At 64.3% G+C, this 54,585-nt stretch carries 59 protein-coding genes and 1 tRNA gene (1 of these 60 cut by a window edge); 27 read left to right on the forward strand and 33 right to left on the reverse strand.

All coding sequences use genetic code 11. The annotated features are described in order from the left end of the window. Window positions 1-140 precede the first annotated feature (140 nt). From AC1RUR_RS21845 to AC1RUR_RS21890, 10 genes are all read right to left on the reverse strand, one after another. A tRNA-Ser gene (locus tag AC1RUR_RS21845) sits at window positions 141-234 on the reverse strand. Between the two features lie 169 nt (window positions 235-403). Further along, a complete protein-coding gene (locus AC1RUR_RS21850) occupies window positions 404-613 on the reverse strand; it encodes a hypothetical protein (protein ID WP_492847695.1) in 210 nt (69 codons plus the stop codon). An 88-nt stretch (window positions 614-701) separates the two neighbouring features. Further along, window positions 702-968, reverse strand: coding sequence for a hypothetical protein (locus AC1RUR_RS21855; RefSeq protein WP_492847697.1), 267 nt, complete (start codon window positions 966-968; stop codon window positions 702-704). A 1,531-nt stretch (window positions 969-2,499) separates the two neighbouring features. Then, the gene (gatB, locus tag AC1RUR_RS21860; protein ID WP_492847875.1) at window positions 2,500-4,008 is read right to left on the reverse strand and encodes an Asp-tRNA(Asn)/Glu-tRNA(Gln) amidotransferase subunit GatB; all 1,509 of its coding nucleotides are present in this window, start codon (window positions 4,006-4,008) and stop codon (window positions 2,500-2,502) included. A 778-nt stretch (window positions 4,009-4,786) separates the two neighbouring features. Next, the gene (locus AC1RUR_RS21865) at window positions 4,787-5,089 is read right to left on the reverse strand and encodes a hypothetical protein (RefSeq protein WP_492847699.1); all 303 of its coding nucleotides are present in this window, start codon (window positions 5,087-5,089) and stop codon (window positions 4,787-4,789) included. Continuing rightward, entirely contained in the window at window positions 5,080-6,555 is a 1,476-nt protein-coding gene (gene gatA, locus AC1RUR_RS21870) for an Asp-tRNA(Asn)/Glu-tRNA(Gln) amidotransferase subunit GatA (protein ID WP_492847701.1), read from the reverse strand. Before gatA ends, AC1RUR_RS21865 begins: the two co-directional genes overlap by 10 nt. Further along, window positions 6,552-6,767: a hypothetical protein gene (locus AC1RUR_RS21875; protein ID WP_492847703.1), complete on the reverse strand. Its 216-nt coding sequence runs from the start codon at window positions 6,765-6,767 to the stop codon at window positions 6,552-6,554. The genes gatA and AC1RUR_RS21875 overlap by 4 nt, the downstream gene beginning before the upstream one ends. An 18-nt stretch (window positions 6,768-6,785) precedes the next feature. After that, a complete protein-coding gene (gatC, locus tag AC1RUR_RS21880) occupies window positions 6,786-7,073 on the reverse strand; it encodes an Asp-tRNA(Asn)/Glu-tRNA(Gln) amidotransferase subunit GatC (protein ID WP_008548395.1) in 288 nt (95 codons plus the stop codon). Window positions 7,074-7,149: 76 nt separating this feature from the next. After that, window positions 7,150-8,226 carry an NAD(P)H-dependent flavin oxidoreductase gene (locus AC1RUR_RS21885; protein ID WP_492847706.1) on the reverse strand — a complete coding sequence of 359 codons (1,077 nt, stop codon included), beginning with the start codon at window positions 8,224-8,226 and terminating at the stop codon, window positions 7,150-7,152. Between the two features lie 185 nt (window positions 8,227-8,411). After that, on the reverse strand, window positions 8,412-9,389 hold the full coding sequence (locus AC1RUR_RS21890; RefSeq protein WP_492847708.1) for an NAD(P)H-dependent flavin oxidoreductase: 978 nt from the start codon (window positions 9,387-9,389) through the stop codon (window positions 8,412-8,414). 98 nt (window positions 9,390-9,487) lie between these two features. Here AC1RUR_RS21890 and AC1RUR_RS21895 point away from each other — a divergent pair, with 98 nt between their 5' ends. Together AC1RUR_RS21895 and AC1RUR_RS21900 are read left to right on the forward strand one after the other, a co-directional pair. Next, window positions 9,488-10,378, forward strand: a complete 891-nt coding sequence (locus tag AC1RUR_RS21895) for a LysR family transcriptional regulator (RefSeq protein WP_492847710.1) — start codon at window positions 9,488-9,490, stop codon at window positions 10,376-10,378. 206 nt (window positions 10,379-10,584) lie between these two features. Then, on the forward strand, window positions 10,585-11,520 hold the full coding sequence (locus AC1RUR_RS21900; RefSeq protein WP_492847712.1) for a cyclase family protein: 936 nt from the start codon (window positions 10,585-10,587) through the stop codon (window positions 11,518-11,520). A gap of 58 nt (window positions 11,521-11,578) precedes the next feature. Here AC1RUR_RS21900 and AC1RUR_RS21905 read toward each other — a convergent pair whose 3' ends face one another. Continuing rightward, window positions 11,579-11,794, reverse strand: coding sequence for a hypothetical protein (locus AC1RUR_RS21905; protein WP_326899989.1), 216 nt, complete (start codon window positions 11,792-11,794; stop codon window positions 11,579-11,581). Window positions 11,795-11,840: 46 nt separating this feature from the next. On the opposite strand from AC1RUR_RS21905, the gene ruvX reads away from it, so the two are divergent. Continuing rightward, window positions 11,841-12,326 (forward strand): Holliday junction resolvase RuvX, encoded by a 486-nt coding sequence (gene ruvX / locus AC1RUR_RS21910; RefSeq protein WP_492847714.1) that lies wholly within the window; start codon window positions 11,841-11,843, stop codon window positions 12,324-12,326. 4 nt (window positions 12,327-12,330) lie between these two features. Beyond that, on the forward strand, window positions 12,331-13,263 hold the full coding sequence (locus tag AC1RUR_RS21915) for an AEC family transporter (protein WP_492847716.1): 933 nt from the start codon (window positions 12,331-12,333) through the stop codon (window positions 13,261-13,263). Here AC1RUR_RS21915 and AC1RUR_RS21920 read toward each other — a convergent pair. The 4 genes from AC1RUR_RS21920 to AC1RUR_RS21935 form a co-directional block, all read right to left on the reverse strand. Continuing rightward, window positions 13,260-13,946, reverse strand: coding sequence for a CPBP family intramembrane glutamic endopeptidase (locus tag AC1RUR_RS21920; protein WP_492847718.1), 687 nt, complete (start codon window positions 13,944-13,946; stop codon window positions 13,260-13,262). The two genes, AC1RUR_RS21915 and AC1RUR_RS21920, sit on opposite strands and share 4 nt — an antisense overlap. A gap of 76 nt (window positions 13,947-14,022) precedes the next feature. Further along, window positions 14,023-14,793, reverse strand: a complete 771-nt coding sequence (locus AC1RUR_RS21925) for a CPBP family intramembrane glutamic endopeptidase (protein WP_492847720.1) — start codon at window positions 14,791-14,793, stop codon at window positions 14,023-14,025. A gap of 23 nt (window positions 14,794-14,816) precedes the next feature. Beyond that, on the reverse strand, window positions 14,817-16,460 hold the full coding sequence (locus AC1RUR_RS21930) for an acyl-CoA dehydrogenase family protein (RefSeq protein ID WP_492847722.1): 1,644 nt from the start codon (window positions 16,458-16,460) through the stop codon (window positions 14,817-14,819). Between the two features lie 20 nt (window positions 16,461-16,480). After that, the gene (locus AC1RUR_RS21935; RefSeq protein ID WP_492847877.1) at window positions 16,481-17,239 is read right to left on the reverse strand and encodes a M15 family metallopeptidase; all 759 of its coding nucleotides are present in this window, start codon (window positions 17,237-17,239) and stop codon (window positions 16,481-16,483) included. 225 nt (window positions 17,240-17,464) lie between these two features. On the opposite strand from AC1RUR_RS21935, the gene AC1RUR_RS21940 reads away from it, so the two are divergent. From AC1RUR_RS21940 to AC1RUR_RS21955, 4 genes are all read left to right on the forward strand, one after another. Further along, window positions 17,465-18,412 carry an aspartate carbamoyltransferase catalytic subunit gene (locus AC1RUR_RS21940; protein ID WP_492825366.1) on the forward strand — a complete coding sequence of 316 codons (948 nt, stop codon included), beginning with the start codon at window positions 17,465-17,467 and terminating at the stop codon, window positions 18,410-18,412. A gap of 5 nt (window positions 18,413-18,417) precedes the next feature. Then, on the forward strand, window positions 18,418-19,719 hold the full coding sequence (locus AC1RUR_RS21945; RefSeq protein WP_492847879.1) for a dihydroorotase: 1,302 nt from the start codon (window positions 18,418-18,420) through the stop codon (window positions 19,717-19,719). A 32-nt stretch (window positions 19,720-19,751) separates the two neighbouring features. After that, window positions 19,752-20,348 (forward strand): glycerol-3-phosphate 1-O-acyltransferase PlsY, encoded by a 597-nt coding sequence (gene plsY / locus AC1RUR_RS21950; RefSeq protein ID WP_492847724.1) that lies wholly within the window; start codon window positions 19,752-19,754, stop codon window positions 20,346-20,348. A 212-nt stretch (window positions 20,349-20,560) separates the two neighbouring features. After that, window positions 20,561-21,775: a patatin-like phospholipase family protein gene (locus AC1RUR_RS21955; protein WP_492847726.1), complete on the forward strand. Its 1,215-nt coding sequence runs from the start codon at window positions 20,561-20,563 to the stop codon at window positions 21,773-21,775. Here AC1RUR_RS21955 and AC1RUR_RS21960 read toward each other — a convergent pair. The 3 genes from AC1RUR_RS21960 to AC1RUR_RS21970 form a co-directional block, all read right to left on the reverse strand. Next, the gene (locus AC1RUR_RS21960) at window positions 21,767-23,011 is read right to left on the reverse strand and encodes an amidase (protein ID WP_492847728.1); all 1,245 of its coding nucleotides are present in this window, start codon (window positions 23,009-23,011) and stop codon (window positions 21,767-21,769) included. The genes AC1RUR_RS21955 and AC1RUR_RS21960 overlap by 9 nt on opposite strands. 8 nt (window positions 23,012-23,019) lie before the next feature. Further along, window positions 23,020-23,301: a DUF6959 family protein gene (locus AC1RUR_RS21965; RefSeq protein ID WP_492847730.1), complete on the reverse strand. Its 282-nt coding sequence runs from the start codon at window positions 23,299-23,301 to the stop codon at window positions 23,020-23,022. A gap of 205 nt (window positions 23,302-23,506) precedes the next feature. Further along, the gene (locus AC1RUR_RS21970) at window positions 23,507-24,310 is read right to left on the reverse strand and encodes a hypothetical protein (protein ID WP_492847732.1); all 804 of its coding nucleotides are present in this window, start codon (window positions 24,308-24,310) and stop codon (window positions 23,507-23,509) included. Between the two features lie 64 nt (window positions 24,311-24,374). Between AC1RUR_RS21970 and dprA the strand changes: the two genes are divergently transcribed. Beyond that, window positions 24,375-25,517, forward strand: a complete 1,143-nt coding sequence (gene dprA / locus AC1RUR_RS21975; protein ID WP_492847881.1) for a DNA-processing protein DprA — start codon at window positions 24,375-24,377, stop codon at window positions 25,515-25,517. Between the two features lie 264 nt (window positions 25,518-25,781). On the opposite strand, the gene AC1RUR_RS21980 is transcribed toward dprA, so the two are convergent. Then, a complete protein-coding gene (locus AC1RUR_RS21980) occupies window positions 25,782-26,204 on the reverse strand; it encodes a winged helix-turn-helix transcriptional regulator (RefSeq protein ID WP_492847734.1) in 423 nt (140 codons plus the stop codon). A gap of 83 nt (window positions 26,205-26,287) precedes the next feature. On the opposite strand from AC1RUR_RS21980, the gene AC1RUR_RS21985 reads away from it, so the two are divergent. Next, window positions 26,288-26,896: an FMN-dependent NADH-azoreductase gene (locus tag AC1RUR_RS21985; protein WP_492847736.1), complete on the forward strand. Its 609-nt coding sequence runs from the start codon at window positions 26,288-26,290 to the stop codon at window positions 26,894-26,896. Between the two features lie 60 nt (window positions 26,897-26,956). Here AC1RUR_RS21985 and AC1RUR_RS21990 read toward each other — a convergent pair whose 3' ends face one another. After that, complete coding sequence (locus AC1RUR_RS21990) at window positions 26,957-27,139, reverse strand: hypothetical protein (protein ID WP_492847738.1); 183 nt, start codon at window positions 27,137-27,139, stop codon at window positions 26,957-26,959. Window positions 27,140-27,318: 179 nt separating this feature from the next. Then, window positions 27,319-28,092, reverse strand: coding sequence for an SDR family oxidoreductase (locus tag AC1RUR_RS21995; RefSeq protein ID WP_492847740.1), 774 nt, complete (start codon window positions 28,090-28,092; stop codon window positions 27,319-27,321). 134 nt (window positions 28,093-28,226) lie between these two features. Here AC1RUR_RS21995 and AC1RUR_RS22000 point away from each other — a divergent pair, with 134 nt between their 5' ends. Then, window positions 28,227-28,694 (forward strand): winged helix-turn-helix transcriptional regulator, encoded by a 468-nt coding sequence (locus tag AC1RUR_RS22000; protein ID WP_492847742.1) that lies wholly within the window; start codon window positions 28,227-28,229, stop codon window positions 28,692-28,694. A 176-nt stretch (window positions 28,695-28,870) separates the two neighbouring features. Beyond that, entirely contained in the window at window positions 28,871-29,455 is a 585-nt protein-coding gene (locus AC1RUR_RS22005; RefSeq protein WP_492847744.1) for a flavodoxin family protein, read from the forward strand. Window positions 29,456-29,749: 294 nt separating this feature from the next. On the opposite strand, the gene AC1RUR_RS22010 is transcribed toward AC1RUR_RS22005, so the two are convergent. Further along, the gene (locus AC1RUR_RS22010; RefSeq protein ID WP_492847746.1) at window positions 29,750-29,989 is read right to left on the reverse strand and encodes a hypothetical protein; all 240 of its coding nucleotides are present in this window, start codon (window positions 29,987-29,989) and stop codon (window positions 29,750-29,752) included. Window positions 29,990-30,217: 228 nt separating this feature from the next. On the opposite strand from AC1RUR_RS22010, the gene topA reads away from it, so the two are divergent. From topA to AC1RUR_RS22035, 5 genes are all read left to right on the forward strand, one after another. Further along, window positions 30,218-32,962 carry a type I DNA topoisomerase gene (gene topA / locus AC1RUR_RS22015; RefSeq protein ID WP_492847748.1) on the forward strand — a complete coding sequence of 915 codons (2,745 nt, stop codon included), beginning with the start codon at window positions 30,218-30,220 and terminating at the stop codon, window positions 32,960-32,962. A gap of 19 nt (window positions 32,963-32,981) precedes the next feature. Further along, window positions 32,982-35,339: a ribonuclease R gene (gene rnr, locus AC1RUR_RS22020; RefSeq protein ID WP_492847750.1), complete on the forward strand. Its 2,358-nt coding sequence runs from the start codon at window positions 32,982-32,984 to the stop codon at window positions 35,337-35,339. Beyond that, entirely contained in the window at window positions 35,333-35,773 is a 441-nt protein-coding gene (locus AC1RUR_RS22025) for a DUF983 domain-containing protein (protein ID WP_492847752.1), read from the forward strand. Before rnr ends, AC1RUR_RS22025 begins: the two co-directional genes overlap by 7 nt. 31 nt (window positions 35,774-35,804) lie before the next feature. Next, window positions 35,805-36,554, forward strand: a complete 750-nt coding sequence (locus AC1RUR_RS22030) for an NUDIX hydrolase (protein ID WP_492847754.1) — start codon at window positions 35,805-35,807, stop codon at window positions 36,552-36,554. A 247-nt stretch (window positions 36,555-36,801) separates the two neighbouring features. Further along, window positions 36,802-38,127, forward strand: coding sequence for an LLM class flavin-dependent oxidoreductase (locus AC1RUR_RS22035; RefSeq protein ID WP_492847756.1), 1,326 nt, complete (start codon window positions 36,802-36,804; stop codon window positions 38,125-38,127). Window positions 38,128-38,167: 40 nt separating this feature from the next. On the opposite strand, the gene AC1RUR_RS22040 is transcribed toward AC1RUR_RS22035, so the two are convergent. Then, entirely contained in the window at window positions 38,168-38,434 is a 267-nt protein-coding gene (locus AC1RUR_RS22040; protein WP_492847758.1) for a Txe/YoeB family addiction module toxin, read from the reverse strand. Between the two features lie 5 nt (window positions 38,435-38,439). After that, on the reverse strand, window positions 38,440-38,706 hold the full coding sequence (locus tag AC1RUR_RS22045) for a type II toxin-antitoxin system Phd/YefM family antitoxin (protein WP_492847760.1): 267 nt from the start codon (window positions 38,704-38,706) through the stop codon (window positions 38,440-38,442). Between the two features lie 234 nt (window positions 38,707-38,940). On the opposite strand from AC1RUR_RS22045, the gene rpmG reads away from it, so the two are divergent. Together rpmG and AC1RUR_RS22055 are read left to right on the forward strand one after the other, a co-directional pair. Further along, window positions 38,941-39,108 (forward strand): 50S ribosomal protein L33, encoded by a 168-nt coding sequence (gene rpmG, locus AC1RUR_RS22050; RefSeq protein ID WP_008139339.1) that lies wholly within the window; start codon window positions 38,941-38,943, stop codon window positions 39,106-39,108. A 218-nt stretch (window positions 39,109-39,326) separates the two neighbouring features. Next, on the forward strand, window positions 39,327-39,800 hold the full coding sequence (locus tag AC1RUR_RS22055) for a hypothetical protein (protein WP_492847762.1): 474 nt from the start codon (window positions 39,327-39,329) through the stop codon (window positions 39,798-39,800). A gap of 301 nt (window positions 39,801-40,101) precedes the next feature. Here the strand turns inward: AC1RUR_RS22055 and AC1RUR_RS22060 are convergent, their stop codons facing one another. The 4 genes from AC1RUR_RS22060 to AC1RUR_RS22075 form a co-directional block, all read right to left on the reverse strand. Next, the gene (locus AC1RUR_RS22060; protein ID WP_492847764.1) at window positions 40,102-40,281 is read right to left on the reverse strand and encodes a hypothetical protein; all 180 of its coding nucleotides are present in this window, start codon (window positions 40,279-40,281) and stop codon (window positions 40,102-40,104) included. Window positions 40,282-40,324: 43 nt separating this feature from the next. After that, window positions 40,325-40,579, reverse strand: a complete 255-nt coding sequence (locus tag AC1RUR_RS22065; RefSeq protein WP_492847766.1) for a hypothetical protein — start codon at window positions 40,577-40,579, stop codon at window positions 40,325-40,327. A gap of 135 nt (window positions 40,580-40,714) precedes the next feature. Then, complete coding sequence (locus tag AC1RUR_RS22070; RefSeq protein WP_492847768.1) at window positions 40,715-41,740, reverse strand: hypothetical protein; 1,026 nt, start codon at window positions 41,738-41,740, stop codon at window positions 40,715-40,717. Window positions 41,741-41,866: 126 nt separating this feature from the next. Beyond that, window positions 41,867-43,105: an MFS transporter gene (locus AC1RUR_RS22075; protein WP_492847770.1), complete on the reverse strand. Its 1,239-nt coding sequence runs from the start codon at window positions 43,103-43,105 to the stop codon at window positions 41,867-41,869. 129 nt (window positions 43,106-43,234) lie between these two features. Between AC1RUR_RS22075 and AC1RUR_RS22080 the strand changes: the two genes are divergently transcribed. Further along, a complete protein-coding gene (locus tag AC1RUR_RS22080) occupies window positions 43,235-43,831 on the forward strand; it encodes a TetR/AcrR family transcriptional regulator (RefSeq protein ID WP_492847773.1) in 597 nt (198 codons plus the stop codon). Between the two features lie 654 nt (window positions 43,832-44,485). Continuing rightward, window positions 44,486-44,869 (forward strand): hypothetical protein, encoded by a 384-nt coding sequence (locus AC1RUR_RS22085; RefSeq protein WP_492847775.1) that lies wholly within the window; start codon window positions 44,486-44,488, stop codon window positions 44,867-44,869. A 498-nt stretch (window positions 44,870-45,367) separates the two neighbouring features. Here the strand turns inward: AC1RUR_RS22085 and AC1RUR_RS22090 are convergent, their stop codons facing one another. The 3 genes from AC1RUR_RS22090 to AC1RUR_RS22100 all read right to left on the reverse strand — a co-directional run bounded on the left by AC1RUR_RS22090 (window position 45,368) and on the right by AC1RUR_RS22100 (window position 48,661). Beyond that, on the reverse strand, window positions 45,368-46,840 hold the full coding sequence (locus tag AC1RUR_RS22090; RefSeq protein WP_492847777.1) for an SGNH/GDSL hydrolase family protein: 1,473 nt from the start codon (window positions 46,838-46,840) through the stop codon (window positions 45,368-45,370). A gap of 67 nt (window positions 46,841-46,907) precedes the next feature. Continuing rightward, entirely contained in the window at window positions 46,908-48,281 is a 1,374-nt protein-coding gene (locus tag AC1RUR_RS22095) for a PleD family two-component system response regulator (protein ID WP_492847779.1), read from the reverse strand. 14 nt (window positions 48,282-48,295) lie between these two features. Next, entirely contained in the window at window positions 48,296-48,661 is a 366-nt protein-coding gene (locus AC1RUR_RS22100; RefSeq protein WP_007603272.1) for a response regulator, read from the reverse strand. Between the two features lie 229 nt (window positions 48,662-48,890). Here AC1RUR_RS22100 and AC1RUR_RS22105 point away from each other — a divergent pair, with 229 nt between their 5' ends. From AC1RUR_RS22105 to AC1RUR_RS22115, 3 genes are read left to right on the forward strand one after another with little or no spacing between them, the layout of a single operon-like run. Continuing rightward, window positions 48,891-49,202: a DUF3572 domain-containing protein gene (locus AC1RUR_RS22105; protein ID WP_492847782.1), complete on the forward strand. Its 312-nt coding sequence runs from the start codon at window positions 48,891-48,893 to the stop codon at window positions 49,200-49,202. After that, a complete protein-coding gene (locus AC1RUR_RS22110) occupies window positions 49,199-50,488 on the forward strand; it encodes a DNA polymerase IV (protein ID WP_492847784.1) in 1,290 nt (429 codons plus the stop codon). Before AC1RUR_RS22105 ends, AC1RUR_RS22110 begins: the two co-directional genes overlap by 4 nt. Then, window positions 50,488-50,889 carry an ACT domain-containing protein gene (locus tag AC1RUR_RS22115; RefSeq protein ID WP_492847786.1) on the forward strand — a complete coding sequence of 134 codons (402 nt, stop codon included), beginning with the start codon at window positions 50,488-50,490 and terminating at the stop codon, window positions 50,887-50,889. The genes AC1RUR_RS22110 and AC1RUR_RS22115 overlap by 1 nt, the downstream gene beginning before the upstream one ends. Before the next feature lie 43 nt (window positions 50,890-50,932). On the opposite strand, the gene AC1RUR_RS22120 is transcribed toward AC1RUR_RS22115, so the two are convergent. Together AC1RUR_RS22120 and AC1RUR_RS22125 are read right to left on the reverse strand one after the other, a co-directional pair. After that, entirely contained in the window at window positions 50,933-51,334 is a 402-nt protein-coding gene (locus AC1RUR_RS22120) for a RidA family protein (RefSeq protein WP_492847788.1), read from the reverse strand. Between the two features lie 210 nt (window positions 51,335-51,544). Further along, entirely contained in the window at window positions 51,545-52,390 is an 846-nt protein-coding gene (locus tag AC1RUR_RS22125) for a cell envelope integrity EipB family protein (protein ID WP_492847790.1), read from the reverse strand. Between the two features lie 259 nt (window positions 52,391-52,649). On the opposite strand from AC1RUR_RS22125, the gene AC1RUR_RS22130 reads away from it, so the two are divergent. The 3 genes from AC1RUR_RS22130 to AC1RUR_RS22140 form a co-directional block, all read left to right on the forward strand. Next, complete coding sequence (locus AC1RUR_RS22130) at window positions 52,650-53,117, forward strand: RidA family protein (protein ID WP_492847792.1); 468 nt, start codon at window positions 52,650-52,652, stop codon at window positions 53,115-53,117. Between the two features lie 5 nt (window positions 53,118-53,122). Further along, the gene (locus tag AC1RUR_RS22135) at window positions 53,123-53,869 is read left to right on the forward strand and encodes a glycerophosphodiester phosphodiesterase (RefSeq protein ID WP_492847794.1); all 747 of its coding nucleotides are present in this window, start codon (window positions 53,123-53,125) and stop codon (window positions 53,867-53,869) included. A 134-nt stretch (window positions 53,870-54,003) separates the two neighbouring features. Beyond that, window positions 54,004-54,585, forward strand: partial view of a GNAT family N-acetyltransferase gene (locus AC1RUR_RS22140; RefSeq protein WP_492847796.1) — the 5' portion only. Its footprint extends 660 nt past the window's final position; 582 of the gene's 1,242 nt are visible here — the first part of the coding sequence; its start codon is at window positions 54,004-54,006; the stop codon falls past the right edge of the window.

The raw sequence follows: 54,585 nt of genomic DNA on the forward strand, positions 1-54,585 counted from the left end.
CCGCGTCGGCCGAAGCACACTTTGCAGGCCGACATATGCCCCCGCTTCCGTCAGTATAATGTGCGAGACGGCGGAATGCGCGCGCAGGACCGCGCCGCGTCGCACAAGGGCAGAAAAATCAGTGCTTTAGGTGATATACATGGCGGAGACGGAGGGATTCGAACCCTCGATAGGCCTTTACAAGCCTATAACGGTTTAGCAAACCGCCGCCTTCAGCCACTCGGCCACGTCTCCAATATGCGCGGTATGCCCGACCCGGGGGCGAGCCGCAAGCGGCAGAATCAAGGTGGCGGGTTCTTTCACCTGAAAGCTGACAAGCGACCGGCCGCGCAAACCCCGCGAAAGATCCGCGTGCCGCAAGAGCCGCCCGATTCTCACTGTCCTTATATATGCCTGTCCGCCCCTAGCGGCCGGACCGCCAGATCCGCCAATACGAGGGCGAAATCAGCACCGGCTCGTCGGCCCAGACATTGAACCAGACGCCGGACCTGCGCCGGCATGGGAAGGTCCAGGGAACGATGCCCGTCTTGTGCGGCCGTCCGAGTTCCAGATCGCAATCGTCGGGCGCGATCTGAATCGGCAGCCATTGTCCATGCGTGTCGCGGGCGTTCATGCCGCCCGGATCTAGACGACGGCACGTCGAAGGAACTTGATTCAGCGCAACCAGACGCGTCCGTGAAACCACGGGACCGGCTGCGCTTCTAGTGAGCGGACACCCACGCCCTCGCCTCGCGCTGCGCGGCCGAGATCTCGGCTTCCGACATCTGCCCGGCGACTTCCTGGCGCAGCACCACGGCGTCCTTGCGGCCCTTCAGCGCGGCGAGGTTGAACCATTTGTGCGCGGCGACGAGATCGACGAGGCCGGAGCGCCCGCTCGCCCAATACATCCCGCGCTCGAACAGCACGTCCGACAGCGCGCCCGTATCGATCGGCGTCGCCGTATCGAGATCGAAAGTACCCTGAAACATAACGCATCCCCTGTTTTCTTATGCCGCCTCGTTTCCCCGAGCGCGGCTCCCGTCCAACTCTGATTTGCATGATCCCTTCTGGGATCGTGCGCTGCTCAACTCATCCCCAGGGCTTCTTGCCCAATGCCGTTTGCCGGCTTGTTGGAGGCGATGATGGCGGGCAAATTTGAATGGCAGTTTAAGTATCGCGATGAAGCAGACGTAAACGCGCCCAAGGCGCGGCCGCGCGCAGAATGCAAAAAGTCCCCGGCTGACAGGCACTTCTGCAATTCGTTAGATTCGGTTTACCCTGCGATTTTCGGACAACGATAACCATCGCGCGCGGTGGCGGGGCGCTGTGGCGTCCTCCGCGCCGCTCGTCGTCGCCCGCAACCAGCTTCGGCGAAGGCGGCAGGCCGGTGACCCCGTCCTTCACCGGCGCCGGTCATCGATCGAGAGGCGGCCACGAACCGGATTGCCCGATCGGAGCCGGCGATCACACCGTGGGAAACGGCGCACGGAAGCGCAACGACAAGAGCGCACCCCGCGCCTGCCCCAAGGCAGCGCACAGCGACAGCGCGCTCACGCCACGACCAGATCAGCAATGTGGGGAAAGGGAATGCCGGCAATACCCCGGCCTCAAGGAACGAGGGCGTCGGCGAACACGTCAGGACCAGATTCCACTTTGACCGCGAGGCCACTCGTGAAATTGCAGAACCGGAGAACCGGCCCCGCACCGAACGAAGAAAACTCGTTTCTTCTGCCGGACCGTGAAAGAAACGGCCCGACCGTTGACCTGATGTCTCGCCGACACCCTCTATCGTCGACCAGAACCCCGAGAGGCGCTGATGACGTGCCGGCTACGAAGAGCCGGCAACTTCAGAAGTCGAAGTTACTTCTTCTTCTTCGCGACCTTGCGGGTCTTCTTCGCAGTCTTCTTCACTGCGCTCTTCGCCTTCTTCGCCTTCTTCGCTTTCTTGGCCATGTTGCCCTCCGATGTGTGAGATGGCTTTAATCGCTGCATGCACTCGGGGATCGAGATGCACACTCATCCCGAATACACCAACACGACGAAAAAAACAGCTTCTCGCTTAAAGAAGTGTTGACGCAGCAACGCGTGTGGGCTTGGCGAGCGCGATGCAAGCACACTGCGCGACGAGCAGTTGCGATCGCAGGGAGTGGGCGCATCGTCGATGCGTGCGAGGAATGCGATTGCAGGAAAACACTATGCAGCAAGTATTTTTCTGCACGCGCGTATCGCGCATGATCGACACGATGATGCGCATCGCCAATGGCGCGAGCGCCTCGCGAAGGCGCTTCGCGGACTCTGAGTCGCGAGTTTTGGCAACGAAAATATTTTCATGCTTAATGGCGCAAGCGCTCGTCGGAGCGTGTGCAAGCCGCCGTTTTGCGCGAATCGCGTGACGGCGATTCGGTCGCCGCGTCGCAGGTGATCGGGATGAAATCTGCCGCCGAGGACGCGCGCGCGCGTCGCATCGCGAACCAAAAGCGAGATGACGAAGCGCGTCCGTCACCTCGCGAACGCGTGAGGCTAGACGCCGAGCTTGGACTTGAGCAGATCGTTGACGCTCTGCGGGTTGGCTTTGCCGCCGGACGCCTTCATCACCTGGCCGACGAACCAGCCGAGCGACTGCGGCTTGTCCTTGACCTGCGCGGCCTTGTCGGGATTGGCCGCGATGATGTCGTCGACCACCTTCTCGATCGCCGAAAGATCCGTCACCTGCTTCATGCCGCGGCTTTCCACCAGCGCGCGGGGATCGCCGCCCTCCTGCCAGACGATCTCGAACAGATCCTTGGCGATCTTGCCGGAGATCGTGCCCTCGCCGATCAGGTCGATGATCCCTGAGAGCTGTTCTGCGGTGACGGGAGAGCCCGTAATATCCCGGCCTTCCTTGTTGAGGCGGCCGAACAGCTCGTTGATCACCCAGTTCGCCGCCATCTTGCCGTCGCGAACGCGGTTGCCGAGCTTGTCGAGCACGGTTTCGTAGAACACCGCGCTCTCGCGTTCGGCGACGAGCACGCTCGCGTCATAGGCCGACAGGCCGAGATCGGCGACGAAGCGCGTCTTCTTCTGGTCCGGCAGTTCGGGCAGCTTCGCTTTCAGTTCGTCGACGAAGCCTTGCGAGAATTCCAGCGGCAACAGGTCCGGATCGGGAAAGTAGCGGTAGTCATGCGCCTCTTCCTTGGACCGCATCGAGCGCGTCTCGCCCTTGTTGGGGTCGTAGAGCCGCGTTTCCTGGTCGATCACCCCGCCCTCCTCGAGGATCTCGATCTGGCGCCGCGCCTCGTATTCGATCGCCTGCCCGATGAAGGTGATCGAGTTCATGTTCTTGATCTCGCAGCGGGTGCCGAGCGGCGCGCCCGGCTTGCGCACGGAGACGTTGACGTCGGCGCGCAAGGAACCCTTCTCCATGTCGCCGTCGCAGGTACCGAGATAGCGCAGGATCGAGCGCAGTTTTGTCACGTAGGCCTTGGCCTGCTCCGCGTCGCGGATGTCGGGCTTGGAGACGATCTCCATCAGCGCCACACCGCAGCGGTTGAGATCGACATAGGACATCGTCGGTGACTGGTCGTGCAGCAGCTTGCCGGCGTCCTGCTCAAGATGAAGGCGCTCGATACCGATGGTCGCGGTCTTGCCGCCATCCAGTTCGACGACGACCTCGCCCTCGCCGACGATCGGCGACTTGTACTGGCTGATCTGGTAGCCCTGCGGCGAGTCCGGATAGAAATAGTTCTTGCGGTCGAACACCGAACGCAGATTGATCTGCGCGTTGAGGCCGAGCCCGGTGATCACGGCCTGCCTGACGCATTCCTCGTTGATCACGGGCAGCATGCCCGGCATGGCGGCATCGACCAGCGAGACGTGGCTGTTCGGCTCGCCGCCGAACGCGGTCGAGGCGCCCGAGAACAGCTTCGAATTCGACGTCACCTGGGCGTGGATCTCCATGCCGATGACCATCTCCCAGTCACCGGTAGCGCCCTTGAGAAGCTTGTGCGTGGGTTTGTTTTCAACCGGCCCCGGTTGACCATTTTCCTTCAGAAGGGCCTCATGAACGTCTGATACTTGCAAGATTGTCTCGTTAAGTTCGGCGAAAGTGGTTTCGACGGCAGGTAGAAGGTCCAAGATGCCAAGGACCATGGATCCATTCCGGTCAGGGTCTCTCTCATCGGCAAATCGGTATGTAACTGAAGACTTATCGAACGTCGCAAACATGAAATTGTGGCCAAGGGCGTTCGGATGACACCTCTCAGAAAGCTGGTCATAGTGAGACCTAAAGAGGCGAACGTCTTTGGTCAGCTTGTCAACGTAGGTGAGAATGTTGGTGGCCTCGACCTGAGGCGCCTTCGCTAAAACTTCAGGATCACGGCTCGCAAAGAAGCCAGTTTCTGCGAGGGTCTCGAGTTGTTCTACAGCTTTCTTCTGAAGCAACGACCTAGCACGCTTCTCGTATTCAACCAGGACGGCGATCGTCTCCATGAGTGCCCGCGTCGACAAGAACGCAGACAGCGTATCGCGACTATTCCACGCCGCAGCGGTCCCATTCGCCAATGCCACAGTTCGAAATAATAGCCCCTGCCGATACGCCGCTAGTCTCCACGCAACTCGCGACCGAAGCGCTCCCGATTGCCGTATTTCAGCCTCGCGGAGACCGGAGAGACGGTCCAAACTAGCATTGACCCTTGCAAGCGTTTCCCTATCGCTTTCCGCGAGCCTAGCGTCCCAGCCAATATGAGTTGGCTTCTTCATAACGCCACCATGCCGATGACCATCTTCCAGTCACCGGTAGCGCCCTTGAGAAGCTTGTGCGTGGCCGTGCTCATGTCCTGCTCCCGAGCAGCGTGGCAGCGATCCGCTGCCACTCCGCCTCCAATGAATCCTTTGCTGTCGGCTGGCCGGCCTGGCGGTACCAGTAGCCGGCATTGCCGAGATCGCCTTCGACGCGGTGCAGATAGGCGTGCACCCAGGCCGCCTCGCGGCTGCTCTCGTCCTGAACGATCTTGTGCGCCTGATCCCAGTCGCCTTTCGCAGCCCACCAGAGGCCGGCGAGCGGCGCGTTCAAATCCGGCGCCGGCGCTGCGCCGTCGAGGCTCGCGATGAAGGCCGCGACATTCACCACCACCTCGCGGGCGTGAAGCGGCCGGCGGCCTGCTCGATCACCTCACCGAGCGAGAACAGGGTCTCCTCGTCGAACGGACGGCCGATCAGCTGAAGCCCGAGCGGCAGACCCTGCGCATCCTTGCCGGCGGGCACGGCGATACCCGGCAGCCCCGCCATGTTCACGGTCACCGTGAAGATGTCGTTGAGATACATCTCGACGGGGTCCGCACCACCCTTCTCGCCGATGCCGAAGGCGGCCGACGGCGTCGCCGGCGTCAGGATCGCGTTGACGCCCTTGGCGAAGCAATCCTCGAAGTCTTTCTTGATCAGCGTGCGCACCTTCTGGGCGCGCAGATAGTAGGCATCGTAATAGCCGGCCGAGAGCACATAGGTGCCGATCATGACGCGGCGGCGCACCTCGGCGCCAAAACCCTCGGCGCGGGTGTTCTCGTACTGCTCGATGATGTTCTTGCCCTGCTCGCGCAGGCCGTAGCGCACACCGTCATAGCGCGCGAGGTTGGAGGAGGCCTCCGCCGGCGCCACGATGTAATAGGCCGGCAGCGCGTATTTGGTGTGCGGCAGCGACACCTCGACGAGCTCGGCGCCGGCCGCCTTCAGCCACGCCGCGCCCTCGCTCCACAGCTTCTCGATCTCGGCCGGCATGCCGTCGAGGCGATACTCCTTGGGAATGCCGATCCTGAGGCCCTTCACGGACCTGCCGATCGCAGCCTCGTAATCCGGCACGGGAACGTCGACGGACGTCGTGTCCTTCGGATCGTGCCCGGCCATCGAGCGCAGCAGCATCGCCGCATCGCGCGTGGTGCGCGCGATCGGGCCGGCCTGGTCGAGCGAGGAGGCGAACGCGACGATGCCCCAGCGCGAGCAGCGGCCATAGGTCGGCTTGATGCCGACGGTCGCGGTGAACGCCGCCGGCTGGCGGATCGAGCCGCCGGTGTCGGTCGCGGTCGCGCCCATGCACAGCAGCGCCGCCACGGCCGAGGCCGAGCCGCCGGACGAGCCGCCCGGCACCAGCGTGGTGTTGCTGCCCTCGCGCCGCCAGGGATTGCCGACGGGACCGAAGCACGAGGTCTCGTTGGCCGAGCCCATCGCGAACTCGTCATTGTTGAGCTTGCCGAGCATCACCGCGCCGTCGCGCCAGAGCTGCGAGGTCACGGTGGACTCGTAGGTCGGCACGAAATTGCCGAGGATCTTCGAGCACGCCGTGGTGCGCACGCCCTTGGTCGCGAACAGATCCTTGATACCGAGCGGGATGCCCGCGAGCGGACCGCCCTCACCCCTGCCGATCTTCTCGTCCACGGCCTTCGCCATGTCACGCGCGCGATCGGGTGTCTCCATCACGAAGGCATTGAGCACGCGCGCGGCCTCGATCGCGGACAGATGCGCGTCGGTCAGCTCGAGTGACGTGAAAGTCTTGGCCGCGAGACCCTTGCGGGCCTCGGCGAGCGTCAGCGATGTCAAATCGGTCATTTATTGATCGGGCTGCAGAAGAACGGAGACAGGGTCTTGTCGTTGGCCGGGTCGTCTTTCGTCTTGGCGGCCGCTTTCGCGGCGGCCTCGATCTCGTCGAGCACGGCATTGACGGCGACATTGGGGTCGGCAGCCTTGCCCTGCCGTTCCATCTTGTCGAGATAGTTCATGTAGGCCTGATAGGCCTTCTCATCGTCGCAAAGCATGCACATCGGACTTGGTCCTAAGAATTATTCGACCACCTTCGGCACCAGGAAGAAGTGACCTTCGGTCGCGGGCGCGTTGGCAACGATATCGTCGGCGATCTCGCCGTCATTGACCACGTCCTGCCGCTTCTTCATCTGCATCGGGGTGACCGAAGTCATGGGCTCCACGCCCTCGACATTGACCTCCGAGAGCTGCTCGACAAAGGCGAGCATCGCGTTGAGCTCGCCCTGCAGATGCGGAACCTCGTCCTCGGAAACCGCAATGCGCGCCAGATGCGCGATGCGGCGGACGGTAGCGGCGTCGACGGACATTATATAAGGCCTCTCACGGCAAAATCTAACTGCCGTATAGCAGAGGCCGGTTTTGCGCCGCAACCGGCGCCGGGAGCTAGACTGCTAGCCCTTTCATGCGGACCAAGGCCGATCTGGCGAGATCCCGGGTCAATTCGGCCGCCGGCACCTCGCGGCCCAGGGCGATAGCCTGACCGGCCCAGAGATTGGTGAAATCCACCCGGCCCTGCTTTTCGGCAGCCGCCTTCAGCGGTCCCAGCGCGGTCGCGGCATGGGGAAACGGCGGCGCATCCGGCGAGATCGGGCCGGCCTCGCGCATCAGGCGGTTCTGGACCCCGCGCGCCGGCCGGCCGGTCATGACATTGGTGATGACGGTGGAATCGTCCCGCCCCGCGGCCAGCGCCGCGCGGCCCGCCGCACTCACCTTGGATTCCGGGCAACGCAAGTAAGCACTGCCGATCTGCACGCCGGAGGCGCCGAGCGCGAAGGCGGCGGCGATGCCGCGCCCGTCGGCGATGCCGCCCGCCGCGATGACAGGCACCTTCACGGCATCGGCCACCTGCGGCACCAGCGCAAAGGTGCCGGGCTGCTCCGCGATCTTGTCGGTCAGGAACATGCCGCGATGGCCGCCCGCCTCGGCGCCTTGCGCGATCACGGCATCGACGCCGTGCTGCTCGAGCCAGATGGCTTCCTTCACCGTCGTGGCGGACGAGATGACGAGACAGCCGGCCGCCTTGACGCGCTTGAGCAGTGCCTGCTCCGGCAAACCGAAATGGAAGCTGACGATCTCCGGCTTCAACTCCTCGACGACCTCGCAGAAGGAGGCGTCGAACGGCGCGCGGTTCGCGGCGTTGATCGGCGCGGCCGGATCGACACCATGCTCCCGGTAATAGCCCGCAAGCCGCTGCTTCCAGCGCGCCTCGGCCTCGGCCGTCAGATCGCCCGGCGTATGGCAGAAGAAGTTCATGTTCACCGGCGCCTTCACGCGCTGGCGAATGATGTTGACCTGCTCGCGCGCCTTCTCCGGCGACAGCATCGCGCTCGGCAGCGAGCCGAGCCCGCCCCCTTCTGCGACGGCGATCACCATCTCCGCGTCCATCACGCCGGCCATCGGCGCCAGCACGATCGGGAATTCGGTCTTGAAGAGGTCGATCAGTCGACGGTCAGGCCACATGGTGTGTCTCTCTCGTTTCTTTCTTACCCTCCCCTGGAGGGGGAGGGTCGCTGCGCATGTCGCGAAGCGGAATGCGCAGCGGGGTGGGGTGATCTCTCCTCTCGGGCAGCGTGGAGAGACTGTCACCCCACCCCGCTCGCGCTTCGCGCGATCGACCCTCCCCCTCCAGGGGAGGGTAAAGAGTTCTACGCCGCAACGACCGAGTTGCGTCGCCCAGCAAGAAGTTGCTCCGCCTCAACCGCAATCCGCCCGACGATCTCGGCCGCCGGTGGAATATCATGAATCAATCCGACCGCCTCACCCGCGATCACAGCGGCGACGTCAAAATTGCCGGCCGCCTTCGCTGCCACATAGTCGGCCGCGACCGTGGCGACATTCTGCATCAGCTCGACCTCGCGCCCGCTCCAGCGCCTGGAATGATCATTGATCAAGCACCTTCCCGTGAAGGGCGCCGGCCAGACATTGTTGCGCGAGAGATCAAAGATGATGCCGCGCACGGTCGCGCCGCTGCTCGCCGCGCAGATGCGCCGCTTGGCCTCGTCGGCGCCGTCGGCCTCCTGGCTCGCATAGAAGCGCGTGCCGAGCAGCACGCCGCTCGCACCCAGCATGATCACGGCGGCAAGCCCGCGCCCGTCGGCGATGCCTCCGGCTGCCACGACAGGCACGCGGCCCGCCGCGAGATCGACGATGGCGGGCACGAGATCGATGGTGGTGCGTGAAGCGCCGTGACCGCCCGCCTCCGTGCCCTGCGCGACGAGAATGTCGGCGCCGGCATCAAGCGCCTGTCGCGCCATCGCCTCGTCCTGCACCTGGCAGATCAGGCGCGCACCGGCGGACCTGATCGTTGATGCAAACGGCGCAGGATCGCCGAAGGACAGCATGATCGCGGACGGCTTGGCGGCGAGTGCAATGTCGAGCAGCTCGGGCTGCCTGGCGAGGCTCCAGGTGATGAAGCCGACGCCGAACGGCGCGCGCAGGCCGGCGAGCTTTGCGGTCTCCCGCTCCAGCCAGGCCCTCTCGCCATAGCCGCCGCCCAGGATGCCGAAGCCGCCCGCGCGGCTGACGGCCGCCACCAGACGGCTGCCCGCGACGACATCCATCGGCGCCAGCAGGATGGGCTGCCTGATCTCCAGCAAGCTCGTCAGCGGCGTCGCAATGGGCATGGGATCCTCCCCGATCTGGACAGCGAGGGTAAGCGCGGCTAGCATTCTCGAAAAATGAATTGTTGCGAACGCTGCCATCTGAAAAGCGAAACGGCACCATGGAACTCAGCGATATCCAGACCTTCGCCGCCGTCGCCCGCACCGGCGGCATCACCCGCGCGGCGGAAGAGCTCAACACGGTGCAATCGAACGTCACCCAGCGTGTGAAAGCGCTGGAGGCCGAGATCGGCACGCCGCTGTTCGAGCGCCACAGCCGGGGCATGACGCTGACCGGCGCCGGCAAACGCCTCCTGCCCTACGCGCAACGGATGGCTGCGCTGTCGCGCGAAGCCGTGCTCGCTGCGCGCGACGACGGCGAGCCGAAGGGGCCGCTGGCGATCGGTTCGATGGAAACCACAGCCGCCGTGCGGCTGCCGCCGCTGCTGGCGGACTTCCACCGCCGCTTCCCGGCCGTGCGCCTCTCCTTGCGCACAGCAACGACGGCCGATCTCGTCGCTTGCGTGCTCGATGGCACGCTCGACGGCGCCTTCGTCGCAGGCCCTATTGCGCATGCCGACCTCACCGCGACCTGCGCCTTCCGCGAAGAGCTGGTGCTGGTCAGCGCGCGGCGCTGGAGCTCGCTTGCGGAGCTGCGCGCCGGCACGCCGGAGTCCGGTCCGACCGCACTGGCGTTCCGCACCGGCTGCACCTATCGCCAACGGCTCGAGCAGATCTTCGTCGAGTTCGGCTGGCCATCGGCCGCACGCTTCGAGCTCGGCACGCTCGACGGCATGATCGGCTGCGTTGCCGCCGACATGGGCGTGACGCTCTTGCCGCGCGCAGTGGTCGAACGCAGCGCGATGAACGGCAGCGTGTCGATCCACGCGCTGAGCACCGCGCACGCGCGCGTCGAGACGCTCTTCATCCAGCGCAGCGCCGGACATCAATACAGCGCGCTTCAAGGTTTCGCGGCCTGCCTGAAGACGGACGACGACGTCATCGCGGCCTGACGCAGGCGCGGCGTTCCACGCTACGAAATTCATTGTCACAAATCTGTCGTACTTGAATCACTCTGCGCTGCGCGCGGCCGATGCTGCGTTCAGCCGTCACGGCATCGCACGTCGAAAAGTTTTGAAGCCGATGAGTTTTCTACGTTAGGATGCGCGACTAGCCAGCGCGAAACCATAACGAAGCAAAAACATCGGGAGGACTATCGATGCGCAATACGCTCGTGTTGTGCTGTGTCGCTGCGTTGTCGGCGATATCAGGAACTGCAAGCGCCCAGGACTGGACCAAATCGAAGTGGGGACCGAACGACGAGATCGGCGCCGCCAACTACATGACGCCCGAGCTCGTGGTGAAGGCGGCCTCGCTGGTGAAGACCGGCAAGACCTACGCCCTCGGCATTCCCGTCACGTCCAGCACGCCAGCCTATCCGCCACGCACCTTCAAGATCACCGTGGTGCAGCCGGGACAGGCCGGCAGCCCGGGTCTCGGTCCCAACAAGGCGACCTATAACGACGACATCCTCGACACCTGGGTCGGCATCGGCAGCCAGCTCGACGGCCTCGGCCATCTCGGCGTCGAGCATGTCTATTACAACGGCAACAAGCTCGCCGATTTCGCCGATCCGACCGGGCTGAAGAAGCTCGGCATCGAGAAGGTGCCACCGATGGTCACCCGCGGGGTGCTGCTCGATATGGCCGCCTATTTCAAGACCGACATCGTGAAGGAAGGCACCGCCTTCAACGTCAAGGAGATCGAGGAAGCCGCCAAGCAGCAGAACGTCGAGATCCGCCAGGGCGACGTCGTCATCTTCCACACCGGCTGGCTCAGCCTGATCGGCAAGGACGACAAGCGCTACTCGGCCGGCGAGCCCGGCCTCGGCGTCGAAGGCGCGAAGTATCTCACCGGCAAGGGCGTCGTCGCGATCGGCGCCGACACCTGGGCGCTCGAGGTGTTGCCGTTCGAGTCCAAGAACGTGTTCGAAGTGCACCAGATCCTGCTCGCCATGAACGGGACCTACATTCTCGAGAACATGGATACCGCCGCGCTCGCGCGCGACAAGGGCTATGAATTCCTGTTCGTGCTCGGACAGCCGCGCTGGACCGGCGGCGTGCAGGCGATGATCAACCCGATCGCGATTCGCTGATCTGATATCCGGGCGAGGAGCCGCCTGTCGCCGGCAAGCCCCTCGCCCGGATTCACCGTCACCGCGGCCTCAGATGCCACCGCCGCAGCGCAACCAGGGCCCAGATCGCTTCGACGAGGCCGAACGGCCAGGCTCCCTGCAGAAATCCGTAGGCCGAACCGAGTGCGCAAGACATGGCGAACAGCAGCACGAACCAGTGGCTGCGATCCTCCAGGGCATAGCAGACCAGCATCGCGGTGACGGCAAACAGGCCGAATAGTGTCAGTGCATCCATGTTCCGGGTTCACTCCGCAGCGCGACGCATGATATGCGCTGATGCCATGCCGGCTCTTATCCTGCCTCTCGTCGATGCTGCAACCCACTGGCCCGAACGCGGCGGGCTGGTCGGCCTTGATCTGGGCACCAAGACCATCGGCGTTGCCGTATCCAACCCGGACCGGCGGCTGGCGACCGGCGTCGAGACCATCCAGCGCAAGGCGTTCAAGCACGACGCCGCCCGGCTGCTCGCGATCGCGGCCGAGCGCAAGGTGGTCGGTTTCGTGCTCGGCCTTCCCATCAACATGGACGGCAGCGAGGGCCCGCGTGCGCAATCGACCCGCGCGTTCGCCCGCAACCTGGCCGGCCTGACCACGCTCCCCATCGGCCTCTGGGACGAGCGGCTCTCGACCGCAGCGGTCGAGCGCGAGCTGATCGGCATGGATGTCAGCCGCGCCAAGCGCGCCGAAGTGATCGACGAGCACGCCGCGATCTTCATCCTGCAAGGTGCGCTCGACCGTCTCGCCAATTTGCGCACCGGAAACGGCTGACCCCATGGCCGTCGTGATCGCGGCGCTGCTTCCGGTCTTCATCCTCATCGTGCTTGGCGTCGTGCTCCGGCACAGCCTGATGCGGCTGGACACGCAGTGGCACGGGCTGGAGCGGCTGACCTATTTCGTGCTGTTTCCGATGCTGCTGATCCAGACCCTGGTGAAGGCCGACCTCTCCAAGGTGCCGGTCGCCGGCGTCGGCGGCGCGCTCCTGCTGTCGGCGCTCGCGATGTCGCTGCTCTGCCTCGCGCTGCGCCCGGCCCTGGCGCGGCTCGACATCGACGGCCCCGCCTTCACCTCGATCTTCCAGGGCGCGACGCGCTGGCAGACCTATGTCGCGCTCTCCGTGTCCGCCAACATGTTCGGCGATGTCGGGCTGGCGCTGGCCTCCGTGGCGATGGTCGCGATCATTCCGCTGGTCAACGTGTTCAGCGTCGCCGTGCTCGCGCACTATGCCTCGCCCGAAAAGCAATCGGCGCGCGCCATCGTCATGACGGTGGTCCGCAATCCCCTGATCTGGGCCTGCGTCATCGGCCTCGTCATCAACGTCATCCATCTGCCGCTGCCAAAAATCTGGCACGAGGTTGCCGACGCGCTCGGCCGCTCCTCGCTGGCCATCGGCCTGCTCGTCACCGGCGCGGGCCTCCAGCTCAAGGGCCTGCTCCACCCGAGCGTGAGCGCGACGATTGGGGTGGCGTTCAAGCTGATCCTGATGCCCGTGCTCGCACTGGTGCTCGCCGTCTGGTTCGGGCTATCAGGCACCCATCTCGCGATCGTCGCGATCTGCGCGGCGGTGCCGACCTCGCCCAGCGCCTATGTGCTGGCCCGCCAGATGGGCGGCGATGCGCCGCTGCTGGCGCAGATCATCACCCTCCAGACGATTTTGGCGGCAATCACGATGCCGATCGCGATCGCGCTGGTGGCCGCCGGAAGCTAGACGTACGGCCCGCTGAGGACCAGGACGACGATGTTGATGGCTGAATGGGTCACGACCGCCAACCAGGTGGAATTGGTGCGATAGCGAAAGTAGCCGAGGACGAGCCCTGTCGCAAAGATCCAGGAGCGCTCATACCAACCGTACTGGCTGTGCTCCATCGCCCACAATGCCGAGGCCAGCACAATCGCAGCAGCGGGCCCTACTGCCTGGGACCAGCCTCGAAACATAAAGCCGCGGAAAACGAACTCCTCCAGGACTGGGCCTACCACGCAAGCCGCTACCGCCCATGTCGCCAGTCCTATCGCGCCTCCAACGACGAAGGCCGGACCGGCCTGAGCTCTCGACATGCCGAGCCCGATCGTTACGAAAGCTTCGATCGTCAGAAAGACGACGACGACGCCGAGGGCGATCACCACTTCATCTCGAGTGGGCCAGTTCAGAGCCAGATATTCGGCGAAACCTCGACCAGCCATTCTGATCGCGATCCACAACACCGCGATCAAGGCCGGTGCTCCAAGGATCGTGCTGGCAGCATGCAAGCGAGGTTGCCGCCATATCGCTTCGAAGTCCGTCGCCAACAAATTGCTGGTTTCACCGGACATCACCAGCAACAGGCTGACCGCAAGGCCGCCGATCAGCATGAAAGCGCCGTCGGCAACCAACCCGACGAACAGCGTCTCCATGAAATCCCAGGTACGAGGCTGCGGTATGGAACCCGATGCCGATGGGGAGGCCTTTTCGAGGTCCGACATTCGGGTGCTATGCGCCCAGCCACATCGTCAGCACCACCGCCGTCATGTTGTTCAGCGCATGCAGCATGATCGTCAGCCAGAGCGAATTGGCGCGGTGGCGCATGTAGCCGAACCACAGGCCGATGGTGAAGACCTCGGCGAGGAAGTACAGGTCGTATTGCAGATGCACGACCGTCCACACCAGCGACGACAGGATGATCGCGCCGGGCACGCGCAGGAAGCTTGCCGACCAGCCGCGAAAGAGAAAGCCGCGCGCCAGCACCTCTTCCGACATCGGCGCTGCCACGCTGAAGGCCATCAGCAGCAACACCGCTGCGCCCTTGTCGCGGCCCGATTTCAGCAGATCGGTCATGAAGCCCGGCGTCGCCTCGCGGCCGAGGCTTCGCGACACCGTCTCCCAGGCCAGCACGACCAGGATGAGCCCGACCGCACCGAGCAGGAGCTGCATCCAGGACGGCCAATGCAGCGCGAGATAGTCGACGAACGAGGCTTTCTTGATGCGGATGGCCAGCCACACCGCGGCCAGTGTCGTCGGCAGGCCTGCGATCACCGACAGCGCCAGCGCCTGGGGCTCACGGCCGACCGACTGGATCGAGGCCATGTCGAACGGGAGGCCGCGCAGCACGACCAGCAGCAGGATCGCCGAGACCTGGCCGACGAACATCGCGACGAAGATGAGAAGGCCCCACAGTGCCGTACCCCAGAACTTCCAGACGCGCGGCGCGTGATCCGCGGGCGTCATGGTCAGCGGCGGATGATCGGGATTGAGGGAATCCATCAACTGGCTTTCGTTTGGAAGGCTCAAGGCAGCGCCCGCTCCAGCAGCGCGCGCACGTCGGCGCTGTCGAGCTCGACGGCGCCGTACATGCTGGCGTGGTTCGTGGCGAGGCGCGTGGCGGCGAACAGCTCGGCTTGACGCGGCGACACGCCGTTCAACGCCGCAGCCGCCGCAAGCAGCGCCAGCGTCTCGACCGCAAGACGCGCGACACGTTCGCCGTCCGCGCGCCGAAAAGTCTTTCCGATGAACGCGACGGCCTCTCCTGCCCCTGGCAGACCTTTGGTCTCGGTGGCAAGCGATTGCAGCGCCGTCATCGCGGCCTCCGGCTCGCGCGACAGCGCGCGCAGCACGTCGAGGCACATGACGTTGCCCGAGCCCTCCCAGATCGCGTTGACCGGCGCCTCCCGGTAGTGGCGCGCCAGAATGCCGTCCTCGACATAGCCGTTGCCGCCGAGGCACTCCATCGCCTCGTACAGGAACGGTGGCGCGTTCTTGCAGGTCCAGTATTTGATCGCGGGGGTCAGCAGCCGCATATAGGCGGCCTCCGCCGCATCGTGCGGCGTGCGGTCGAAGGCGCGGCAGAGCCGCATCACCAGGGCTGTGCTGGCCTCCACATGCAGCGCCATGTCCGAGAGCACGGCCTGCATCAGCGGCTGATCGGCAAGATGCTTCTGGAGCACGCTGCGGTGACGGGCGTGATGCAGCGCGTGCGCCAGCCCCGAGCGCATCAGGCCGGTGGAGGCAATCGCGCAATCCTGCCGCGTCAGCTGCACCATCTGGATGATGGTGCGGATGCCCTTGCCCGGCTCGCCGACCACGTCCGCATAGGCGCCGGCGAACTCGACCTCGGAGGACGCATTGGAGCGGTTGCCGAGCTTGTCCTTCAAGCGCTGGAACTGGATCGCGTTGACGGAGCCGCCGGGCGTAAAGCGCGGCATGAAGAAGCAGGTCAGCCCCTCCTCGGCCTGCGCCAGCACCAGGAACGCATCGCACATCGGCGCCGACATGAACCATTTGTGGCCGGTGATGCGATAGGCATCGCCGTCACGCACCGCGCGCGTCATGTTGGCGCGCACGTCGGTGCCGCCCTGCTTCTCGGTCATGCCCATGCCGAGCGTCATGCCGCGCTTGTCCCACCACGGCGCAAACGTCGGATCGTAGCTCCTGGTCGACAGCACCGGCATCACCCGCGCCAGAAGATCCGGCTGCATCGCCAGCGCGGCGACGGAGGCGCGCGTCATCGTGATGGGACAGAGATGTCCGGTCTCGACCTGCGCGGCGATGTAGAATTTTGCCGCGCGGATAACCTCGGCGGCATCGCCCGCCGGCTTCCCCTCCGCCGTCCAGGTCGAATTGTGCACGCCGGCATGCGCACTGTGCGCCATCAGCTCGCGATAGGCCGGATGAAACTCGACCTGGTCGCGGCGATGGCCCTTGGCGTCGAAGGTCCGCAGCTTCGGCGTATTCTCGTTCGCCACGCGCCCGCGATCGGCCATCGCGGCCGAGCCCCAATGCCTGCCGAACTCGGACAGCTCCCGCTCCGCCGCCGCGCCGCCATTGGCCTTGACCGCCGCGACCAGCGGCCGGTCCGCGGCGAACAGATCGACGTCTTCGAACGGCGGCGACTGATTGAAAACCTCGTGAGTTGCAAAGCTGGGCTGGGTCATCTTGCTTTCCCGGCGCGGAATCAGTTCCGCCGCGGCTGGATCGGGAAATCATAGGCCGCCCCGCCTGCCCCCGGCAGGGAAAAATGCCACCACTCCTTCGAATAGTTCACAAAGCCTTGCCTGGCCATCGCAGCCACCAGCCGCTTGCGCCAGGCGCGCTGGTCCGGATTGATCGACGGTGCCGCGGTATGGCCCTTCGTGTCCGTGCAGTCGTAGCCGGTACCCATGTCCACGCTGCCCTCCGGCGGCCGCGCCTCGACCGGCGCCGTGCAGTCGGCATAGGCTTTCGACGGATCATATGTGCGGGAATTGTCGGCTTTGAGATCGACCAAAGTGAGATCGAGCGCCGCCCCCGTGGAGTGCTGCGAGCGGCTCGCGATGTAGCCGAGGCGGAACAGCTCGGTCTTGGGAATCCTGGGATTGTAGCGCCGCTCGGCGGCGGTCTCGCGGCCGTTCTGCGACCACGCGACCATGTCGAGCGAGGCCCGCGCCGGCCGGTAGCAGTCGAACATCTTGAGCGAGAGGTTTTGTGCGGCGAGGTCCTGCTGGACCGCCTTCAGCCGCAACCCCACCTCCCGCTTCACCACGCACTCGCCGGCGCCGTAGCCGGCGAGCGGACGGCCGACGAAATTGTTGGAGGTCGCGTAGCGGATGTCCTGGATGATGCTGGGATCGATGTCGCGCAGATAGACGAATCCGCCGGGGAGCGATTGGGCCGAAGCGGACGAGGCGGTGGCGATTGCGATGATTGCCAATCGAATTGATTTCACGAAATGCATCCCACTCGTCATGGCCGGGCTTGTCCCGGCCATCCACGGCCTTTTTACGTCAAATGCAATCGACGTGCGTGGCTGCCCGGGACATGGGAGAGCGGAAGCGACGCCGTCCTTCGGACGGCTCTATGCCCGGGCATGACGGAGAAATCAGCACTAGCAGGGGATAACTCCCCGCCCCGGCATTGGCCCTTGCTCCATCAGCCATCCCCGCCTATAGCTCTCGTTTTAATGACATCGAAATCGACCTTCGTCCTCGGCCACCGGCATTTGCTGGGCATCGAGGGCCTTTCCGCGGCCGATATCACCGGCCTGCTCGACCTGTCCGAAGAATATGTCGAGCTCAACCGCCAGGTTGACAAGAAGCGCACCGTCCTGCGTGGACGGACGCAGGTGAACCTCTTCTTCGAGGCCTCCACCCGGACCCAATCCTCGTTCGAGCTCGCCGGCAAACGGCTGGGCGCCGACGTCATGAACATGTCGGTGTCCTCCTCGTCCATCAAGAAGGGCGAGACGCTGGTCGACACCGCGATGACGCTCAACGCCATGCACCCCGATATTCTCGTGGTCCGGCATCACGCCTCAGGCGCGGTGGAACTGCTGGCCCGCAAGGTTGACGGTTCCGTGATCAATGCCGGCGATGGCGCGCACGAGCATCCGACCCAGGCGCTGCTCGACGCACTGACCATCCGCCGCAACAAGGGCCGGCTCGAGGGCCTCGTGGTCGCGATCTGCGGCGACGTGCTGCATTCGCGCGTCGCCCGTTCCAACATCATCCTGCTCAACACCATGGGCGCCCGCGTCCGCGTCGTCGGCCCCTCCACGCTGCTGCCGCCCGGCATCGAGCGGATGGGCGTCGAGGTCGCGCGCGACATGCGCGAGGGGCTGAACGGCGCCGATATCGTCATGATGCTGCGGCTGCAGCGCGAGCGCATGAACGGCTCCTTCGTGCCGTCGACCTCCGAATATTTCAACTATTTCGGGCTGGACCAGAAGAAGCTCGCTTACGCCAAGCCGGACGCGCTCGTGATGCATCCCGGCCCGATGAACCGCGGCGTCGAGATCGACACCGCGGTCGCCGACGGTGCGCAATCGCTGATCCGCGAACAGGTCGAGATGGGCGTGGCCGTGCGCATGGCCGTGCTCGAAGCGCTCGCCCGCAATTTGCCGAACGCGTGATGCTCATGCTGACTGACCGCCGTCCCATCCTGCTCGCCAACGCCCGGGTCGTCGATCCCTCCAGGGATTTCGACGGCCCCGGCGATGTCCTGATCGCCGACGGCATCATCCGCGAGACCCGCCGCGGCATCGGCGCGGCCGGCGTCCCCGAGGGTACCGACGTCGTCAACTGCGCCGGCAGGATCGTGGCCCCCGGCCTGATCGACATGCGCGCCTTCGTCGGCGAGCCCGGCTTCAGCCATCGCGAGACCTTTGCGTCCGCGAGCCAAGCCGCGGCGACCGGCGGCATCACCACCATCATCTGCCAGCCCGAGACGGAGCCGGTCATCGACAATTCGGCGACCGTCGACTTCGTGATGCGCCGCGCCCGCGACACCGCGATCGTCAACATCCAGCCGATGGCGGCGCTGACCAAGGGCATGCGCGGCGAGGAGATGACCGAATTCGGCCTGCTCAAGGCCGCAGGCGCCATCGCCTTCAGCGACGGCGACCGAAGCGTCACCAACGCCCAGGTGATGCGCCGCGCCCTGACCTACGCGCGCGACTTCGACGCGCTGATCGTGCACCACACGGAAGATCCCGATCTCGTCGGCGAAGGCGTGATGAACGAGGGCGAGTTCGCCTCGCGGCTCGGCCTGATGGGCATTCCGAACGCGGCGGAAGCCGTGATGCTGGAACGCGACATGCGCCTCGTCGCGCTGACCGGCGGCCGCTATCACGCCGCCTCGCTGTCCTGCATCGACTCGCTCGACGTCCTGAGGCGCGCCCGCGACGCCGGGCTCGCCGTCAGCGCCTCGGTCTCAATCAACCATCTTGCGCTCAACGAGAACGACATCGGGCCCTACCGGTCGTTCCTGAAGCTGTCGCCGCCGCTGCGCACCGAGGACGACCGCCGCGCTCTGGTCGCAGCCGTCGCCTCCGGCCTCATCGACGTCATCATGTCCGATCACAATCCGCAGGACGTCGAGGTCAAGCGCCTGCCCTTCGCGGAAGCCGCCCCCGGCGCCATCGGGCTCGAGACCATGCTGCCGGCGGGCCTTCGTCTCGTCCACAATGACGAGCTGGACCTGAAGACGCTGATCCGGGCGATGTCGACCCGACCGGCCGAGATCCTGGGGCTGCCAGGCGGAACCCTGCGCACCGGCAGCCCCGCCGACGTCATCGTGATCGACCCCGATGTTCCCTGGGTGGTCGATCCCGCCGACCTCAAGTCGCCCTGCAAGAACACCCCGTTCGACGAGGCCCGCTTTACAGGCCGCGTGGTGCGCACCATTGTCGGCGGACGCACGGTCTACGAGCATGTCTGACGGGCGGAGCTGCAGCCGAGGACTTCGCAAACATGGGGCTTGAATTGTTTCTGCCGGTGGCCTTCGTCATCGGCTACCTGCTCGGCTCGATTCCGTTCGGGCTGATTCTGACCAGGCTTGCCGGCACGCAGGATATCCGCTCGATCGGCTCAGGCAGCATCGGCGCCACCAATGTGCTGCGCACGGGACGTAAGAGCCTTGCCGCGGCAACCCTGCTGCTCGATGCGCTCAAGGGCACCGCGGCCGTGATCGTCGCCGGCTCCATCGCCGGCCCCAATGCCGCGATGGTGGCCGGGCTCGGCGCCTTCCTCGGCCATCTCTTCCCTGTCTGGCTCAAGTTCAAGGGCGGCAAGGGTGTTGCGGTCTATATCGGCATCCTGCTCGGCCTGTTCTGGCCGGCCGCGCTGGTGTTCTGCCTGCTCTGGTTGGCGACCGCCTTCACCACCCGCTATTCCTCGCTCTCGGCGCTGGTGGCGTCCTTCATCACGCCAATATTCCTGTGGTGGTTCGGCCACCTCGCATTGTCTGCGCTGTTCGCGGTGCTGACGCTGCTCTTGTTCTATGCGCATCGCGAGAACATCAAGCGGCTGCAATCGGGCAAGGAAAGCCGGATCGGCGAGAAGGCCTAGGGCGTTTTCGAGCGACGCGGATACCGGTTCGCGTCAGGAAAACGCGTCAAAACAAAATCTACGGCCGGGAAAAAGTACGGATACCGCCGCGCCCCTTCCGCATTATATGCCAAATCCTGTTCGCAACTCGGACACTCATCGTGGCCGGAGTGGCGAACGGGTTCCATGCCTGTCATCCTGACGGCGAACATGGCGTTACGCGGTTGCTCAGAATGAGCGAGAAGATTGTCGGCGCGGAGATCGACGGTGGTTCGCAAGGTGCGGCGCGCACCGCGGCAAGCCGGTTGCTGTCGACGACGGACATCTGGTCCGGTGCACCCTCGCTGCCTCCCGCCCGGGAGCCAGCCGCCGTTTCACCGCCAGCGCCGCCGCCTGTTCCCATTGCGCAAACGCCGCAGCCTGTCGCTGTTGCGACCGCCGGCGCGCCGGTCGCGCGCGGTCCGGTCCGCACCGAACAATGGCCGCCGCGAAAACTCTCGCTGGCGCTCCAGGGCGGCGGCACCTTCGCCGCCTTCACCTGGGGCGTGCTGGAGCGGCTGCTGGAACAGCCCGATATCGAGATCGACACGATCAGCGGCGCCAGCGCCGGCGCCGTCAATGCGCTGCTGCTCGCCTGCGGCCTCGCCGAGGGCGGCCGTGAAGCGGCGCGCGCGCGGCTGAACCGGTTCTGGGTCCGCCTGATGCACGAGGCCTCGTTCCGCTCGCTGATGCTGGTCGGCGGCTTTTCGCCGGCGGGAAGCTCGGTCGCGTTCGGGCCGACGCTGCGCTCCGGCCAGTTCGATCCATTCGATCTCGATCCGCTGCGGCAGGCGCTGTCGCGCGACATCGATTTCGCGGCGTTGCGCGCGGCGAACTCGCCAAGGCTGCTGATCGCGGCGACGCGGATCCGTGACGGGCAGCAGCAGATTTTTCGCAATGACGCCATCACCGCCGACGTCGCGCTGGCCTCGACCTGCCCGCCCCTGGTCCACTGCGCCGTCGAGATCGACGGCGAGGCCTATTGGGACGGCGGCTTCGGCGGCAATCCGCCGCTCCTGAAGCTGGTGCAGGAGACGGCGGCACCCGACCTGCTGCTGGTCCAGCTCACCCCGTCCCGCGACAGTTTCGTGCCGATCACGCTCGCCGCCATCGACCGCCGGCTCGATCAGATCACCGCGAATGCCGCGCTCAATGCCGAAATTGCGGCGATCGCATGGGCGCAATCCCACGCCGCATGCGCGCTGCGGTTCACCAGGATCGCGGCAGAAGATTCCGTTGAAGGACTTGCGCAGCGCAGCTCGGCCGATCTCGGCCGCGGCTTCATTCGCCTGTTGCACCGGAGCGGCCGCGGGGCCGCCGAGCGCTGGCTCGGGCAAGGCGCAAATGGCAGCGCTGCGCCGCCCGCATCCGGCGCGCGCATCGTGTCCGCGGAACCTGCGCTAGCCTGATTTCGCCAACGCCTCCTCCAGGAACCACGCCGCCGCAAGTGCGCCGGGATCATTGCCGAAGCGCGCAATCACCTGCACGCCGATCGGCAGGCCAGCCACTTTCAGCACCGGCACGTTGACGCAAGGATTGCCCATCAGCGTCCAGAGCCGGTTGTAGCGGGGCGAGCCGGTCGAGGCGAGTTCCTTGGCGGGCGCGGTGCCCGGCGCCGAATAGGTCAGCAGCACGTCGAGCCCTTCGAACAGCTCGCCGAGCTCGCGGCGGCCACGACGGGCGATGCGGCGCGCGTCGTCATATTCCCTCGGCGTCAAGCCGACGGTCTCATCGAGGCTGGCGCGCAGCATCGGCGCGATCTCGTCGTGATGCTCCGAAAACTCCCAGGCGAGCGCGCGATGCGCCTCAAAGTCCTGGATGATGGGGTGGATGCGCCAGGCCTCCTGCACGGCCTCGGGCAGGTCGATGGTCTGCACGCTGGCGCCGGCTTTCTCGGCCGCCTTGATCGCGGCCTGCAAGCCCTCCTCGGCCGCCGGCTCCACGGCCTCGGCAAATTCCTGCCTGACCACGCCGATGCGCGGCGCCCTGGCCGGAACGATGCCGTCGAATTCGGTGCGCCCTGTGATCCCCAGCAGTCCGCGCGCAAGATCCTCCGCGCGCGATCCGAACAGGCCGACCGTGTCGAGCGCCCATGAATAGCACTTCACGCCGATGGTCGGCAGCATGCGGAACGACGGCTTGATCGCGGCAGCGCCGCAATAGGCGGCGGGCCGGATCACCGAGCCGCCGGTCTGGGTGCCCAGCGCCAGCGGGATCATGCCCGCGCCGACCGCCGCCGCCGAGCCGGAGGATGAGCCGCCCGGCGTATGGCCGAGATTGTGCGGATTGAGCGTCGCCGTCGGATCGCGCGAGGCGAACGCCGTGGTCGTGGTCTTGCCGATGATGGTGGCGCCGGCCCGCTTCAGCATCATCACGACAGGCGCATCGCTGCGCGGCTGCCAGCCGCGATAGATCTGCGAGCCCATCTCGGTCGGCATATTCGCGGTGTCGATGATGTCCTTGATCCCGACCGCGATACCGCGCAGCGGGCCGGAGGCCTGCGCTCTTGCCGATTTGTCGTGGCGGACGAAGGCATGAACGTCCTTCTCCTTGGCCTCGATCGCCGCGTGCGACTGGGCGATGGCGGCATCGGGCGAAAGCTCGCCCGCTTCAATGCGGCGCTGGAGATCGGCGAGTGAGATCATGGGGATTCCTAAGTAAAGGTGCCTCGGTCGCTGAACGGCAGAGGCAAGCCGTGCTCATCCAGGACGGCCTTGTAATGATTGAGGTACGACCAAAGCCGATTTCTGAACTCGTTGGCATTCTCGTACGCTTCTGACGAGCGGTCGAGGGCCGAACAGGCATCGTCTGCCATGCGACAGAGCGAGTGGAGCGTATCCCCCTGAATCAGCAGGCCGGGAAAACGCCGTCCCGGGTGACGCATCACCGCCGCGTTCGTGGTGTCCGCGAAAATCTCGACCGGTTCGACACGCATTCCAATGCCTCAGAAACCAATCCGCTTGGTCACTATCCATCTATTAGGCTGTCGCAGCCGGGTCCACCCCCTTCCCCACGCCCTCAGGTTGTTCCATTCTGCACCCGCAAGGAGACGCTCGTGGACGCCATCAACCCAAGCGTGGAGCTGACCGAAGCCGACCGGATCGACCGCCTGCGGCTGGTCCGCTCCGACAACTGGACGCCTATTTTGCGCCAACAACGACTCTAACTAAATCTTCCGGCATCGATGGATCGATGCCGGAGCTGACACCAATAATGTTGGTGTCCAATCCCGCCATTAAAGCTGAGCCAACAATATCCATCGGTTCATCTGATGGTCGTCTAAAGACGAAAAATCCGCCTTTCTTCCCGATGACGGTAATACCCTCGGGGCGAGCCTCTCGGGGAAGCTCATCTATCGCCCTTGGGTTCGTCACTTTCCACCCTTCGCCCGGCATGTCTCCACTCAAGCAGGACGCAATTATCGATGCGAGCCAATCGCCATCCGGAAAGCCTTTCAACCAGAGCACCTCCGCCCTACCTTTGGGCCTATCTTTCAAGGCATTTTTGCAGGAGGAATGGCTTAACATCAGCAGCCCGCGCGGCATGTTCCGCTTTTCGTTCCTCTCTTCCACCTCTGCCAGCTTTGTTCTGGCCTCCAAGTTCGACCTAGTTAGCTCCGCGATCCTCTCGTTTGCTACGGCAATTCGTTCGCTGGAATGCCTGCGATCCTCCGCCCAGTGCTCCTCCTTAATGTCAGTTGTTTGAACAATAACAAAGGTAGCGACCACACCACCCAATAGGCAGAGCAGTAGCGTCCAATTGGCGATCGAGCCGATCAGCGTCGCGGCGGCCAGCGACATGCCTGCAAACGGCCACATCAAAATCCCCCATGGTTTATCGGAGGCATTATACTCATTGCAGTGGCGAGCTGTCTGGCTCTTTTCAACCAGACGGTGATTGTAAGACGCAAATATCGAGAATGGCGAGGCCGCCAAAAACGCCAAATCCCCTCCAACCCTGCCTGTTCGAGACGCCACGCCCCTGTTGCCCACGCCCTCAGGTTGCTCCATTCTGCGCCTGCAAGGAGACACCGTGGACGCCATCAACCCCAGCGTGGAGCTGACCGAACCTGATAGGATCGACCGCCTGCGGCTGATCCGCTCCGACAATGTCGGGCCGCGCACCTTCCGTTCGCTGGTCGATCATTTCGGCAGCGCGCGCGCCGCGCTGGAGCGGCTACCTGATCTGGCGCGTCGTGGCGGTGCGCAGCGATCGGGGCGCATCTGTAGCGCGGATGAAGCCAGGGCCGAGCTCGCCGCGAGCCGCAAATTCGGCATCGCCTGGGTCGCGCCGGGCGAGGATAGCTATCCGTCACGGCTGGCGATGATCGACGATGCGCCGCCGCTGCTTGCCGTGCGCGGTGACAACACGACCCTGATGCGGCCGATGATTGCGATCGTCGGCTCGCGCAATGCCTCCGGCGCCGGCTTGAAATTCGCCGGCCAGTTGGCCCGCGAACTTGGCGAAGCCGGCTTCATCATCATCTCGGGGCTCGCACGCGGTGTGGACCAGGCCGCGCACCGCGCGAGCGTCGCAAGCGGCACCATCGCGGTGCTTGCCGGCGGCCATGACTGCATCTATCCGCCCGAACATGGCGACCTGCTCGCCGCGATCCTCGATCATTCGGGCGCGGCGATCTCGGAAATGCCGCTCGGCCACGAGCCGCGCGCCCGCGACTTTCCCCGCCGCAACCGGCTGATCTCGGGCGCATCGCTCGGCGTGGTCGTGGTGGAGGCCGCGCACCGCTCGGGCTCGCTGATATCAGCGCGCATGGCGGCCGAACAGGGCCGCGAAGTGTTCGCCGTTCCCGGCTCGCCGCTCGACCCGCGCGCCGCCGGCACCAACGACCTGATCAAGCAGGGCGCAACGCTCGTCACCGAAGCTGCCGACATCATCAACGCCGTCGCACCGATCATGGAGCGCCCGCTGATGCGTCCGGCAAGCGAACCCGACAGCGAGCCGTTCGAAAGCGATCCGCAAGGGCATGACCGCGACCAGATCACCGGCCTGCTCGGCCCCGTGCCGATCGGGATCGACGATCTCGTGCGGATGTCCGGCGCCTCGCCGGCGATCGTGCGCACCGTGCTGCTGGAGCTCGAGCTCGCCGGCCGGCTCGAACGCCACGGCGGCGGCTTGGTGTCGCTGCTCTAGAGAGCTGGCCCGTCCTCTTACCCTCCCCCGGAGGGGAGGGGCGATCGCGCGAAGCGCGAGCGGGGTGGGGTGATCTCTCAACACGGGCAGTATCGAGGTGGAGAGACTGTCACCCCACCCCGTCTCGCATTTCGCTGCGCTCTATGCGAGCCGACCCTCCCCCTCCAGGGGAGGGTGAACCGCGCGATGCGAGCAACGTGCCTACTGCTCACTCCAGTGAGAAGTGCCCCCGGCTCACATCGGTCAACCGAGCCTGATTCCGCTCTAGCCGTCGCCGCGCTTGTCGAAGCGCGTCCGTGCGGCCTCGATCTGCGGCAGATGCTCCATCGCCCACCGGCCGAGCGCCTCCACGGGCTGCGACAGGCCGCGGCCGAGATCGGTCAGCTCATAGTCCACGCGCGGCGGAATGGTCGGAAAGATGGTGCGCGTGACGAGGCCGTCGCGCTCGAGGCCCCGCAACGTCAACGTCAGCATCCGCTGCGAGATGCCGTTGATCATGCGCTTCAGCTCGTTGAAGCGCTTCGGTCCGTCGCCGAGCATCATGATGACGAACACGCTCCATTTGTCGCCGACGCGGGACAGCACGGAGGCGACCCCGCGGCAGTCCGCATGGTTGGGATCCGGCTTTTGATCCGACCTTGGCGAAGCAGGCAGATCGATGTGCGCAGGTTTCAGGGATGTGCCCATGGCTCAAAAAAGTGCGTTCTTGCGGGGATTCTAGCAGTCACTCATGTAGTCCTGGTTACAAACTTATACCATGGGTGACCTCAATGAAACTCCTCCATATCGACTCCAGCGTACTCGGCCCCCACTCCGTCTCCAGGCAGGTTTCCGCCGCCATCGTCGACCGGCTGCGCCACGCGACGCCTTCGCTCGACATCGTCTATCGCGACCTGACCCAGACCCCGCTCGCCCACCTCTCCGGCTCGCATCTGGCGGCAGCCCAAGGCGCGCCTGCGCCGGCGGAGCTCGGACCGGACCTTGCCGCAAGCGTGGCCGTGCTGAACGAGTTCCTTGCTGCCGACATCGTGGTGATCGGCGCGCCCATGTACAATTTCACGCTTCCGAGCCAGCTCAAGGCCTGGATCGACCGCATCCTGGTGGCGGGGAAGACGTTCCAATATGGCGCGAACGGACCGCAGGGCCTTGCCGGTGGCAAGCGCGTGATCGTCGCGATCTCGCGTGGCGGCTATTACAGCGCGGGCTCGCCGGCCGCAGCGCTGGAGCACCTCGAGACGTACTTGCGCGGCGTGTTCGCCTTCATGGGCATCACAAACCCCGAATTCATCATTGCCGACGGCATCCAGGTTGGCCCGGAGCATCGTGAGAAAGCGATTGCCGGCGCGCTCCAGGCGGCCACCAGCCTGCACGCGGCCTGAGACCACGCCAACCGCAACAGCCGCTGCCGAATTCCGGTGGCGGCTGACAGGCCGGCCGGACTAAAACCAGGCGCCCTGCACGCCGAGGATGACGGCGATCAGCGAAATGAACAGGCCGATGCCGGCAAAAATCGCGACCCCGATGAACTCGGAGGTGTCGGAGCGCTTGGCAGGAATGGCGGAATGTTCGGTGTAAATACGCGGTTCTGAAATCGACGAAAAAATGCGAGCTGCCTTTGGCATCACGGGCTCCTCAATAATAATGAGTCTTGTGACCCCCTGCCCGTAAAAGTGTCTTGGCAAGTTGCGCCAAGGTTCAACCTCATGACGCAAGGTTCAGAAAATACACCCTGCAAGATGAGGGAACCGGCCGGCGCAACCAATGTCGTCGCGCCGACCGATTCAATTTGCACTTGATTTGATCAGCCGCGATAGATCGGCGCCCCGCTCGGAGAAGCCACCGCGCCGCCGTCGACGAAGATCTCCTGGCCCTGCACATGCGCGGCATCATCGGAGGCGAGGAACAGCACGGTCTTGGAAATGTGATCGGGTTCACCGATGCGGCCGAGCGGCGTCGACAGCGCGATCCGCTTCTCGAACGCCTTCTCGGCTTCGGGCGTCGCAATCGCGGCACCCCAGATCGGCGTGCGGATCGCGCCGGGCGCGACCACGTTGACGCGGATGCCGCGCGGCGACAGCTCCGAAGCCATGATCCGCGCCATTGCCCGCACACCGGCCTTGGCCGCGCCATAGGCCGAGTAGCCGGGAATGCCGAGCACCGAGATCACCGAGCCGTTGAGGATGATCGAGGCATTGTCGTTGAGATGAGGCAACGCGGACTGCACGGTGAAGAACACGCCGGTGAGGTTCGTGCTGATGACCTTTTCGAACACCTCCAGCGTCGCGGCACCGAGCGGCGTGCTGCCGGGAATGCCGGCATTGGCGAACACGATGTCGAACTTGCCGAACTTTTCGGCGCCCTGCCTGATCGCGGCTTCGGTCGCGGCGATGTCGGTGGCATCAGCGGCGACCGCGAGCGCATTCGGACCGAGCTCCTTCGCGGCAGCCGCCAGCGTCTCCTTGTTGCGCCCGGTGATCACCACCTTGGCGCCCTCGGCCACGAACAGCTTTGCCGTCGCAAGCCCGATTCCGCTGTTGCCGCCGGTGATCAGGGCCGTCTTGTTCTTCAGTCTCACGCTCGCCTCCAGTGGTTGCATAATGAAACTACATTGCCATCTAGGCCACTTGGTTTTATGATGCAACCACACAAGCGCGTGATCGCCACCGGAATCGGGCGAACGCAACAGGACCAGGCAACAGGACCAGAACGATGGTGAAACGAACCAGCTTCGAGGGCGACACCTGCCCGATCGCGCGCTCCCTGGAAGCGATCGGCGACTGGTGGGCGCTGCTGATCATCCGCGAGGCGCTGTTCGGCCTGCGCCGCTTCGGGGAATTTCAGAACAAGCTCGGCATGGCCAGGAACATCCTGTCCGCGCGGCTGCGTGCGCTGGTCGACCACGGCATTCTGGAAACCGCCCCCGCCTCCGACGGCAGCGCCTATTCCGAATACGTGCTGACGCCGAAGGGCCGCGGCACCTTCCCGATCCTGGTGGCGCTCCGGCAATGGAGCGAGGAATTCGACGACCACCCCGAGCAGATCGCAACCATCCTGGTCGATCGCGAGAAAGGCCGGCCGGTGCGCAAGCTCGAGCTGCGCGCGGAGGACGGCCGGCTGCTCAGCCAGCCAGACACCGCGCTGAAGCCGCGGCCCGCACCGCGCCGACGATCGGCCTGATCGCTCGGTTCGTAGCCCGGATGGAGCAAAGCGCAATCCGGGGCCGCTTTATCCGCGGCGAGAATCCCGGATTACGCTTCGCTCCATCCGGGCTACGTTGCTGCCGCCACTGCGAAGGACTTGTACAAGATATCAATGGCGCTGAAGATGGCTCGACACCCCAAAGTGGCGCCATCATGCCCCTACTCGCCATCGTCTATTTTTCCATCTCCGGCACCACCGAGAAGCTGGCGCATGCGGCGGCGCGCGGAGCGCATGGCATGGCGGACGTCGCGCTTTGTCGCATCACGGGCGACGACATCGTGTCAGGCCGGTTTCAGAACGAGCGGTTGCTGGAGACGATTGACGGCGCGAGCGCCGTAGCATTTGGCAGTCCCACCTACATGGGCGGACCTGCGGCCCAATTCAAAACCTTTGCAGACGCTTCGAGCGGCAGATGGAGCAAGCAGGCCTGGGCCAACAAGTTCGCAGCCGGGTTCACCACGGGCGCCTGCGCAAGCGGCGATCAACTCCACACATTGACCTACTTTTCCATTATGGCCGCGCAGCACGGTATGCTTTGGTGCGGACTGGATATTCCAGGCGGGGAGGATCTCAGTGGCCGGAATCGTCTAGGCAGCCAGCTTGGCCTGGCGACGCATTTGGTCGACGGTTCGTTGCCGCAGAGCGACGTCAGCACGGCCGAATATCTCGGCCAGCGATTGGCCAAGATGGCAGGCCGTAACGAAGCAGCGCGCTCCAATCTTACACCGTCACCCTGAGCGTTTCCCGTAGCCCGGATGGAGCAAGGCGCAATCCGGGGCCGCTTTATCCGCGGCGAGAATCCCGGATTACGCTTCGCTCCATCCGGGCTACGCGCTCAAATCTAGCACCGTCAGCCTGAGGTGGCCGCTTCTTCAGCGGCCCTCGAAGGGCGACGGCCCGGCTGCATCAGCGAGGCCGCTCATCCTTCGAGGCTCGGCTTGCGATGCCTTCGCATCTCAGGCCTCACACCTCCAGCGACGAGCGCTATGCGCTCGCGCGGGGATGACGGGGCTGATATTGGCCGCGCCCCCTCACGACAGCTTGCGCTTGGTCCGCAGCCGCAGATGCTCGTCGGCCTCGAGCTGGGTCATTCCCAAGAGATAATGCAACACATCGAGCCTGTGGCGCTCGGCGAGCTTGCGCAACACGGCCACCTGCTCGGCGATGAAGGCAACCGCCTCGTCGGCCCCGCCTTCCCCCGGTTCCTCGTGGCGCGAGCCCCCCGGCGCGCCTGATGCGGCGCGCGCCCGTTTCTTTCCTGGCCTAGTCACCAGACCCCACCCCGAATCCATGCCCCACGGGAACATTACGCTCACATCGATCGCAACTCCAAGGTGGTATTTTGCAACTTTCTCGATATGAAACTTTTCCCATTGCGGCGGCTTCCCACACCCCTCGATTTGACAGCGACGGTCTCACCACCCATGTTCGGGTCGAAAGGGCCGACCCGAATCTCGTCGAATTCGGCCCAGAATTTCCCCGTAAGTCACTGGAACTACATGAATATCGTCATTGTGGAGTCGCCGGCGAAAGCCAAGACGATCAACAAGTATTTGGGCTCGTCCTATGAGGTTCTGGCCTCGTTCGGCCATGTCCGGGACTTGCCTGCGAAGAACGGCTCCGTCGATCCCGACGCCAATTTCAAGATGATCTGGGAGGTCGACCCCAAGGCGGCCGGCCGGCTCAACGATATCGCCAGGTCCCTGAAGAATGCCGACCGCCTGATTCTGGCGACCGACCCTGATCGCGAGGGCGAGGCCATCTCCTGGCACGTGCTGGAGGTGATGAAAGAGAAGCGCGCGCTGAAGGACCAGAAGATCGAGCGCGTGGTGTTCAACGCCATCACCAAGCAGGCGGTCACGGATGCGATGAAGAACCCGCGCCAGATCGACGGCGCGCTGGTCGACGCCTACATGGCGCGCCGTGCGCTGGATTATCTGGTCGGCTTCACGCTCTCCCCCGTGCTGTGGCGCAAGCTGCCGGGCGCCCGCTCGGCCGGCCGCGTGCAGTCGGTGGCGCTGCGGCTGGTCTGCGACCGCGAGCTGGAAATCGAGAAGTTCGTTGCGCGCGAATATTGGTCGCTGATCGCGACCCTGCTGACGCCGCGCGGCGACGCGTTCGAGGCCCGTCTGGTCGGCGCCGACGGCAAGAAGATCCAGCGTCTCGACATCGGCACCGGCACAGAAGCCGAAGACTTCAAGAAGGCGCTGGAAGCGGCCAGCTACGCCGTGACCGCGGTCGACGCCAAGCCGGCGCGGCGCAATCCGCAGGCACCCTTCACCACCTCGACGCTGCAGCAGGAAGCCAGCCGCAAATACGGCTTTGCGCCGGCGCACACCATGCGCATCGCGCAGCGCCTCTATGAGGGCATCGACATCGGCGGCGAGACCACCGGACTCATTACTTATATGCGTACCGACGGCGTGCAGATCGATCCGTCCGCCATCACCCAGGCGCGCAAGGTGATCGGCGAGGATTACGGCAACGCCTACGTCCCGGACGCTCCGCGCCAGTACCAGGCCAAGGCCAAGAACGCCCAGGAAGCGCACGAAGCGATCCGCCCGACCGACCTGTCCCGCCGTCCCGACAGCATGAGCCGCAAGCTCGATTCCGATCAGGCCAGGCTCTATGAGCTGATCTGGAAGCGCACCATCGCGAGCCAGATGGAATCGGCCGAGCTGGAACGCACCACCGTCGACATCACGGCGAAGGCCGGCGGTCGCACGCTGGAGCTCCGCGCCACCGGCCAGGTCGTCAAGTTCGACGGCTTCCTCGCACTTTATCAGGAAGGCCGCGACGACGAGGAGGACGAAGACTCCCGCCGCCTGCCCGCGATGAGCCCGAACGACGCGCTCAAGCGGCAGTCGCTCGCCGTCACCCAGCATTTCACCGAGCCGCCGCCGCGCTTCTCGGAGGCTTCGCTGGTCAAGCGCATGGAGGAGCTCGGCATCGGCCGGCCCTCGACCTATGCCTCGATCCTCCAGGTCCTGAAGGACCGCGGCTACGTCAAGCTGGAGAAGAAGCGCCTGCACGGCGAGGACAAGGGCCGCGTCGTGGTCGCGTTCCTCGAAAGCTTCTTTGCCCGCTACGTCGAGTACGACTTCACCGCCGGCCTCGAGGAGCAGCTCGATCGCATCTCCAACAACGAGATCTCCTGGCAGCAGGTTCTGAAGGACTTCTGGACCGGCTTCATCGGTGCCGTCGACGAGATCAAGGATCTGCGCGTCGCCCAGGTGCTCGACGTGCTCGACGACATGCTGGGCCAGCACATCTATCCGCCCCGCAGCGATGGCGGCGACATCAGGCAGTGCCCGAGCTGCGGCAACGGCCGGCTCAATCTCAAGGCCGGCAAGTTCGGCGCCTTCGTCGGCTGCTCGAACTATCCGGAGTGCCGCTACACCCGCCAGCTCGCCGCCGACAGCGAGGCGACCGCCGACCGTTCGCTGGGCCAGGATCCTGACACGGGTCGCGATGTCTGGGTCAAGGCCGGCCGCTTCGGCCCCTATATCCAGCTCGGCGAGCAGAAGGATTACGAGGAAGGCGAGAAGCCGAAGCGCGCGGGCATCCCGAAGGGCACCTCGCCCGGCGATGTCGAGCTCGAGCTTGCGCTCAAGCTGTTGTCGCTGCCGCGCGAGATCGGCAAGCATCCGGAGACCGGTGAGCCGATCACCGCGGGTCTCGGCCGCTTCGGACCGTTCGTGAAGCACGAGAAGACCTATGCCAGCCTGGAGGCCGGCGACGAGGTGTTCGACATCGGCCTCAACCGTGCCGTGACGCTGATCGCGGAGAAGGTCGCCAAGGGCCCGAGCCGCCGCTTCGGCGCCGACCCCGGCAAGGCAATCGGCGATCATCCGACGCTCGGCACCGTCACCGTGAAGAGCGGCCGTTACGGCGCCTATGTCACCGCCGGCGGCGTCAACGCGACGATCCCTGCCGAGTTCGAAAAGGACACCGTCACGCTGCCGCAGGCGATCGCGCTGATCGACGAACGCGCGGCCAAGGGCGGCGGCAAGAAACCGAAGAAGGCGGCGGCCAAGCCGGCCAAGGCCAAGAAGACTGCAGCGAAGGCCGCCGACGGCGACGATGCTGCAGCGAAACCCAAGAAGCCGGCCGCGAAGAAAGCCGCGGCCAAATCCGAATCCACCAGCAAGGCGCGCGCCGCAGTGTCGTCGACCGCAAAGACGTCGCCGACCAAGGCGGCCGCCGCCAAAGCTCCGGCCAAGAAGAGTGCCGGCAAGACTTAGATCAAGAGTTAGAGGTTAAGTGAAACGCAAGAATGACCATGGCTTTCCCGACAGGCAAGCCATCGTCGCCTTCATCAAGGCAAACCACGGAAATGTCGGCACCCGCGAAATTGCGCGCGAGTTCGGCCTGAAGAACGCCGATCGCATCGAGCTCAAGCGCATGCTGCGCGAGCTCGCCGACGACGGCACCATCAAGAAGAAGCGCCACAAGGTCTCGGAGCCGGATACCCTGCCGACGACGCTGGTCGCCGACATCAGCGGCCGCGACGCTGACGGCGAGCTGATCGCCTCCCCGACCGAATGGGACGAGGTCGAAAGCGGCGAGCCGCCAAAGATCCTCATCGTGATGCCACGCCGGCCCAAGCCTGGCACCGCGGCCGGCGTGGGCGATCGTACCCTGCTGCGCGTCGAGCGCACCGACGAGACCGACGGCCCGGCCTATCGCGGCCACATCATCAAGGTCTTCGACAAGGCCAAGAGCCGCATCCTCGGCGTGTTCCGCGAGCTTCCCGAAGGCGGCGGACGGCTGATCCCCGTCGACAAGAGGTCTGCCGACCGCGAATTGAACATCGCACCGGCCGACACGCATGGCGCCCAGGACGGCGACCTCGTCAGCGTCGACATCGTCCGCACGCGCAGCTTTGGGCTCGCCTCAGGCCGGGTCAAGGAGAAGCTCGGCTCGGTCAAGTCGGAGAAGGCGATCAGCCTGATCGCGATCTACGCGCACGACATCCCGCTGCAATTCCGCCCCGCGGCCGAGCGCGAAGCCGAAGCCGCGGAGCCAGCCAACCTGAAGGGGCGCGAGGACTGGCGCGACGTCCCGCTGGTCACCATCGATCCGCCTGACGCCAAGGATCACGACGACGCCGTGCATGCGCAGGCGGATCCCGATCCGAACAACAGGGGCGGCTTCATCGTCGACGTCGCCATCGCCGATGTGAGCTTCTACGTCCGGCCGGGCACCGCGCTCGACCGCGACGCGCTCGACCGCGGCAATTCGGTCTATTTCCCCGACCGCGTCGTGCCGATGCTGCCCGAGCGCATCTCCAACAATCTGTGCTCGCTGGTACCGGGCGAGCCGCGCGGCGCGCTCGCGGTGCGGATGATCATTGCCCCCGACGGCCGCAAGCGTTCGCACAGCTTCCACCGTATCCTGATGCGATCGGCGGCCAAGCTGAGCTACGCGCAGGCGCAGGCCGCGATCGACGGCCGGCCTGACGATACCACCGGCCCGCTTCTTGATCCTATCCTCAAGCCCCTCTACGCCGCCTATGCCTGCGTCAAGCGCGCCCGCGACGAGCGCGATCCGCTCAATCTCGACCTGCCCGAGCGCAAGATCCTGCTGAAGAGCGACGGCACGGTCGACCGCGTCGTCGTCCCCGAGCGTCTCGATGCGCACAAGCTGATCGAGGAGTTCATGATCCTCGCCAACGTCGCGGCGGCCGAGATGCTGGAAAAGAAATCGCTGCCGCTGATCTACCGCGTGCATGACGAGCCGACGCTGGAGAAGGTCCACGCGCTCGCCGAGTTTCTGGAGACGCTCGACGTTCCCTTCGCCAAGTCAGGCGCGCTGCGCCCCGCCCTGTTCAACCGCGTGCTGGCCCAGCTCGAAGGCCACGACCACTTCCCGCTGGTGAGCGAAGTCGTGCTGCGCGCCCAGGCGCAGGCGGAATATTCCTCCGAGAATTACGGTCATTTCGGCCTCAACCTGCGCCGCTACGCGCACTTCACCTCGCCGATCCGCCGCTACGCCGACCTCGTCGTGCACCGCGCGCTGGTCCGCGCGCTCGGCCTCGGCGAAGGCGCGCTGCCCGACAGCGAGACGCCGGAAACCTTAAGCGAAGTCGCCGCCCACATCTCGGTGACCGAGCGGCGCGCGATGAAGGCGGAGCGCGAGACCGTGGACCGGCTCATTGCTCATCACCTGGCTGATCGCATCGGCGCGAGCTTCCAGGGCCGCGTCTCCGGCGTCACGCGCGCCGGCCTGTTCGTCAAGCTGAGCGAGACCGGCGCCGACGGCCTGATCCCGATCCGATCCCTCGGCACGGAATATTTTAACTATGACGAGGGCCGCCACGCCCTGGTCGGCACGCGCAGCGGCACCATGCATCAGCTGGGTGACGTGGTCGACGTCCGTCTGATAGAAGCAGCTCCCGTCGCAGGCGCGCTGCGCTTCGAGCTGCTGTCGTCGTCATCGACCGGCGAGACCGCGCCGCGGGGGAACCGCAGGCCATCCGGTCCGCAACGCCGTCCCTCGTTCAAGGCGCATCCCGGACGCAGTCCGGCGAAGAAGCACAAGCCGGCGAAGCAGAAGAAGCCCGGCAAGGGGAAGAAGAACAAGGGAAAAGGCGGGGGTCAGAAGGGCAAGGCATGGTGACGATGAGCACGGCGCCAAAAATCTGGACGCGCGAGACCGGCCTCGTCGAGAAGCGCGACGTCTGGACGGCGATGAAGCGCGGCTTTCGCGGCCGCTGCCCGCGCTGCGGCGAGGGAAAACTGTTCCGCGCCTTCCTGAAGACCGCGGACAATTGCGCGACCTGCGGCCTCGATTTCACGCCGCACCGCGCCGACGACCTGCCCGCCTATCTCGTGATCGTCATCGTCGGCCACATCGTGGTGCCCACGGTCCTCTGGATCGAGACCAATTACACCACGCCGGTCTGGATCAGCTTCGCGGCCTACCTGCCCTTCACGTTCCTTGCCTCGCTCGCGCTGCTCCAGCCGGTCAAGGGAGCTGTGGTCGGCTTGCAATGGGCTCTGCGCATGCACGGCTTTGACGACAACCCTCCGGATGGTATTCCGCCGGTGTAGGCAGATAAGCAAAAGCGGTTTGGGTGAGGACATGACGGATATTGCGCAGGCGGAGAAGGCAAAAATCCACGAGGGCAAGGAAGCCGACCATCATCCCTATTTCCGCCCGAAGGATGCGGCGACGCTGATCCTGGTCGATCGCAGCGGCACCATTCCAAAAGTGCTGGTCGGCAAGCGCCACGACAAGGTGGTGTTCATGCCCGGAAAATTCGTCTTCCCCGGCGGCCGTGTCGACAAGACCGACTACCGGGTGCCGTGTGCGGCGCCCATCACTGCGGAGCTGGAAGCCAATCTCGCCAAGGGCAGCCCCAAGACGCCGGCCTCACGCGCAAAATCGCTCGCCATTGCCGCGATCCGCGAGGCCTGCGAGGAGACCGGCCTCTGCCTCGGCCGCAAATCTGAAGGCAAGGCGCCGAAGCTCGACGGCGCCTGGAAGCCGTTTGCGGATGCGGACCTCCTGCCCGATCCCTCCAGCCTGTTCCTGATCGCGCGCGCGATCACCCCGCCCGGCCGCGTCAAGCGGTTCGACACCCGCTTCTTCACCGCGGATGCCTCCGCGATCACCCACCGCGTCGACGGCGTGATCCATGCCGACGCGGAGCTCGTCGAGCTGGTCTGGGTCGAGCTCGGCTCCAAGCCGCTCGCCGATCTGCATCCGATGACGCGCAACGTGCTCAACGAGCTCGACACCCGCCTCGCCACCGGCCCGCTGCGCCACGACGCGCCGGTGCCGTTCTTCCATTTCTACGGCGGCAAGATGCAGAAGGATGTTTTGAGCTGAGGGCTCTTGTAGCCCGGATGGAGCGCGCTCCAGCCGATCGCGCATTCCTTCAAGCGTCGTCCGCGTCAGGCTCGGTGCCGACCAGGGCGCGCGCCTCCGTCCCCACGTCATTCCGGAGCGCCGCGGAATGACGCGATTGTGCTGAGCTGACGGCGAAAAACAAAAAATTCTTCCCGCCTCCCCCAATGGCGCAGTTCCGCGGCGTGCCTATGTCTTCCCGAGCGTCACCAGAAACGGACAACGGGCGATGGCACAACGGCAACTCAAGCTTGGCGCGTTCATGCGCCCGATCAGCATCCACACCGGCGCCTGGCGCTATCCCGGGGCCTGGCCCGACGCCAATTTCAACTTCGGGCACATCAAGACGCTGATCCAGAAGCTCGAGGCCGGCAAGTTCGACGCCTTCTTCATGGCCGATCACCTCGCCGTGCTGAACATGCCGGTCAACGCGCTCAAGCGCAGCCACACCGTGACGTCGTTCGAGCCGTTCACGCTGCTGTCGGCGCTGTCGGCCGTCACCGAGCGGATCGGCCTGATCGCGACGGGCTCGACCACCTTTGACGAGCCCTATCACGTCGCGCGCCGCTTCGCCTCGCTCGACCATCTCAGCGGCGGGCGTGCGGGGTGGAACATCGTCACCACCTCGAACCCCGATGCCGCGCTGAATTTCGGCCTCGACGACCACATGGAGCACGCCGAGCGCTACAAGCGTGCCCGCGAATTCTACGACGTCGTCACGGGCCTGTGGGATTCCTTCGCCGACGACGCCTTCGTGCGCGACGTCGAGAGCGGGCTGTTCTTCGATCCCGCCAAGATGCACACGCTCGACCACAACGGCAAATATCTGAAGGTGCGCGGTCCCCTCAACATCGCCCGTCCCGTGCAGGGCTGGCCGGTGATCGTGCAGGCCGGCGCCTCGGAAGACGGCAGGCAGCTTGCGGCGGAGACCGCGGAAGCCGTCTTCACCGGCGGCGGCAGCCTTGCCGACGGGCAAAAGCTCTATGCCGACATCAAGGGCCGCATGGAAAAGGTCGGCCGCGACCCCGAGCATCTCAAGATCCTCCCCGGCGCCTTCGTCGTGGTCGGCGACAGCGTGGATGAAGCCAAGGAGAAGCGCGCGCTGCTCGACAGCCGCGTGCACTATGATAGCGCCATCGCCTCGCTATCCGTCATCCTCGGCACGGACGCCTCCGGCTTCGACCCGGATGGCCCACTCCCCGAGATCCCCGAGACCAATGCCAGCAAGAGCGGCCGCCAGCGCATGGTCGACCTCGCCGCGCGTGACAAACTCACCGTGCGCCAGCTCGCCCAGCGCGTCGGCGGCTATGGCGGGCTCGCCTTCGTCGGGACCGCCAAAACCATCGCCGATCAGATGGAGGAATGGCTGGTCGGCCGCGGCTCCGACGGCTTCAACATCATGTTCCCGTTCCTGCCCGCCGGCCTCGACGATTTCGTCGACAAGGTGGTGCCGGAGCTCCAGCGCCGCGGGATCTTCCGGAAAGAATACGAGGGGGCCACTTTGAGGGAGAATCTGGGCCTGCCGCGGCCGAAAAACCGGTTCTTCGAGGCGTAGTGTTTTTGACGCCCGAGATCACCGAGCCAACGAAACGTTTTCAGTAGTGGTATCGACATTGGGCGATGACGAGCTGCTGTCCGTCATCCTTGCCCTGAAGGCGGTAGACCAGCCTGTGCTCGCCGGTAATCCGGCGAGACCACCAACCGCGCAGATCATGCTTAAGCGGCTCCGGTTTGCCGATCCCCCTGAACGGGTCTCTTTTGATGTCCTTGATGAGGTCGTTGATGGCCGTGAGGATTTTTTCGTCCTCTTGCTGCCATTGAAGATAGTCTTGCCAGGCGATCTCGGTCCAGACGATCAGCATGTCGCCTAGCCCGTCGGGCCGGGCTCGATCAATTCACGCGCGACGACTTTACCTTCATCGGCTTCCTTGATGGAGCGAAGAAGGCGCGCGGCGTTGGCCGGGCTCTTCAGAAGATGAACCGTCTCGATAAGGCCCTCGTACTCTTCCTCCGAGATCATCACCACGCTACGGGCGTTCTGGCGCGTGACGACGAGCGGGGCGCGATCGTCGCAGACCTGGTCCATGTAGGCCGCGAGGTTGCTCCGTAGCTCGGTATAAGAAACGTTTGCCATGGCTGTTCGTCCTGGTCTTATGTACAGATAACCGTACCTATCACTGTACAGATCCCTGTACAAGGATGACCGATCGCTCAGGCCTGCCAGGGGCTCTTTTGATGCCTGATGGGCCCGGTTTGAGGGATTTCCCGGCCCCAAAAATCTTGACATCAGGCGGTTTCTGGCTAGGTTGCCGGCCAACGCGGGCCATTTGGCCGGCTCCAGATTCCCCAATTTCCTGAGGTTCAGAACATGGCCAAAGCGGTCACCATCAAGGTCAAGCTCGTGTCCTCGGCCGACACCGGCTTCTACTACACCGCCAAGAAGAATTCGCGCACCATGACCGACAAGCTGGTCAAGAAGAAGTACGATCCGGTGGCGCGCAAGCACGTCGAATTCCGCGAAGCCAAGATCAAGTAAGATCGCGGAATAAGCTACGGACTTTGACGGGGCCCTCTGGGCCCCGTTTTTATTTGTGCGCTCTCGTGTCCCGGGCGCGCTGCAACGCGCTAGCGTTGCCGCGCAGAACCGGGATCCAGAATGCAACACAGTACAATGCCGCAACATGGGCCCCGGCTCTGCAGCGCACCGTCGAAGTGACGCTGCGCTGCGTCCGGGGCACGAGAGCTGAGCTCTGCATGGCGAGTCATCGGCAAATATTCTATCAACCCCCGGTTGCTCACTTCGAAATGCATGTTACCGTGCACTTGCCGGGTGGCATTTCCGTCCCGGATTTGGAAGGACATGGTCATGAGATTCTCATCAAGCCTTGTCGTGCCTTCAACCGTCGCTGTCTTGTCAACCGTCCTGATGTGCGGCCCGGCCGCGTCGCAACTCCCGACAGGCCCCGCCGCCACGATTCCCCCCGTCTCGGTCGACGCACCGAAGCAATCGACAAGGCCACCTGCGCCGCAGCGGCCGGCGACCACCGGGGCATCATCGCGCCGGACTGCGTCAACCGCTCAAACGTCATCGTCAACCGCGCGGACACCTTCGTATGCACCGGGTTCGGTGATGGGGAGGATTGCCAGCCTGGAGAGGGTCGCCAGCAGCTGCAACGGTGGCTGTGCGTCAAGCTTCCGGCACGGCAACGAGCCCTGGATTGGCTGTAGCGAGTCGGGCGGCAACATCAATTATGGACCTTTCTCGCCGACGTGCCGAGACACCATCACCCATACGTCCTACGAGAATTGCGTCGAGACGAAGGTGTTCCTGGGTGAGTTTCGCAACAGAGCCCACTGGTTTTGCAGCAGCCTGCAGGCCGGCAACAGGTTCAAGGTCGCAGACCTCAAGCGGTCGGGACGTCCGCGTTAGTCCCTCACGACAGCGCTACGCCGATCTTCCTCCGTCATCCCGCGCAACGGCGACGCCGTTGCGCGGGCCCCAGAAGCGGAAGTGGTCGATCGACGTGGGCTAGATGGTGAGAACCTTGGTCATGCACCAGAACGGAACATCGGCTTGCCCGTGCTCACCGGCAACCTGCTCCATTATTTCAGCTTTGTGATGCCAGCCCATGCGCTCATAGAAGCGGCGCGCGCGTTCATTGCCAACGACACAGTGCAGTTCTGCCTCGGCAATGCCTCCCTTGGCCATCTCGATTTCAAGGTTCTATTGGTCAAGACCGGTGCGAGGTAGTTCAATCATCGACAGGGCGCTGGCTATCAATGCCCTCCATAATGGCAATGAGGCAGATCATCGCGAGAATGGCGATCGCGGCAGAAACGAGCAAAGAGAGATAATATTGCGCTGTCGATCGGTCGTCAGTCTTGATACGGCGTTGCGCAATATTTGTTCCGGCCAGGTCCAAAGCGTCGGCTCCAGAAGCCGTAGAAGCAGCGATCACGGCAACGTCGGCACTGCGGTCCTCGGCCTCTTCAAAAACACCTGCCATGGCTTCCCTCTCACGTCCGCTCCATCAGGCCGCACACACCGAACACCACTGTCAGCGGTGTACGGGCGTTATTACTCAGCTCGCGGCGCGCACGGGTAAGCGCAACTTTCATGCTCTGCTGCTTTCGCCGGGGCGCTACCGTCGTTTTGTCGGCGCTCCGCCGTCGGCAGCCGCTTCATGTAAAAGCTTGTCGCCGAAATAGAGTATCCGCTCGCCCTTCGCACTATCGTCGTCATAGAGCGCGATCACCTCTTCCGGCAGATGCGTGAGATTGCTTGCCCGCAAATAGTCGCGCATGGTCGTTCCCGTGGAACACGTGTCGAGGTTCGGCGCGCCGCGACGGGCTGCGACATCATCATAATGCACGGTCCGGAAATCAATGCTGTAACGCGCGACGTTCGTGACGTTCGGCACCGTCTCGTGCAACTGGGCGCCGGAGAACACGATGATCCCGCCTGGTGGAGGCAGGAAGCGCATGGTAGTCGGCTCGAGGTCCTGCTGCGCCGTTGGCTGCTGGCGCGTGTCGCTCTTGACGTGCTGCGCCGCGGTCGCGCGATACTTCGTGTTCCATTCGTAGTAATTGTAGGTTTCGGAATTATTCTTCACGGCCTCTCCGAAATAGCGCGGATAGAAGCCGAGCGCGTTGCCGGGCTCGATCGGATAGATCGGTAGCCACCAGTTAAGCTGGCACATCGGCGCGGAATACCAGGTGTCTCGATGCGGATGAAAGGCGTATGCTATTCCGGACGACAGGAAGCTTGATGGATATGCCGAACGCAGACGAGGAACGTCGAAATACAAACTGTCCAGATCAACGCCGTGTTCAAACATGATCCGGCGAATGATGGATTTGCATTCGGGGTGATGGATGAATTCGGGCTTCACCTTGGCAAGTATCGCCGCGACATGCTCCGGCGTTTCTCGCTGATGGACCAGCCTCGGATCATATGGTGAAAATGCCTTCTCCAGCATCTGGCGGGCCAGATTGATAAGGGCACGCGTTCCCTCGGTTGGCGAAAAGACAAAGATGTCTCCAGCATAGAGTCTGGCACGACGAGCTTCATCAGTCAGAGCCGAGTCGAAAAAAGCCGCCCCCATCACAATGCCCCTTTTTTCAGTGGCGAGCCCGACATCATTGCCGGCGCGAGGGAGGCCCAGCAACGGCTCACAATGTCCGCTTCAAGGGCGCGGCCCAATTGACGCTCATCAAGTCAAGAGAGCTTTTTGTTGCAGCAACGCGGCGTCCACTGTGAAGTCTTAAGCGGCCGCTCACGGGCACCCGCTCCCCTACGCCGCCTTCAACACCGGCGCAGGCGGCTGCGACGGCCTGACAAGCGCGAACGCCACCTGCACGATGCCGCCGGCAAGACCCAGCGCCACGCCGATGCGCCAGGCCATGGTGTAGGAGCCGAGCGCGTCGTAGAGCACCCCGCCTCCATAGGCGCCGAGGAAGCTGCCGATCTGGTGGCTCATGAAGGCGAGGCCCTGGATCATCGCCTGCCAGCGCAGGCCGAACATCTCGGCGACGGCGCCCGCGACCAGCGGGCCGACGCCCATCCAGAGGAAGCCCATGATGGCGCCGAACAGCAGCGTCGAGAACGGCGTTGCCGGCAGCATGAAGTACCAGGCGAGCGCGAGCGAGCGCAGGATGTAGATGCCGCCAAGCAGCGCCAGCTTGTTCCAGCGCTGCCCGGCCCAGCCGAAGAACAGCGAGCCGAGCACGTTGAAACCGCCGATCATGCCGAGCGTCTGCGCGCTCAGCATCGGATCGAGGCCGCAGATCGCAAGGTACGACGGCAGATGCGTGGTGAGGAACACCAGCTGCATGCCGCAGACGAGATAGGCGCAGGTCATCACCACGAAGGACGCGTTGCCGAACGCGGTCTTCGCCGCGATCGCGGCACTGGCATCGCCGATGTCGTCGGCTGCCGGCTTCGGCAGCGGAATCCTGTCGACACGGCCGGCATACCAGGCGGCGGGAATCATCAGCACCGACATGATGACGAAGCCGGCGAGCCCGACGCGCCAGCCAAATCCTTCGTTGAGCAACTGCCCGATCGGCGCCGACAGCAGCGCCCCGAGCGAGCCCGCGCCGGAGACGATGCCGAGCACGGTGGAGCGCACCGTCGCCGGCACCGCGCGCGCCGCCACCGACATCGCGATCGCCGCCGCGGTGCAAGCCAGCGACGTTCCAATCAGCACACCGGCGCCGACCATGATGCTGACGAGGCCGTTCGCGGTCGCCATCAGGATGAGGCCCGCGATGTACATCAGCGATCCCACGATCATGATCGGACGGAAGCCGTAGCGTACGGTCATCGCGCCGGCGAGCGGCTGGAGGAAACCCCAGGCGAGGTTTTGCACGGCCAGCGCCAGCGTGAAATCCGAGATCGAAATGTGGATGTCATGCGTCAGGGGCTGCATGAAGATGCCGAGGCTCTGCCGCAGCCCCATGCTGAGCGTCAGCATGATCGAGGCGCCGATCAGGATCGGCAAGGTCGGGCGCAGGACCTGCAACAGGGGCATTTTCATCTCCCTCGTGGGCGCGGCGCGCGCGCCGGCGTCTGCAATATCGGTTGATTTTGGTTACACAGACCTGTGTACTTAGGCTATGAAAGGTGCAGGCTGTCAAGCGAACAGGACGCATCCCGCTGCATGGCTCCCCCGACCGCCCCACAGACGATGAAAGAGCGGATCCTTCAGACCGCCGACAAGCTGTTCTATCTGCAAGGCATTCGCGCCATCGGCGTCGACACCATCGCGGCCGAGATCGGCATCTCCAAGCGCACGCTCTACAACCACTTCCCCTCCAAGGACGCGCTGATCGCGGCCTACCTCGAGCGCCGCTTCGTCCACGCCCGCCCCTCCGACAAGCCGCCGGCCGAGCAGATCCTCGCCACCTTCGATTCGCTGGAGCGGCGCTTTGCGGCAAGAGACTTTCGCGGCTGCCCGTTCGTGAATGCGGTCGCCGAGCTTGGCCCCGCAGACCGCGCCGTCAAGAAGATTGCCATCGCCTTCAAGGAAAGCCGCCGCCTCTGGTTTCGCGAGCGGCTCAACGAGCTCGGTGTTGCCGATGCGGATGGGCTCGCGACCCAGCTCGTGCTGCTGGTCGATGGCTCCATCGCCCAGGACCTCGTCCGCGACGACCCCGCGATGGCACGCGCGGCGAAGGAAGCTGCGAGGGTGTTGTTGCGGAATGCGGGGGTGGATGTGGGGGATGATGCGAAGCCGGCGGAGAAGCGGGGCAAGTGAGTGGTGCGGTATCCCTGACCGAGCGTACGCCGAAACTGAGAATCTCATCCCAAAAACTCGCCATTTCGCCTTTTCGGGAGCGACGAGATGGACAAGCTGTTTGTCTTGGCCGCAGCGATCGTGCTTGCCGGCTTTCTGAGCGGCGGTAGGTATTCCGTTGCACCGAAGGGGGCTCGGCGGTTGGGACCAAGTTTATGCATCGCCTGACCGGCAGCTCATCGGACTGCGACTACCGCGAATGTTCTCCTACTAGGTATCTATCCGGGCGGTGACTTGAAGGGAGTGAACAGTTCGAATGAGCCCAGGTCGCTGCGTTGCACGGGACAGTTGACCGATCTCAAGTCGTCGAAGGCGAATGGCTTAAACTCAAAAGCGGTAGGTGCGACAGGAGGTCAGAATGACCATTCTCGCTACCGTGCTCGCCTTTCGCCAAGGTCGTTGCGAACCCTCGTCTGGTTCGCCATCTAAGGTGTCCCAGCAGGAAGACGATTGTGCGCTTTGTGGTGTCGCTGGGTGGCTCGAATTACTAACTCTCTGCCCGGTTCTCATATTAATCGATCGTCTGAGAGGCAGAGAACGAGAATCCGGGAGGCAACGAACAAATCCTTGACGGGAACAGCAGCGCCCCCCTGAAGGAGTGGATAAGGACTCGCTTTGGCCGCGCCGGTGTGTTGCAATTTCGGCATGGGAAGAAACAAACAAGCACGAGAGCGCGGTACCTGCCTGTTCTGCGATGGCGGCGTAACGAAGGAACATATCTTCGCACAGTGGGTGGATGACGCTCTTCCTCCGGAGCCCGAGGACGTCGTTCACCGCGCCAAGCACGTTCCGTTTAACTATGCTGGCGACTCGATCTTGAAAGCCGTCCTTCAGCGGCAAGGGGACGTAACAACCACCTTCGTCAGAAAAGCGTGCAAGGCCTGCAATTCGGGCTGGATGCGCCGTCTTGATGAGGCGGTAAGTAAAATCATCCCCTACATGCTCACATCTTTCACGCTCCAACTAGCGAGCACGCAGATCTTCACCCTCGCGCGATAGGCCTGCCTGAAGTCTGCACTCATCGACGCAAAAACACCGAAGTACACAACGATTCCCCGCGCCGATTGCATTCTGATGAAGAAATCCGAGGCTCCACCGCCACATCGGGGAGTTTGGCTGTTGCGGTGCCCAACATCAGGCCAGCGAGAGCGGGGAATCGAACATCGATGTTTGATCTATGGACCAACCAAAAAGAGGGCGCAGTCAACAACGATTCGCCTGGGCCAAGTAGTGATGTTCGTGATGTACTCTCCTGACAATGAGATGGTTTAAACATACCGAGACCACGTGCGTACTCACGGTTCATTCATTTGCATTTGGCCCAATCACTCTTCCGGTCTGATCTGACCAGCGTCTTTTCCGCCAATAAGCGGTGATTTTTTTGGTCAGATAGTCGAATCGCTCGCGGCGTTTGTCGAGCCAGGAGGCGTGGAGCGGAGGGCAAGAGCGCCCGAGACGCCCAGTTCGACCATTCCTGAATGAACTCGCCTTCAGCCGCTAAGGAACATTAAACGCAGCATAAAATACCGGAAGCCCCGCCACGATCGCTGCCGATGTCTTGCCGCCCGCAAAAAGACCGCCAGCCTGCGATTGATGCACGCCGTCGGAGCTGATGAGTGTGCCAGAGTTTCCCGTCCCGGTTACAATATGGCCGATATAGTCCGTTCCTTGAAACCAGGAACCAGCGAGGTCAGTGCAATTCTTCACGAAGAACGATGCAAGGTCATTCCACGCTTGGAACGTCGCCAGCATCTTGTTCTCTTTGTTCTGCACCGCGGCATTTGGCCCGGTGGCCTCCGCGAAAACTCCTGTCGGCACGATGATCGCGCCGGGCCAGAGCGACCGCATCAACTGCAAACCCGCTAGAACATCGGCCTGAAACGTTGCATCAGCGACGGCTTGGTCGTTGTATCCGTTGTGCGTAACGATCAGGTGGTACTTTTCCCCCGTCGCAGCAAGGTTTCGTAGTTGGTCAACGAGTTTAGCTCGCGTTGCCGGCGTGCTCCAGCCTGTGCCGCCAACACCAGCCTGCCGTAGCGTGGCCCCGAGCTGCTTTGCGGACACGGAAGCCCATCGATCATTGACATGAAACACCGTGTCGCCGCTCGACGAGCCCTCGGTGATGCTGTCACCGAGCGCCAGCATGTTGAAGGTCGGGTAGTCTTCAGGCGCAATGGTTGCGCCTGAATCCGCGAGCACGCCCTGAAACGACTGACTGGCCGTCTGCATGTCGAGCAGGATGGAAACTGACGACTGCACCGAACCAAGATCAAATTTCACGTATTGCGCGGTCCGCGTGAAGCCGGCCCGCGGCGCGAACTGCTTATTGAACGCAACTCGATATGGCGTATTCGCCGATGGATTCGAAAGATTAAATTCAACGTAACGCGTGTTGAAAATCTTGAACTCGACCGTCTTGCAGTTGTCCTCATCCCCAACATTGAAGGCCGGCGAAAGATTCGTCACCGTCGAAAGGTTCGTTGCGCCAGACGTTCCGTCCGTTTTCCTCCAACTGGACTCACCGATGTAGAGGCCCTTTGTATTGGTCTTAACGTACTTGTTCCCGAGCGAGGTGCGAAACGCGGTCGGATTATCCAGCGGGTTGGCAAGCGCGGTAAGTGTTGGCGTCGCGCTCTGGGTTATCGTTGGTGAGGCAATCTCTGCATTGTCGACGGGATTGTTACCAGCAGCCGCAGCGATTGCTGCCTTGATCAGGATCAGCGAGGCCTGTTGCTGGGCACGCAAATTCGCTCCCCCAAGGACATCGAGAACCGATTCTAGAGACTGCCGCCACTGACCAGAAGCGGTGAGGTTCGAGCCGAGACACCGCGGCGTATAGGATTTCCCGCTTTCGCGGGGAATGACCGCGGAGTTTGTGAGGCCGTCGCGACCCTGCCAATATGCTCCTGTTTTGCCCGACGGGTCAAGCAAAACTTCCAATAATCCGAATATTGCGGATGCGGCCGGCAAACCATTGATCCGGCTAGCACCGGCTACTGTGCATGGGGTTGTTTTCGCACTTCTTGTACGAGCAGCCTCACGCCGCGTGCGACACCACGCGGTTGCGGCCGTCGTGCTTGGCGCGATAGAGCGCCGTGTCGGCGCGCTTGAGGACGTCGGCGACCGCCTCGCCCTTCTGCTCCAGCGTGGTCAGGCCGATCGAGATCGTGACCTCGATGCGCTTGGTGCCCTTGTGAACCGCGAAGGGCTCGCCCGCGATCGAGCGGCGCAGGCGCTCGGCGACCATACCGGCGACGTGCAGGTCGGTCTCCGGCATCACGATGACGAACTCCTCGCCGCCGTAGCGGCAGGCCAGGTCAATGCCGCGGATCGACTTGCGCACCCGCACCGCGAATTCGCGCAGCACGTCGTCGCCGGCATCGTGCCCGTAATTGTCGTTGATCGACTTGAAGTAGTCGATGTCCAGGATCATCAGCGCCAGGGGCTTGCCGCGGGTCGCGGCCTGCTCGGCGAGGGTCGCCAGATGACTCTCCATGTAGCGGCGATTGTGCAGGCCGGTGAGCGCGTCCGTGATCGCCATCTCGATCGAGTTCTGCACGTTGTCGCGCAAGTGATCGGTGTAGCGGCGGCGGCGGATCTGGGTGCGGGCGCGGGCCAGCAGCTCGGTCTTGTCGATGGGCCGCAGCAGATAGTCGTTGACGCCGATCTCGAGGCCGCGGAGCAGCCGCGTCGAGTTCTCGGGGTCGGCGATCGCCAGGATCGGCACATGGCGCGTGCGCTCCAGCGAGCGCGCCTGGCTGCACAGACGGAGGCCGTCGAAATTGTTGAGGTCGAGCGAGACGATCAAGAGGTCGTAATTGCCCTCGGCGGCGTGGAACAGCGCTTCCGTCGGATTCGGCTCGACGTCGATGGTGTGCTCGGCGGCGAGGATCGTCGCCAGTCGCTCATAGGAGGACTCGCGGTCGTCGACCAGCAGGATGCGGCCGCCCTTGCCGGTGTCGGAGATCGCAGTGCGCTCCGGCGCCTGCATGCCGATCTCGAGCGAGGTGATGGCGCGCATGCGCAGCTCGTCGGTCATCATCTTCAGCCGCGTCAGCGAGCGCACGCGCGCGATCAGCACGACGTCGGAGACGGGTTTGGTGAGGAAATCGTCGGCGCCGGCTTCCAGCCCGCGGTTGCGGTCGGCCGGGCTGTCGAGCGCGGTGACCATCACGACGGGGATGTGGTGCGTCGCCGGATCGGTCTTCAGGCGGCGGCAGACCTCGAAGCCGTCCATGTCGGGCATCATCACGTCGAGCAGGATGATGTCGCATTCGGCGCGGCTGGAGATCGCCAGCGCCTCCGCGCCGTTCGACGCCGTCATCACGTCGAAATATTCGGCGGAGAGGCGGGCCTCCAACAGCTTGACGTTGGCAGGGACGTCATCGACAACGAGGATACGCGCGGACACTTTGAACTCACTTCCTATCCGATGAAACGCCGGACCGTCTCAATGAACTTGCCGACCGAGATCGGCTTGGACAAATAGGCCTCGCAGCCGCCCTCGCGGATGCGCTCTTCGTCGCCCTTCATCGCGAAGGCCGTAACCGCGACGACCGGGATGGAGCGCAGCTCCGGATCGTCCTTGATCCAGCGCGTCACCTCGAGCCCGGAGACCTGCGGCAATTGGATATCCATCAGCACGAGGTCAGGCCGCATTTTCCGAACGAGATCCAGCGCCTCGTAGCCGTTGCTGGTGCCCGTGGTCTGATAGCCGTGCGCTTCCAACAGGTCGCGGAAGAGCTTCATGTTGAGCTCGTTGTCTTCCACGATCAGGACGGTCTTAGCCATCCCGCCCTCCTGATTGGCACGAAGCCGGATACATGTGACGCCTCAGGCGCCGCTCCCCGGCGCTTCGAAAACTGGATTCAAACTAGCCTCAGATTCGCTCTAGTTTCGTTAAACCCGAGGGGCCACTTTTTGCGATGTGGTTTCCAGTTGCTTGTCTGGGGCCGTGAGACTCGGGCATGATGATTTTCAAAGTAGACACTGAAAGTTAATGGAAAGGCAAACCGGCTCCTTGAAAAAGCCTGTTCACAACCCCCGCGAAGTCGCTGAAATCGTTGCGATTCAGGCATTGTCCTTCGTCGCAGGCGATCCCGAGCGGCTGGGCCTGTTCCTGGCCGAGACAGGTGTCGGTCCGGAGACCCTCCGGAACGCCGCCGCGGACCCGAATTTTCTCCTCAGCGTGCTCGATTTCGTGATGCGCGATGACGCCACCGTGACGGCCTTTGCCGCGGCCTCGGAGCTGCACCCGACCAACGTTGCCGCAGCGCGGCAGGTGCTGGGCGATGCGCTCGGCGACCCCTCCTGGGAGCGCGACGTGCCGTGACCGCCCCGGAGCCGGCCGGGCCCCGCTGCTTCTGCCGGGATTGTCTGGCCGATCTGGACATGAGCGTACGCCGCTGCTCGGCCTGCGGTTCCCCCCGCCTCGTCCGCCACCGCGCGCTCGCGGCCCTGACCATCGCCCATATCGACTGCGACGCCTTCTACGCCACGGTCGAGAAGCGCGACAATCCTGATATCGCCGACAGGCCCGTCATCATCGGCGGGGGCAAGCGCGGCGTGGTGTCGGCCGCCTGCTACATCGCGCGCACCTACGGCGTGCGCTCGGCGATGCCGATGTATAGGGCGCTGGAGGCCTGCCCGCATGCGACCGTGATCCCGCCAGACATGGCGAAGTATGTCCGGGTCGGCCGCGAGGTACGCCAGGCCATGCAGGCGCTGACGCCGCTGGTCGAGCCGCTCTCGATCGACGAGGCCTTTCTCGATCTTTCCGGCACCGAGCGGGTTCACGGCATGATCCCGGCCAAGGTGCTGGCGCGGTTCGCCCACAACGTCGAGCGCGACATCGGCATCAGCGTCTCGGTCGGCCTGTCCTGCAACAAGTTCCTCGCCAAGATCGCCTCCGACCTCGACAAGCCGCGCGGCTTTGCCACGCTCGACCAGGAGGAAGCGCGCGTGATGCTGGCCGAGAAGCCGGTCGGCTTCATCTTCGGCGTCGGACCTGCAACGCAGGAACGTCTGGTGCAGCACGGCTTCCGCGTCATCGCCGACCTCCAGAAGGCCGACGAGATCGAGATGATGCGACAGTTTCCGAGCGACGGCCGCCGGCTGTGGCGCCTCGCCCGCGGCATCGACGACCGCCGCGTCGAGCCCGATCGCGGCGCCAAGACGATTTCGAGCGAGACCACGTTCGAGACCGACATCCGCGATTTCGCGACGCTGGAGAAGATCCTGTGGCGCCTCTGCGAGAAGACGTCGTCGCGGCTCAAGAGCAGCGAGCTTGCCGGCTCCACCGTCACACTGAAGCTGAAGACCGCCGACTTCCGCCAGCGCACGCGCTCGCAATCGATCGCTGCGCCGACGCAGCTCGCCGCAAAGATCTTTTCGATCTGCCGCGAGATGCTGGCCAAGGAGATCGACGGCACCGCCTTCCGCCTGATGGGCGCCGGCGTCAGCGCATTGCGCGAAGGCTCGCCCTCCGACGACACCGACATGCTCGACCGCCGTGCCGCCCACGCCGAACGCGCCGTGGACAGCCTGCGCAAGAAGTTCGGCAATGCCGCGGTGATCCGCGGCATTGCGTATGACGGGCCGGAGAAGGCGGAGGAGTGATGACCGCCGAACGCGATCTCGGCGCGCTGCTGAAAAACATGAAGCCGGAGCTGCAGCCCGGCGTCTTCGTGTTCTGCACGATCCCCCCAAGCGAGCGCGTTTCCGCAGCACTCAACCCGCTGCTGACGTTTCACGAGCAGGAAGGCACCACGCTGGTGATTTCACGCGAAGAGGCCGACGCGGCAGGACTACGCTACGCGTTCGCCTCGCGCCTGATCGCGTTGACGGTTCACTCGGCGCTCCACGCGGTCGGCTTTCTGGCAACGATCACGACGCGCCTCGCCGAAGCCGGCATCAGCGTGAATGCCGTGTCGGCCTTTCATCACGATCATCTCTTCGTGCCCGCCGACAGGGCGGACGAAGCGATGGTGCTGCTGCAAGAGCTGTCTGAAGCCAAATAGGATGGGTAGAGCGAAGCGAAACCCATCCTACAGGATTACGGGATTAATCCGCTACTGCGATCGCCTCGATCTCGATCAGCCACTCCGGCGCTGCGAGCGCGGAGACGCCCACGAGCGTCGAGGCAGGCGGCTCCATGCCTTCGAAGAAAGCCGAGCGGGCCTTCCCGATAATGGGGCGCAGCTCCGGCTTGTAGCCGACCACGAAGGTCGTGATCTTGACGATGTTGGCGTAGCTCGCCCCGGCCGCCTTCAGCGCCAGGCCGAGATTCTGCATCACCTGCGTCGTCTGCGCGGCGAGATCGCCCTCGCCGACGATACGCCCCTCCTCGTCGGTCGAGACCTGGCCGGAGATATAGATGGTCCGCGCGCCCGTGGCGGTGACGACGTGGGAATAGGCGGGATTGTGGTGCAGGCCGCTGGGACGGAGATGGTCGAGCTTGGGCATGGGGTGCCTCCCGGAGTTTATGGTTGGGCGGAGCGTAGCTGGAGACTATGTCGAGAGCTAGATGCGACGCGAAGCGGCGCATGAGAAGCCTCGAAGGATAGGCGGCTCCCGCTGCGACAGCCGGGCCGTCGCCCTTCGAGGGCCGCTGAAGGAGCGGCGACCTCAGGGTGACGGTGGTGGTGGAGTGCGTCGTACGCGGCAGCAAGTCCCTCAATTACAGGGCTTGCTGTCCTTCACGTCGAACTTGCCCATCGCGCCGGAGATCACGAAATCGTTGTAATCGAGCACGAGCTGGCGCGAGACGCCGTTCTCGTAGAGCTCGAACGCCATCGCATAGACCGGCGTCTGCTCGCCTTCCTTCTGCTGGACCTCGCGGTCGAAATAGCTGACCGTGACGGGCCAGCGCTTGAGCGACTTCATGTGCTCGTCCGAGGTCGACGGATCGGGCGAAGCGGTGCGGTCGGCGGGGATCGGTTGGCCGATCACCGTCAGCGTGTTGTAGACCTTCTGGCCGTCGTCGGAGCCGTCATAGACGGAGAGCTCGAGCAGCGACTTGCCGTCCCTGGCGGCGGCGATGATGCGCTGGATCTGCTCGGTCGGGAATACGATCTTGCCGTCGAGGGTAAAGCTCTTCGGCACCGGCAGCTTCAGCTTGACGTTAATGTGGTCGCCGTCGCGCTCGGCCGAACCATCAACCCGGCCGGCATCGGCCTCGTTCATCCGCGTCTCGATCTTGAAGCGGTAGCTTTTTCCCGCGGCGTCCTCCCAGGAATTGGAGCGGAGGTCGCTGAGCGTGATCTTGCCCTCGCCGCTGTCGAGTTCGGAGACCTGGCGGAATTCGGAGGTGTAGCCTTCGCACGAGCTGCCGGTGAAATTGTAGAGGATGCGGCCACGCGCGCTGTTGATGGAATTGGAGCGCGATTTGACGAGACTGAGATCGTAGAGCGCCTGATGCGCCAGGAACGGACCGTTGGCGGCCTGCGCCATGCCGCCGGGGCCACAAGCGGCCGCCGCGAGCGCCATCACACCGAGCGAAGTCCGGAAAAGGTGCATCATATCTATTCCCTGGGGAAAGCGCAGATTCGGCATTTTAATGACCGTTCCAATACGCCGCAACTGAGGCAGTTTCACGTAAAGTTGCGGCCCTCCCGTTGAACCTCCTGCCCTGCCTCGACAAAATGCAGCCTTGGTGCTGCCCCCTCTGCAGCCCCTTGGGGTTGCTTGCATGTGGCTGCACGATGGGCGAAACAGGGCGCGCCCGGCCTCCAAAAGGACGCGCCCGGGCGGATGAATTTTTCGGACAACGAGGTCGAAGATGGCGGGTACGGTCGAGCAGAAACTGGCGGAACAGGGCATCAAGCTGCACGAGGCCCCCACCCCCGTCGCCAACTACGTGCCGTTCGTGCGTACCGGTAATTTGCTGTTCGTCTCGGGCCAGGTCTGCTTCGACCCCGCCGGCAAGCTGATCGCCAAGGGCAAGCTGGGCGCCGGCGTCTCCCTCGAAGACGGTGCGGCGGCCGCGCGCGGCTGCGCCGTCAACCTGCTCGCCCAGGTCAAGGCCGCGCTTGGCGACCTCGACAAGGTCGTGCGCGTGGTGCGCCTCGGCGGCTTCATCAACTCGGCGCCGGACTTCTTGGACGGACCGAAGGTCCTGAACGGCGCCTCCGACCTGATGGTCGCCGCCTTCGGTGACAAGGGCCGCCATGCCCGCACCACCGTCGGCGTTGCCTCGCTGCCCGCCGATGCGGCGGTCGAGGTCGAAGGCGTGTTCGAGGTCGCCTGACGCGCATGCGCGCTCCGGATTGGCTGACAGCCCGGCCGGTCGCCCATCGCGGCCTGCACGATATCTCCCGCGGTATCGTCGAGAACATGCCCGGCGCCGTGCAGGCTGCGATCGCGGGCAATTTCTCGATCGAGGTCGACATCCAGCTCTCCGCCGACGGCGAGGCCATGGTGCATCACGATCATGCACTCGGTCGCCTCACCGAGGCGACCGGCGAGGTGATCGAGAAGACCGCGGCCGAGCTGAGGGCGATCAAGTTCAAGGACACGGACGAGCGGATGATGTCGCTGTCCGATCTCTGCGCCATGGTCGCCGGCCGCGTGCCGCTGGTGATCGAGGTGAAGAGCCATTTTGGCGGCGACCGCAAGCTGGTGAAGCGGATGGCCGAGGTGCTGGCGTCCTACCAGGGCCCCGCCGTCGGCATGTCCTTCGATCCCGACCAGGTGCTGGCCTTGCGCGAGCTATTGCCCTCCCGCCCGCGCGGCATCGTCGCGCAGCGCAGCTATGAGGACGACTATTGGGCCAAGCTGACCGAGGCGCAGCGTGACAGCATGCTGTACCTGCGCCACGGCTTCCAGACCCGGCCGCATTTCGTCGCCTTCAAGGTCGATCACCTCCCGGCCCCTGCGCCCTGGATCGCCCGCAATGTGTTCGGCTGCGCCCTGCTCGGCTGGACCGTGCGCACGCCCGAGCAGCGAACCCGGGTCGGGCAGTATGCCGACCAGATGATCTTCGAGGGGTTCGTGCCGTAGGCTCCCCAGGGTCGTCCTGGTGAAAACCAGGACGACTTGGAGAAGAAGCTGTGCGCAGTTGCAGGTGCTGCATTCCCGAGACCTCAGTTCCTGCCCTCTTGAAGTCGCTGCTGCAATGCACGATCTTGGGCACGATGGCATCACCCGAAATCACGCTTGAGGCCGTACCCTCCATTGGCGAAGTGTCGCCGGCGGATTGGGACGCCTGCGCCAATCCCGGCAAGGCTTGCAACGGTCATGGCAAGGGAACCTCACCCAGCCTCCCAGGCGATTCCGCCAGCCTCTTAAAGCCTGCCTATAACCCATTCGTCTCGCACGCGTTTCTCTCCGCCGTCGAGAAGTCGGGTTCGGCAACGATCCGCACCGGCTGGGGACCCCGGCATCTCATCGCCAAGATCGACGGCCGTGTCGTCGGCGTGGTGCCCTGCTATCTGAAATCGCACAGCCAAGGCGAATACGTCTTCGACCGCGGCTGGGCCGACGCCTATGAGCGCGCCGGCGGGCGGTACTATCCCAAGCTCCAGGTCTCGGTTCCCTTCACCCCGGCAACGGGACCGCGGCTGCTGGTCCGCGACGGCGTCGACCGCGAGCGGATCACCGAGGCGCTGGCGAGCGGGCTGGTGGCGCTGTGCGGCGTCAGCAAGGCCTCCTCGGTCCACGTCACCTTCGCGCGCGAGGCGGAGTGGAAGCTGCTCGCCGGGCACGGCTTCCTGCAG

This window comes from Bradyrhizobium sp. GW821-FHT12B03 (assembly GCF_058807535.1).

Bases quoted from the DNA above. Each gene is read 5' to 3' on its own strand.
- AC1RUR_RS21850 (WP_492847695.1), bottom strand. From the start codon at position 613: ATGAACGCCCGCGACACGCATGGACAATGGCTGCCGATTCAGATCGCG.
- AC1RUR_RS21855 (WP_492847697.1), bottom strand. From the start codon at position 968: ATGTTTCAGGGTACTTTCGATCTCGATACGGCGACGCCGATCGATACG.
- gatA (WP_492847701.1), bottom strand. From the start codon at position 6,555: ATGACCGATTTGACATCGCTGACGCTCGCCGAGGCCCGCAAGGGTCTC.
- AC1RUR_RS21875 (WP_492847703.1), bottom strand. From the start codon at position 6,767: ATGTGCATGCTTTGCGACGATGAGAAGGCCTATCAGGCCTACATGAAC.
- gatC (WP_008548395.1), bottom strand. From the start codon at position 7,073: ATGTCCGTCGACGCCGCTACCGTCCGCCGCATCGCGCATCTGGCGCGC.
- AC1RUR_RS21885 (WP_492847706.1), bottom strand. From the start codon at position 8,226: ATGTGGCCTGACCGTCGACTGATCGACCTCTTCAAGACCGAATTCCCG.
- AC1RUR_RS21890 (WP_492847708.1), bottom strand. From the start codon at position 9,389: ATGCCCATTGCGACGCCGCTGACGAGCTTGCTGGAGATCAGGCAGCCC.
- AC1RUR_RS21895 (WP_492847710.1), top strand. From the start codon at position 9,488: ATGGAACTCAGCGATATCCAGACCTTCGCCGCCGTCGCCCGCACCGGC.
- AC1RUR_RS21900 (WP_492847712.1), top strand. From the start codon at position 10,585: ATGCGCAATACGCTCGTGTTGTGCTGTGTCGCTGCGTTGTCGGCGATA.
- AC1RUR_RS21905 (WP_326899989.1), bottom strand. From the start codon at position 11,794: ATGGATGCACTGACACTATTCGGCCTGTTTGCCGTCACCGCGATGCTG.
- ruvX (WP_492847714.1), top strand. From the start codon at position 11,841: ATGCCGGCTCTTATCCTGCCTCTCGTCGATGCTGCAACCCACTGGCCC.
- AC1RUR_RS21915 (WP_492847716.1), top strand. From the start codon at position 12,331: ATGGCCGTCGTGATCGCGGCGCTGCTTCCGGTCTTCATCCTCATCGTG.
- AC1RUR_RS21920 (WP_492847718.1), bottom strand. From the start codon at position 13,946: ATGGAGACGCTGTTCGTCGGGTTGGTTGCCGACGGCGCTTTCATGCTG.
- AC1RUR_RS21925 (WP_492847720.1), bottom strand. From the start codon at position 14,793: ATGGATTCCCTCAATCCCGATCATCCGCCGCTGACCATGACGCCCGCG.
- AC1RUR_RS21930 (WP_492847722.1), bottom strand. From the start codon at position 16,460: ATGACCCAGCCCAGCTTTGCAACTCACGAGGTTTTCAATCAGTCGCCG.
- AC1RUR_RS21935 (WP_492847877.1), bottom strand. From the start codon at position 17,239: ATGCATTTCGTGAAATCAATTCGATTGGCAATCATCGCAATCGCCACC.
- AC1RUR_RS21940 (WP_492825366.1), top strand. From the start codon at position 17,465: ATGACATCGAAATCGACCTTCGTCCTCGGCCACCGGCATTTGCTGGGC.
- AC1RUR_RS21945 (WP_492847879.1), top strand. From the start codon at position 18,418: ATGCTGACTGACCGCCGTCCCATCCTGCTCGCCAACGCCCGGGTCGTC.
- plsY (WP_492847724.1), top strand. From the start codon at position 19,752: ATGGGGCTTGAATTGTTTCTGCCGGTGGCCTTCGTCATCGGCTACCTG.
- AC1RUR_RS21955 (WP_492847726.1), top strand. From the start codon at position 20,561: ATGAGCGAGAAGATTGTCGGCGCGGAGATCGACGGTGGTTCGCAAGGT.
- AC1RUR_RS21960 (WP_492847728.1), bottom strand. From the start codon at position 23,011: ATGATCTCACTCGCCGATCTCCAGCGCCGCATTGAAGCGGGCGAGCTT.
- AC1RUR_RS21965 (WP_492847730.1), bottom strand. From the start codon at position 23,301: ATGCGTGTCGAACCGGTCGAGATTTTCGCGGACACCACGAACGCGGCG.
- AC1RUR_RS21980 (WP_492847734.1), bottom strand. From the start codon at position 26,204: ATGGGCACATCCCTGAAACCTGCGCACATCGATCTGCCTGCTTCGCCA.
- AC1RUR_RS21985 (WP_492847736.1), top strand. From the start codon at position 26,288: ATGAAACTCCTCCATATCGACTCCAGCGTACTCGGCCCCCACTCCGTC.
- AC1RUR_RS21990 (WP_492847738.1), bottom strand. From the start codon at position 27,139: ATGCCAAAGGCAGCTCGCATTTTTTCGTCGATTTCAGAACCGCGTATT.
- AC1RUR_RS22000 (WP_492847742.1), top strand. From the start codon at position 28,227: ATGGTGAAACGAACCAGCTTCGAGGGCGACACCTGCCCGATCGCGCGC.
- AC1RUR_RS22005 (WP_492847744.1), top strand. From the start codon at position 28,871: ATGCCCCTACTCGCCATCGTCTATTTTTCCATCTCCGGCACCACCGAG.
- topA (WP_492847748.1), top strand. From the start codon at position 30,218: ATGAATATCGTCATTGTGGAGTCGCCGGCGAAAGCCAAGACGATCAAC.
- AC1RUR_RS22025 (WP_492847752.1), top strand. From the start codon at position 35,333: ATGGTGACGATGAGCACGGCGCCAAAAATCTGGACGCGCGAGACCGGC.
- AC1RUR_RS22030 (WP_492847754.1), top strand. From the start codon at position 35,805: ATGACGGATATTGCGCAGGCGGAGAAGGCAAAAATCCACGAGGGCAAG.
- AC1RUR_RS22035 (WP_492847756.1), top strand. From the start codon at position 36,802: ATGGCACAACGGCAACTCAAGCTTGGCGCGTTCATGCGCCCGATCAGC.
- AC1RUR_RS22040 (WP_492847758.1), bottom strand. From the start codon at position 38,434: ATGCTGATCGTCTGGACCGAGATCGCCTGGCAAGACTATCTTCAATGG.
- AC1RUR_RS22045 (WP_492847760.1), bottom strand. From the start codon at position 38,706: ATGGCAAACGTTTCTTATACCGAGCTACGGAGCAACCTCGCGGCCTAC.
- rpmG (WP_008139339.1), top strand. From the start codon at position 38,941: ATGGCCAAAGCGGTCACCATCAAGGTCAAGCTCGTGTCCTCGGCCGAC.
- AC1RUR_RS22055 (WP_492847762.1), top strand. From the start codon at position 39,327: ATGGCGAGTCATCGGCAAATATTCTATCAACCCCCGGTTGCTCACTTC.
- AC1RUR_RS22060 (WP_492847764.1), bottom strand. From the start codon at position 40,281: ATGGCCAAGGGAGGCATTGCCGAGGCAGAACTGCACTGTGTCGTTGGC.
- AC1RUR_RS22065 (WP_492847766.1), bottom strand. From the start codon at position 40,579: ATGGCAGGTGTTTTTGAAGAGGCCGAGGACCGCAGTGCCGACGTTGCC.
- AC1RUR_RS22075 (WP_492847770.1), bottom strand. From the start codon at position 43,105: ATGCCCCTGTTGCAGGTCCTGCGCCCGACCTTGCCGATCCTGATCGGC.
- AC1RUR_RS22080 (WP_492847773.1), top strand. From the start codon at position 43,235: ATGGCTCCCCCGACCGCCCCACAGACGATGAAAGAGCGGATCCTTCAG.
- AC1RUR_RS22100 (WP_007603272.1), bottom strand. From the start codon at position 48,661: ATGGCTAAGACCGTCCTGATCGTGGAAGACAACGAGCTCAACATGAAG.
- AC1RUR_RS22115 (WP_492847786.1), top strand. From the start codon at position 50,488: ATGACCGCCGAACGCGATCTCGGCGCGCTGCTGAAAAACATGAAGCCG.
- AC1RUR_RS22120 (WP_492847788.1), bottom strand. From the start codon at position 51,334: ATGCCCAAGCTCGACCATCTCCGTCCCAGCGGCCTGCACCACAATCCC.
- AC1RUR_RS22125 (WP_492847790.1), bottom strand. From the start codon at position 52,390: ATGATGCACCTTTTCCGGACTTCGCTCGGTGTGATGGCGCTCGCGGCG.
- AC1RUR_RS22130 (WP_492847792.1), top strand. From the start codon at position 52,650: ATGGCGGGTACGGTCGAGCAGAAACTGGCGGAACAGGGCATCAAGCTG.
- AC1RUR_RS22135 (WP_492847794.1), top strand. From the start codon at position 53,123: ATGCGCGCTCCGGATTGGCTGACAGCCCGGCCGGTCGCCCATCGCGGC.